The organism is Haladaptatus halobius, from assembly GCF_020618475.1.
In the GTDB taxonomy this organism is placed as follows: domain Archaea; phylum Halobacteriota; class Halobacteria; order Halobacteriales; family Haladaptataceae; genus Haladaptatus; species Haladaptatus halobius.
The window spans coordinates 517,579-575,249 of record NZ_CP085338.1 but is presented as its reverse complement, the minus strand read 5'-3'; the positions used below and the strand labels follow the sequence as shown (position 1 = coordinate 575,249).

39 protein-coding genes and 1 pseudogene (2 of these 40 only partly in view) are annotated in these 57,671 nt (G+C 50.1%); 23 read left to right on the top strand and 17 right to left on the bottom strand.

Translation table 11 applies throughout. The features are described 5' to 3' along the window. On the top strand, nt 1–431 hold the 3' portion of the coding sequence (locus LIW51_RS30220) for a helix-turn-helix transcriptional regulator (protein ID WP_227379237.1). It extends 697 nt beyond the left edge of the window; the window shows 431 of its 1,128 coding nt (coding positions 698–1,128); its start codon lies beyond the left edge, outside the window; the stop codon is at nt 429–431. 363 nt (nt 432–794) lie between these two features. Beyond that, complete coding sequence (gene glmS / locus LIW51_RS30215) at nt 795–2,609, top strand: glutamine--fructose-6-phosphate transaminase (isomerizing) (RefSeq protein ID WP_227379236.1); 1,815 nt, start codon at nt 795–797, stop codon at nt 2,607–2,609. 12 nt (nt 2,610–2,621) lie between these two features. Here the strand turns inward: glmS and LIW51_RS30210 are convergent, their stop codons facing one another. Then, nucleotides 2,622–2,819: a hypothetical protein gene (locus LIW51_RS30210; protein WP_227379235.1), complete on the bottom strand. Its 198-nt coding sequence runs from the start codon at nt 2,817–2,819 to the stop codon at nt 2,622–2,624. 323 nt (nt 2,820–3,142) lie between these two features. Between LIW51_RS30210 and LIW51_RS30205 the strand changes: the two genes are divergently transcribed. After that, nucleotides 3,143–3,325 carry a hypothetical protein gene (locus LIW51_RS30205; RefSeq protein ID WP_227379234.1) on the top strand — a complete coding sequence of 61 codons (183 nt, stop codon included), beginning with the start codon at nt 3,143–3,145 and terminating at the stop codon, nt 3,323–3,325. A gap of 257 nt (nt 3,326–3,582) precedes the next feature. On the opposite strand, the gene glmM is transcribed toward LIW51_RS30205, so the two are convergent. The 3 genes from glmM to LIW51_RS30190 all read right to left on the bottom strand — a co-directional run bounded on the left by glmM (nt 3,583) and on the right by LIW51_RS30190 (nt 8,857). After that, complete coding sequence (gene glmM, locus LIW51_RS30200; RefSeq protein ID WP_227379233.1) at nt 3,583–4,896, bottom strand: phosphoglucosamine mutase; 1,314 nt, start codon at nt 4,894–4,896, stop codon at nt 3,583–3,585. A 1,334-nt stretch (nt 4,897–6,230) separates the two neighbouring features. Then, nucleotides 6,231–7,058 carry a phosphatase PAP2 family protein gene (locus LIW51_RS30195; RefSeq protein WP_227379232.1) on the bottom strand — a complete coding sequence of 276 codons (828 nt, stop codon included), beginning with the start codon at nt 7,056–7,058 and terminating at the stop codon, nt 6,231–6,233. 104 nt (nt 7,059–7,162) lie between these two features. Then, nucleotides 7,163–8,857: an ABC transporter substrate-binding protein gene (locus LIW51_RS30190; RefSeq protein WP_227379231.1), complete on the bottom strand. Its 1,695-nt coding sequence runs from the start codon at nt 8,855–8,857 to the stop codon at nt 7,163–7,165. A 922-nt stretch (nt 8,858–9,779) separates the two neighbouring features. Here LIW51_RS30190 and LIW51_RS30185 point away from each other — a divergent pair. From LIW51_RS30185 to LIW51_RS30170, 4 genes are all read left to right on the top strand, one after another. Beyond that, complete coding sequence (locus LIW51_RS30185) at nt 9,780–11,417, top strand: ArnT family glycosyltransferase (RefSeq protein ID WP_227379230.1); 1,638 nt, start codon at nt 9,780–9,782, stop codon at nt 11,415–11,417. A gap of 76 nt (nt 11,418–11,493) precedes the next feature. Continuing rightward, nucleotides 11,494–12,693: a Cdc6/Cdc18 family protein gene (locus LIW51_RS30180; RefSeq protein ID WP_227379229.1), complete on the top strand. Its 1,200-nt coding sequence runs from the start codon at nt 11,494–11,496 to the stop codon at nt 12,691–12,693. A 319-nt stretch (nt 12,694–13,012) separates the two neighbouring features. Further along, nucleotides 13,013–13,165: a DUF1328 domain-containing protein gene (locus LIW51_RS30175; RefSeq protein WP_438267453.1), complete on the top strand. Its 153-nt coding sequence runs from the start codon at nt 13,013–13,015 to the stop codon at nt 13,163–13,165. Between the two features lie 1,175 nt (nt 13,166–14,340). Further along, nucleotides 14,341–14,595 (top strand): PRC-barrel domain-containing protein, encoded by a 255-nt coding sequence (locus LIW51_RS30170; RefSeq protein WP_227379228.1) that lies wholly within the window; start codon nt 14,341–14,343, stop codon nt 14,593–14,595. Nucleotides 14,596–14,950: 355 nt separating this feature from the next. Here LIW51_RS30170 and LIW51_RS40140 read toward each other — a convergent pair whose 3' ends face one another. Continuing rightward, on the bottom strand, nt 14,951–15,097 hold the full coding sequence (locus tag LIW51_RS40140; RefSeq protein WP_438267452.1) for a DUF7563 family protein: 147 nt from the start codon (nt 15,095–15,097) through the stop codon (nt 14,951–14,953). 739 nt (nt 15,098–15,836) lie between these two features. Further along, nucleotides 15,837–17,054 (bottom strand): MFS transporter, encoded by a 1,218-nt coding sequence (locus tag LIW51_RS30160; protein WP_227379506.1) that lies wholly within the window; start codon nt 17,052–17,054, stop codon nt 15,837–15,839. A 639-nt stretch (nt 17,055–17,693) separates the two neighbouring features. Between LIW51_RS30160 and LIW51_RS30155 the strand changes: the two genes are divergently transcribed. The 4 genes from LIW51_RS30155 to LIW51_RS30140 all read left to right on the top strand — a co-directional run bounded on the left by LIW51_RS30155 (nt 17,694) and on the right by LIW51_RS30140 (nt 22,993). Then, on the top strand, nt 17,694–17,846 hold the full coding sequence (locus LIW51_RS30155; protein WP_227379227.1) for a DUF1328 domain-containing protein: 153 nt from the start codon (nt 17,694–17,696) through the stop codon (nt 17,844–17,846). A gap of 820 nt (nt 17,847–18,666) precedes the next feature. Next, a complete protein-coding gene (locus LIW51_RS30150; protein ID WP_227379225.1) occupies nt 18,667–19,674 on the top strand; it encodes an AAA family ATPase in 1,008 nt (335 codons plus the stop codon). 125 nt (nt 19,675–19,799) lie between these two features. Further along, nucleotides 19,800–20,228 (top strand): hypothetical protein, encoded by a 429-nt coding sequence (locus tag LIW51_RS30145; RefSeq protein ID WP_227379224.1) that lies wholly within the window; start codon nt 19,800–19,802, stop codon nt 20,226–20,228. Between the two features lie 671 nt (nt 20,229–20,899). Then, nucleotides 20,900–22,993 carry an alkaline phosphatase PhoX gene (locus LIW51_RS30140; RefSeq protein WP_227379223.1) on the top strand — a complete coding sequence of 698 codons (2,094 nt, stop codon included), beginning with the start codon at nt 20,900–20,902 and terminating at the stop codon, nt 22,991–22,993. Between the two features lie 20 nt (nt 22,994–23,013). Here LIW51_RS30140 and LIW51_RS30135 read toward each other — a convergent pair whose 3' ends face one another. Both LIW51_RS30135 and LIW51_RS30130 read right to left on the bottom strand, forming a co-directional pair. After that, on the bottom strand, nt 23,014–23,193 hold the full coding sequence (locus LIW51_RS30135) for a hypothetical protein (RefSeq protein ID WP_227379220.1): 180 nt from the start codon (nt 23,191–23,193) through the stop codon (nt 23,014–23,016). Nucleotides 23,194–24,067: 874 nt separating this feature from the next. Next, nucleotides 24,068–27,193 carry a hypothetical protein gene (locus tag LIW51_RS30130; protein ID WP_227379219.1) on the bottom strand — a complete coding sequence of 1,042 codons (3,126 nt, stop codon included), beginning with the start codon at nt 27,191–27,193 and terminating at the stop codon, nt 24,068–24,070. A gap of 580 nt (nt 27,194–27,773) precedes the next feature. On the opposite strand from LIW51_RS30130, the gene LIW51_RS30125 reads away from it, so the two are divergent. Then, nucleotides 27,774–28,919: a PQQ-like beta-propeller repeat protein gene (locus tag LIW51_RS30125; protein ID WP_255767610.1), complete on the top strand. Its 1,146-nt coding sequence runs from the start codon at nt 27,774–27,776 to the stop codon at nt 28,917–28,919. A 785-nt stretch (nt 28,920–29,704) separates the two neighbouring features. Here LIW51_RS30125 and LIW51_RS30120 read toward each other — a convergent pair. After that, a pseudogene (locus LIW51_RS30120) lies at nt 29,705–30,887 on the bottom strand (RNA-guided endonuclease InsQ/TnpB family protein). An 80-nt stretch (nt 30,888–30,967) separates the two neighbouring features. Then, nucleotides 30,968–31,351: an IS200/IS605 family transposase gene (gene tnpA / locus LIW51_RS30115; RefSeq protein ID WP_227379504.1), complete on the bottom strand. Its 384-nt coding sequence runs from the start codon at nt 31,349–31,351 to the stop codon at nt 30,968–30,970. A 176-nt stretch (nt 31,352–31,527) separates the two neighbouring features. On the opposite strand from tnpA, the gene LIW51_RS30110 reads away from it, so the two are divergent. Genes LIW51_RS30110 through LIW51_RS30090 form a run of 5 tightly spaced genes read left to right on the top strand, consistent with a single transcriptional unit; the run spans nt 31,528 to nt 37,617 of the window. Continuing rightward, nucleotides 31,528–33,165, top strand: a complete 1,638-nt coding sequence (locus tag LIW51_RS30110; RefSeq protein ID WP_227379216.1) for an ABC transporter substrate-binding protein — start codon at nt 31,528–31,530, stop codon at nt 33,163–33,165. 32 nt (nt 33,166–33,197) lie between these two features. Beyond that, nucleotides 33,198–34,196 carry an ABC transporter permease gene (locus tag LIW51_RS30105; protein ID WP_227379215.1) on the top strand — a complete coding sequence of 333 codons (999 nt, stop codon included), beginning with the start codon at nt 33,198–33,200 and terminating at the stop codon, nt 34,194–34,196. A gap of 2 nt (nt 34,197–34,198) precedes the next feature. Beyond that, nucleotides 34,199–35,188: an ABC transporter permease gene (locus LIW51_RS30100; RefSeq protein ID WP_227379214.1), complete on the top strand. Its 990-nt coding sequence runs from the start codon at nt 34,199–34,201 to the stop codon at nt 35,186–35,188. 1 nt (nt 35,189) lies between these two features. After that, nucleotides 35,190–36,314, top strand: a complete 1,125-nt coding sequence (locus LIW51_RS30095; RefSeq protein ID WP_227379213.1) for an ABC transporter ATP-binding protein — start codon at nt 35,190–35,192, stop codon at nt 36,312–36,314. 1 nt (nt 36,315) lies between these two features. Continuing rightward, the gene (locus tag LIW51_RS30090; protein ID WP_227379212.1) at nt 36,316–37,617 is read left to right on the top strand and encodes an ABC transporter ATP-binding protein; all 1,302 of its coding nucleotides are present in this window, start codon (nt 36,316–36,318) and stop codon (nt 37,615–37,617) included. Nucleotides 37,618–38,323: 706 nt separating this feature from the next. On the opposite strand, the gene LIW51_RS30085 is transcribed toward LIW51_RS30090, so the two are convergent. The 5 genes from LIW51_RS30085 to LIW51_RS30070 all read right to left on the bottom strand — a co-directional run bounded on the left by LIW51_RS30085 (nt 38,324) and on the right by LIW51_RS30070 (nt 45,329). Next, a complete protein-coding gene (locus tag LIW51_RS30085; protein WP_227379211.1) occupies nt 38,324–38,995 on the bottom strand; it encodes an ABC transporter ATP-binding protein in 672 nt (223 codons plus the stop codon). 111 nt (nt 38,996–39,106) lie between these two features. Beyond that, nucleotides 39,107–42,253 carry an FtsX-like permease family protein gene (locus LIW51_RS30080; RefSeq protein WP_227379210.1) on the bottom strand — a complete coding sequence of 1,049 codons (3,147 nt, stop codon included), beginning with the start codon at nt 42,251–42,253 and terminating at the stop codon, nt 39,107–39,109. A 271-nt stretch (nt 42,254–42,524) separates the two neighbouring features. Further along, on the bottom strand, nt 42,525–43,418 hold the full coding sequence (locus LIW51_RS30075; RefSeq protein WP_227379209.1) for a DUF7982 domain-containing protein: 894 nt from the start codon (nt 43,416–43,418) through the stop codon (nt 42,525–42,527). Continuing rightward, the gene (locus LIW51_RS40525) at nt 43,411–43,872 is read right to left on the bottom strand and encodes a DUF8163 family membrane protein (protein WP_497007408.1); all 462 of its coding nucleotides are present in this window, start codon (nt 43,870–43,872) and stop codon (nt 43,411–43,413) included. The genes LIW51_RS30075 and LIW51_RS40525 overlap by 8 nt, the downstream gene beginning before the upstream one ends. Then, nucleotides 43,869–45,329 (bottom strand): DUF58 domain-containing protein, encoded by a 1,461-nt coding sequence (locus LIW51_RS30070; protein WP_227379208.1) that lies wholly within the window; start codon nt 45,327–45,329, stop codon nt 43,869–43,871. The genes LIW51_RS40525 and LIW51_RS30070 overlap by 4 nt, the downstream gene beginning before the upstream one ends. 219 nt (nt 45,330–45,548) lie before the next feature. Here LIW51_RS30070 and LIW51_RS30065 point away from each other — a divergent pair, with 219 nt between their 5' ends. Beyond that, nucleotides 45,549–47,693 carry an MSCRAMM family protein gene (locus tag LIW51_RS30065; RefSeq protein WP_227379207.1) on the top strand — a complete coding sequence of 715 codons (2,145 nt, stop codon included), beginning with the start codon at nt 45,549–45,551 and terminating at the stop codon, nt 47,691–47,693. Nucleotides 47,694–47,791: 98 nt separating this feature from the next. Here the strand turns inward: LIW51_RS30065 and LIW51_RS38815 are convergent, their stop codons facing one another. Beyond that, nucleotides 47,792–47,914 carry a hypothetical protein gene (locus tag LIW51_RS38815; RefSeq protein ID WP_255767605.1) on the bottom strand — a complete coding sequence of 41 codons (123 nt, stop codon included), beginning with the start codon at nt 47,912–47,914 and terminating at the stop codon, nt 47,792–47,794. Nucleotides 47,915–48,379: 465 nt separating this feature from the next. Between LIW51_RS38815 and LIW51_RS30060 the strand changes: the two genes are divergently transcribed. Next, nucleotides 48,380–49,312: an ROK family protein gene (locus LIW51_RS30060; RefSeq protein WP_227379206.1), complete on the top strand. Its 933-nt coding sequence runs from the start codon at nt 48,380–48,382 to the stop codon at nt 49,310–49,312. 90 nt (nt 49,313–49,402) lie between these two features. On the opposite strand, the gene LIW51_RS30055 is transcribed toward LIW51_RS30060, so the two are convergent. Beyond that, complete coding sequence (locus LIW51_RS30055) at nt 49,403–50,632, bottom strand: RNA-guided endonuclease TnpB family protein (RefSeq protein ID WP_227379205.1); 1,230 nt, start codon at nt 50,630–50,632, stop codon at nt 49,403–49,405. Between the two features lie 480 nt (nt 50,633–51,112). On the opposite strand from LIW51_RS30055, the gene LIW51_RS30050 reads away from it, so the two are divergent. From LIW51_RS30050 to LIW51_RS30035, 4 genes are all read left to right on the top strand, one after another. Further along, nucleotides 51,113–52,174 (top strand): DUF1616 domain-containing protein, encoded by a 1,062-nt coding sequence (locus LIW51_RS30050; RefSeq protein ID WP_227379204.1) that lies wholly within the window; start codon nt 51,113–51,115, stop codon nt 52,172–52,174. A gap of 1,677 nt (nt 52,175–53,851) precedes the next feature. After that, nucleotides 53,852–54,985, top strand: a complete 1,134-nt coding sequence (dgoD, locus tag LIW51_RS30045; RefSeq protein ID WP_227379203.1) for a galactonate dehydratase — start codon at nt 53,852–53,854, stop codon at nt 54,983–54,985. A gap of 92 nt (nt 54,986–55,077) precedes the next feature. Continuing rightward, nucleotides 55,078–55,788, top strand: a complete 711-nt coding sequence (locus tag LIW51_RS30040) for an IclR family transcriptional regulator (RefSeq protein WP_227379201.1) — start codon at nt 55,078–55,080, stop codon at nt 55,786–55,788. Nucleotides 55,789–57,263: 1,475 nt separating this feature from the next. Beyond that, nucleotides 57,264–57,671: the 5' end (the start) of a Gfo/Idh/MocA family protein gene (locus LIW51_RS30035; RefSeq protein WP_227379200.1), read on the top strand. Its footprint extends 699 nt past the window's final position; the window shows 408 of its 1,107 coding nt (coding positions 1–408); it begins with the start codon at nt 57,264–57,266; its stop codon lies off the right edge, out of view.

The window sequence follows — 57,671 nt, the reverse complement described above, 5'->3', positions numbered from 1 at the left end:
TGAACGATGAATTTGAGCATGAAGTTGGGACTAATCCAACTAGCAGTTTTATCATAGGAGGGCTCTACCTTATCTTATTCACGCTGCTCATTGGAGGGGCACTACTGATTCAGCGCAACGGAACAAACTGGTTTCTAACTGTTTTCGCCCGTGACGAACACCCCGACACAAATTCACAACCTACAGTTCAAACAGAGAAGGTTGTTACCGATGAGGATCGTGTACTCAACCTCATACGCGAAAACGGTGGCCGACTTCCGCAAAGTCGCATCATCGATAAAACCGGTTGGTCAAAATCAAAAGTGAGTCGATTACTCTCAAAGATGGAGGACAACCAACAAATAAGCAAGATAAACATCGGTCGAAAGAACATCGTCATTCTTTATGGTCAGGAGTTGGGGAAACCCGACTCACAACAGGATGAAGACTGATAACGCAATTTTCCCATGGGTAAGTTTTGTAACTTCCAGTACAACCATATTTTCCTTATCGATTTCAAACAAGTATCACCTTCTATAGCACATGAATGACCTGTCATCTATTCATTTACAGCCCTACTAAGGTACCACCTTAATCAGTCTATAGTAATGGGGCTAGGGTGGAATATCCATGACAAGGGCCAGCCGTCGTTCCTGGGATTCGACGGTGTGGCTACAGGATATACACCCATGAACCACCCAAAGCCAATAGACGGACACGCAACAGTTCGTTCCAGAACGGGCTGCTCCACGGAGCGACAGCCTGCCTCCGAGATGTATCTCGAGCAGTCTGTACTTCGACAGGAGGAAACGTAGATGTGTGGAATCATCGCCCGTATCGGTGACGGTGATGCTATCACAAAACTTGTCACAGGGCTTGAGAACCTTGAATATCGAGGGTACGACTCGGCTGGTGTCGCAATTCAAAACGGCGCAGGAATTTCCGTCTATAAGCGGTCAGGGCAAATATCGGATCTGAAGGATACGATCGTCGGGAATGTCCCAAACGGAAACGTGGGAATCGGTCACACCCGCTGGAGCACGCACGGCCCACCGACCGACGAGAACGCCCACCCGCATACGAGTGAGACCGACAAAGTCGCCGTCGTCCACAATGGGATCATCGAGAACTACGTAGAACTGAAGGAGTGGCTCAAAAAGCAAGGACACGAGTTCACGAGCGACACCGACACTGAAGTCATCCCACATCTCTTCGAACATTATCTCGAATCGGCATCGAGCATCGAGGACGCATTCCGGATGACTATCCGCGACCTCGAAGGGAGCTACGCGGTCGCAGCGCTCGTGGATGGCGTGGACGCCATCTACGCGGCTCGACAGGGTTCGCCGCTCATCCTCGGGCTAGATAACGACGAGTACTACCTTGCCAGCGACGTGCCTGCCTTCCTCGATCATACCGACAACGTCGTCTACTTCAAAGATGGTGACATTGCGATTCTAGAACCAAATGGCGTCACGATGACCGACCTCGACGGAAAGCGCGTCACTCGCGACGTCGAACGCATCGACTGGAATCCCGAGGACGCCGGGAAGGGTGGGTACGAACACTATATGCTGAAAGAGATAAATACTCAGCCCAACGCGCTGGCGAACACGATCGAGGGTCGGGTAAAAGACGGTAAGATCAATCTTAAAGACTTCCCCGAAGGAACGTTCAGCGGTGTTGATGACGTGCACTTTGTCGCGTGCGGTACGTCCTACCACGCAGCTCTCTACGGCCAACACTTACTCAACGAAGCCGGCATTCGAGCGCAAACATTCCGCGCCAGCGAGTACGTCGGTTCGACACCTGGACCGGTCACGGAGAATACGCTGGTCATCGCGGTCACGCAGAGCGGTGAGACGGCGGACACACTCGGGGCGCTCCGACAGGCCCAGGAACAGGGCGCACGAGCCGTCACAGTGACGAACGTAATGGGTTCGACGGCGGCCCGCAGAGCCGACGATGCGCTATTCATCCGTGCCGGCCCCGAAATCGGCGTCGCCGCCACCAAGACGTTCTCCTCGCAAGCGGTCACGCTCACTCTGCTCGCTATCCAACTCGCTGAAGATATCGAGACGGCGAGTCCACCGGAGGACAGAGCAGAGCTCCTGCGAAGTCTAGATCACTTGCCGGAACACGTCGAACAGGTGCTCGCCTCGACCGAAGCAAAACGCATCGCGAACCAATACTCTGGCAGCCAATCGTTTTTCTTCATCGGGCGAGGGTTGAACAACGCCGTTGCTAAGGAGGGCGCGCTGAAATTCAAGGAGATAACCTACGAGCACGCTGAAGGCTTCGCCTCTGGCGAACTGAAACATGGTCCACTTGCGCTCGTGACACCAGATACGCCGGTGTTCGCGCTGTTCAACGGCAACAACGACGAGAAGACGCTGAAGAACGCAGAAGAAGCGCAGGCGCGTGGCGCACCCATCATCGCTGTAGCAAACGAGAACCATCCGTCGGTGAACATCGCGGATACTTTCCTCAATATTCCCAACACCCACCCTGTCTGGTCAGGGCTACTAGCAAACGTCCAGTTGCAGTTGGTCTCATACTACGCGGCTTACGACCTCGGTCGCCCCATCGACAAACCGCGGAATCTGGCGAAGAGCGTGACCGTCGAATAGTTGAACGGGTGGTTACCGGGTGTTTTTCCAGTTTTGCGGTGAGTCGCGGAGCCGGTGGGCGTGAACCAGCGCCAGCACCGCGAATGCCGCGGCAGTGACGAGCGCGACGTGAATGATGAATGCACCGTCGACGAACCATGTGACGGCCATTCCGGCGGTACCAAAGACGGCGAGACCGAGGTATCGAGCACTCCAGTCGGGGGCAGTCATTGTCCATAGGTCTGACGGAGGGCGTTTTATTATCGGGTCACTAACTCGTCGCCGCGCCGAGACGGTCTCTGCCGATTAGTTGACCGGTAATAAATATTTGTATCGCTTGTTCATGAATCAGCCTATGGGCTTGTCCGTGGGACTCTCCTTCTGGCCGGAATTCAGCGGAGGAACCGCCGTCGCTCATGTTCACTGTCCTGGACTTTAGGGCAAGTTGACCGTTGCCCAACCCCGAGGGACGTTTGCCCTCGGGTACAGTTAGTAGTTTCAATCCGACGTTCTTCGCCGCGTTGTAGTCACCGTCGAGTTCGTACCCACACTCGTTGCACGAAAACCAGCACACCCACTTGTGGAGCGTCACGCTGGAGTACGCGATGGAAACCCTCTACGGAATCGCGATGTCCGAAGATTCGGTGATGTACGAGGGTGAGAAGTACATTAGCAGAGACGGCGTCTCGGTGGCGATGACGGTCAACGGAAACGAGGTGAAACCGAAGGACTACTAGCTCAAAGACAGCGGCCACGTCGAAATCAGGGTGAAAAGCCAGCGATAACGACATATGAAATCATATAAAAAGTGTCTTCTGACGGGCCAAAAATTATTACTTATCTCTGGTTAAGGTAACTAATGTCCCATCGTCGCCGTGGCAGTCGTCGACGGGACAACTGTCATCCACTTCCTTTCGGTCTCAGTACGCCTTCTGAGACCGCTTTTCACTTACTTATCGCAGAGTCAAGCGGCTATGGTGGCTGTTTCGCCCGATTACTCTGCGTGCTCAGCGACGAACTCGTCCGCCATCTCAAACACGGCGTCTGCGGCGTCAGGGTCGCGAGCCTCTGCAGCGATTCGAACCAACGGTTCAGTTCCGCTTGCGCGGATGAGGAACCAACCGTCATCAAGCGAGACACGCACGCCGTCGATGGTGTTGGCGTCGGCGTATCGGTCAGTGACGGCGTCGGCAAGCCGCTCCATCAGACTGACTTTGTCTGCAACCTCGACGTTCTTCCGACGGATTGGGTACTCGCCAATCTCGGTAGTGAGTTCCGACAGTGGCCCATTTCGGGCGACTAGTTCTGCGAGTCGACACGCCGCGAGTGAACCGTCTGGACAGAGGGTCTGGTCAGGCCAGATCCACGCCCCTGACTGCTCACCGCCGAAGACAACATCAGGTTCGGTCGCGCGTTCTGCAACATATACATCGCCAACCTGTGTCCGAACCACGTCAGCGCCCTGCTCGGCCAATACATCCTCAACGATGAGACTGGTATCAACAGGCGTGGCAATGGTCTCGCCTTTGCCTGCTCGCTGACGTGCGAAGAGGGTTAACAATACGTCGCCCGACAGAAAGTCTCCGTGCTCGTCCACCGCCATCATGCGATCAGCGTCGCCATCGTGGGCGATGCCGAGATCTGCGTTGGTGGCCGCAACGTGTTCGCAAAGTGATCGGCAATTCTCCGCAGTTGGTTCGCTCGGGCGTGCAGGAAATCGACCGTCTGGTTGGGCGTTCAGCGTCTCCACGTCACAACCGAGTTTGAAGAGAGCGTCGGCTGTGACTTGTCCTGCCCCATTACCCACATCCACTACGACGGTGAGATTGGCGGATGAGACCGCCTCACTGAGTATTTCGACGTGTTTGGCATGTGCACCAGTCCATTGTGTTTCCTCGCCAGTCTCATCCCACCTAGCGAGATCGAATGTCTTCTCCTCAACTAGCTTGGTGATCTCTGCGCGCTGGTTAGTATCGAATGCCTGCCCAGAGGGATTCCAAAGTTTAATACCATTATCCGTCGGTGGGTTGTGAGATGCGGTGATGGAAACGCCCGCATCGGCGTCTTGCCACGTAATGCTTCGGGCGACCGTAGGCGTTGCGGCGAGGCCGATGTCCACCACATCCGTCCCGCATTCGCGGAGACCGGCCGAAAATGCGTCAGCGAGGAATCGGCCACTCTCGCGAGGGTCGCGGCCGATAACGACGCTCTCCACGTCGGTCGTGCCAAGCGCCCGACCGATAGAAAGCGCCAGCTCGGACGTAACGACTTCACCAACAGGTCCACGGATTCCGCTAGTTCCGAACATTGTACGTACATCAGTCGGAACGGGCAAAAGGTTTCCTTTCAGTAGCTCACGTGGCCTCTTCCACACTGCAACCAGCAAGGCATTCTACCATGAGATAGCGGTTAGCAATATTTGGGGTTCAATCCACACTTTCACAGGAATTAGCCACATACCGAGAAACCTCTCCGTCTGATTTAAGCGGAAACACACACCGGGTTTCCAGTGAAATACAGCGGAAGGAGAGGTCAGAGCAAAGAATCGGAAATAACTGCCGTGAAACTAGCGAAGGTGAGATTGAGACCCCTTCTTGTGTCCGTGTGTTTTATATATGTGCATTCCATTATATTCCATTAAGCTAGTCAAAAGGTATAGGTAACCCGTGACGTAGTCACGGGCGTTCCAATCGAAGTGAAGCTTGATCGTGGCTGGATTTCACTGGAAACGTGGTGTCCATCTTCTCCGTCGAACATTCCTACCAAGCTATTTTGATGAGAAAAGATCCATTTAGCGTTGTGAACTACCCCGCCCTGCTCGCGCTAGCGCGCTCGCTGAGGGCGGGGCTTCCTGCTTCTCCGTCGCGCTTTTTTACGTCAAACGGACGCACAGGGAGCGCAGACTCCACAGGCGTGGATTCGGAGTGAACCACTCCTATTGGCTCGATGGAGGAATTCCACGGGCTGACGCACGCTTCTTGTCGCGTTCGAACGACAGCCGTCCCTCCCACTCCCGCAAGGAGCGAATCGCCTCTAGAGGGGCGGTGAGCGAGTCAGGAGCGGAAGCACGGAACGTCCATCTTACTACCCTCTTCGCCCGCCGGGGTAGTAAGAGTCTTTCGTACAGTGAAAGTAAACGAAGACGGACGCTGTATCCCCTCCCCCCTCGCTCGCTTCGCTCGCTCGTTGAGGGAGGAGGCTTAGCGTCCTGCACCGCACAAGCTAAATGACCCCTAATCTTTTAGGTTACGTCTCTTTAGCTTTGCTACTTCTCTATTTCATCTCGGTTTATTCACTATTGGATAATAGCCTTCAAGCACACCTCGTTTCCAGTGAATTCCTCCTTGTTAGGGTTTCTTAATGGGTTTTATCGACACCATCTTTCACAGCGTCTATTTCTGGGAATCTCAGACGGTTAACCCCCTCCTTGAAGTGAAGTGTAATTAACGTACTCTTTGCACACCACGTTTCCAGTGAAATTGGTGTTTGTAGTTTAGTAGACCAATCTATTTGACTGAACACCCTTCACCCTTGTTTCATCTCCAACCTCCTCCCCCTCTTTTACTTGTTTCACTGGAAACGTGGTGTGTGTTTCTAAGTGTCAAGAGTTAGCATACCATGCCCTCTCGTCGCCACAGATGACTACTGTACTTTTTCCAATTGCTGATTTAGTGTTCTAGACTCTCCAAATACAACGCGTTCTGCCACGAGAATACTTAAAATCCCGAGCAAAATCCCTGCAAACACGTCTGTACCCCAATGAATGCCAAGGTACATCGTGGCAATAACGATACTTGCGGCTATGGGAATCGCCACTAGCGCCCATCCAAAGTACATTTCACGGGTTTTGTATGCGAGCAGGGCAACGCTGACTGATAGCGAAGTATGTAGGGAAGGAAATACATTTGTGTTCGCATTCACTTCGCCTGTTAGTATTTGGGACTGTGGGAACGACGAGTAGAGGAGGGGGTCGACTACGTCCGGGATCATGTTCCGTGGTCCGTATGAGATGAAGAGGATATAGCAGATGAGTCCTATCCCGTAGTTTACCGCATAAACGATGGCTGTTTCTTTTAATGGGTCACTTTTCGGATGCGAAAAATAGGCGATGAAGGGAAATACAAGTAGGAAGATATAGCCATAGATATACATAAACGAGAAATACATTGTCAAGTTCGGCGTCGCGAGGGATTGGACTTGACCAACGAAATCTCCCTCAACGGTATAAATCAGCCCTGTAATATTCCAACCGATGACCCACGAGAGATCAGGGCCATACTCACGGGCAACCTTATTCACTGCAAGGATAACGATCAGTAGTCCAAGATGGGGAAATACTGCCTGAAGATGTTCATGAAACATGCTACGAGCGCGATTGAGACCTGAATATCCGACAAAAACCATGGTTGCTACCCCCAACATTATCGTCACACCAACAAATATATACCCAATAATTTCGGCCAAACTCATGACGTGCCCTCCTTGTGCTTTATCTTCTTTCTCCTTTGAGTATTTACTTTTTCATATACTTCCCTCTTTCCAATCATTTTCTTCCTATTTTTGCTAAAGCTGTTTCACCGCCGAAGCAGCTTTCCATTGTTCGTGTATCGATATCCGGCATTCTTGAATGCTGTCTTTGCCTTTGCTACATTGAGATCTCCATTTTCACCTGGGAATGGAAGCTCAGAGTCAACCCCTGTCCAGCGGAGTTCTGGTGCAAGCGAGTCGTGACGAGCCAACGGGCTGGTCGCCGGTTCGGCGTAGCTTCCAAACACGCTTTTGACGAGAAAGGCCTTATCGAATAATTGAGCCACCGACCGACGAAACCTAACGTTGCTGAACGGTGCCCTCCGGGTGTTGAAACCAAGATGGTACATTGGCAATGACTCGTCAACGTGTAACTCGACGTTCTCTGCGTGTCCGATACTACGCACTTCAGATGCCGTCACGCTAGTTGCCGTTCCGTCTGCGTCACCGTTGAGGATAAGCTTCGTCGCTGCAGCCGGCGATGGAACGATGAGAAACCGTAACTGCTTGAACCCTATCTCGCCTGCGTATCGTTCGATGTACTCCGGTTCCGGTGTCAGATCATAATCTTTCTTGGTACGAGTAAGGAAGTGACGGTCAAACCGCTCAAAGGTCAGTGACTGTCTGCGCTCCACGTTCTGAAACTGCAACGGACCGCTACCGACGGGTTGCATATTATTCCAGACGAGCGCTTTTGTAGTAGGCGAGTCCGACCGTAATCCCGCGATTTTGGCCTGTTTGTATTTTGTTCTCCAGATGTGCTTCGGCAGAACTGGTATCGTAAACGCTTGCAGTGCAACCGCCCGGTTAGTCGTACCAAACGTAACACGAACCGTCTGTTCGTCGATCGCCTTCGCTGACTCAATGACCGATGACGCTCCCCTGAACCGAGGTGCTGGCACCGGACTCTTTTGCGTTCCTAGTGTTGTATCTTTGAGAAATTCGTACGTAAACGCGACGTCTTTCGCTGTGAGAGCCGTATTGTCATGCCACCACAGCCCACCTCGGAGGCTTATCTCTGCAACGAGATTGTCTGTCGATGACTGCCAGTCCCATGACTGGGCGAGCCATGGGCGAACGCGCCCGTTTATCCACCGTCCGACCGAATCGTATAGTAGACCAAGAATCGTTCCGTTGTTTCTAAATTCTACCGACAACGGATTGAGATTCTCCGTCGGACGAGAGTCTTGCAACGTCATTCTGAGCCGTCGGTTGGTACTTCCTTGCGATCGTACCGAAAGATAACCTAGCAGCGAGTGGACGCTTTCCTGATTCGTCCATCCATCATAGCGATTCGTCCTAATAGCACGGATTTCGTCGGGAAAGGCAACGACCGTAAACGGTTGGTCGCGAGCGATCGCATGTTGTAGTTCTTGAAGTGTTTTCGTCCGTTGATGCCCACTTTGGCGCCGTTGCGCCGCTAGCAATTCATCTACTCTGAGATTCGCATACCCAAACGGGTTCTGCCACCCTGCCTCCGTGCCGAAGCGGGAATGGAGGAGCGTTCGCAACATATCCGGGTCGCGAAAGCCGGGGTGGCTGGCGATGTAACAGTCAAACGACTGATTTAGGAGGATATCGCGACGCAACTCGACTCGTTCCATCGGTTCGACTTGTGCCGCGATACCAACTGCCTTAAGTTGCTCAATGAGAAATCGGGCGATACGAATTGCCCATGGATCTGCGTCTGCCGGAAGCGTCTTTATAGAAAACGATATCTGCTCTGGTCGATCGCGGCTCACCAGTGATTGTGCCTCTTCAATACAGCCACTACCTAGCGTCATTCCGAGGGCTGCAAGTAGCTCTCTTCGCCCCGTTTTGGAGCTCTCATCGGCTATGGTAGAGCGATTTGAATCTTCCTTAGATACCATTCTAATCAGGCGTGTTCGTCAATTGTGGCCGGGAATTGGGAATCTTGTATGCAACATGTATGTTTCACGCGAAACAATACGTTAGTTACAACCTTAGAAGAGAGTGGCGGTCCCTTTTATTATACAGCACCTAACTGTTTCCCCCTCGTTCAACCATGTCTCTCCCAATAAACGGCTATTCTCGATGGTGATTCTATGCAGGTGCGATTAACGTACGACGTCTTTTTAGGAATATAATCCAAAATAAAAAGTCTCATATTCATTGCGTGAATTACTATTTTGTTGCATCGTTCTCGTATCGTTCAAACCGTATTTGAACGACTTAGGAACGAAATAACAAAGAAATGACCATGATTACAATAAAGTGAAGATGTCTATGTGGACGTTTTACTGGCCTTCCTTTGCGCCACTTACCGTAATCAACGAGAGTACTGGTGGCGAGGGTGACGCGGTGCTCAAGTTAAAATCGAAGTCCTCTTATAGAATTATTGACGAGAGTAGCAAGATAATCGGCCAGAAAGCACGTATAGTTGGACGTATCTGGTTACGAATAACGAATCTCGCCCCAGGCAGATGTATGAATGCCCTCATAGATTTCCTACCTGCTTGGATAGGGTTGATCGAGGTGCTCGCCTTGCACGCGTTTTGTTTAGGCATGTCTGTACAGGCAGTTATCGGATCACGCGGTTCGTCTCGGTCGCTGTCTCCCCCGTGGACGGTTACAGATAAAACACAGGCGATAACCATGTGTGGACGAACGCTCAACCGATCGTCGAAGATAGGGTGAAGTTAGATGCTACATCGTATCACAAATCAACAGAATTGGAACGTTTCATCAAAACTGGCCGAACTCGCCCGTAACGAACGTGCGTGGCTAGCAACAGCAATAGGAGCAGGATTGCTAGTGTACTTTGCGTATCTCACGACGCACCCATATCCTGCTTACGGCGCTGGTCTATACCTCCAAATTGCACAAGAAATAAGTGCTCACGGTTACGGTTTACCAGAGCGCATTCCGTTGTACACCAAAGACGGCGTCCCCTTCGGCTATCCGCCGCTGATGTATTATGTCTCGGCGGTATTGATGGATACAACCGGCATCGATCCGATTGCACTCAGCCGACTCCTACCAGGATTCGTCACGGTGCTGTATCTCGTGCCGTTCTACTACCTCGCGCGCGAGGTGCTACGATCGACGCCGCAAGCGGGCTTCGCCACGCTCCTCCTCGCCGTGACACCGCCCGTCCTCCAGTGGCACCTTTCGGCAGGTGGTATCGTGCGTGCTCCGGCCTTCCTCTTTGCACTGACCGGCGCGTACACCGGTCTGAAGCTGTTCAAAACCGCTGAGCGAAAGTGGATCGTCCCCTCAATGGTGTTATTTGGGCTCACCATTCTCACTCATCCAACCTACACAGTTTTCTTCGGGATAACTTACCTCGTGATGTTCGCTTGTTTCGACCGGACACCCCAGGGCCTTGTTCGCGGTGCCATTGTTGCTGCTGGTGGTATCCTTCTTGCGTCGCCGTGGTGGTTACAGATCATCGCCACCCACGGCGTCGGCATCTTCGCTGCCGCCTCTGGAACGCATTCGGGAATTGGCGGTGGCGTTAGTCGCCTGCTCAGCCAATTCGTCTACCCGTTGGCCTTAGATATTCCCATTATCTTCTACCTCGGGTCGTTCGCAGGCGGTGTATACTTACTCGCCAAGCGGCGAGTGTTCCTCCCACTCTGGTTGGTGTTGGCTGCATTCATGATCGGCAAAGTTCGCTTCCAGTTCCCTGCCGGGGCGATGATGGCTTCGGTGTTTGTCTTCGAAGTGTTCGTTCCGCGCATCCGTAGCTGGTTGCGGACGACGAGTTACTCTCGCTCTGCACCGCTAATCGGCGTCATTGTCCTTGGGATACTCGTTTCAAGCGTCGGTGCCTCGTTCGCTGCAAGCGGTCTCACCTCCCATCAGCACAGCACTAGCCAACCGGCATTTATGGACTCCGATGATAAGGCTGCGATGGAGTGGGTAAAGGAAAACACCGCCTCAGACTCCGACTTTGTCGTCCTCGGCGACGCCGCCGAGTGGTTCCCACTCATGACGGATCGGGCCATCGTTGTCGGACCGTGGGGTGTTGAGTGGGAGGGGCACAAGCCGTATAACAATCATCTCGGCTTGTATAAACGGATGTCTCGCTGTCCGGGGAAGACCTGTCTGACCGAAAAGATGATCTCGAATGATGTCAATCCCGACTACATCTACATCCCGAAGGGCCATTACACGGTGCGTGGCGTCGACGAGTACCAGAAACCGTGGATGCGTGAACAGCTCGTAAACTCAGAACGCTACAAAATCATCTATGAAAACGAGGGAGCGATGATATTCCGCGTTCGGAAGCCAATGAAACCGACGAAGGTTCCAGACGACGGGCCGCAACCAGAGTAATATGTTAGTACAGTCTTATTCTTACTGCAAACTATCCCCGCAACAGTAAAGAGATTTCACTGGAAACGTGGTGTCCATGAGCGATACTAATTCAGACGAACTCTTTTCCCGAGAAGATAGAATATTCGAAAAAAAAGAACTTCTTGAAATAAATCATCTTCCGGATCACGGACGCATCGTCGGTCGAGACGATGAGATTTCTGCGCTCGCAAATGCTCTCAATCCTGCACTCTTCAATCAATCGCCGAGTAATGTCCTCCTCTACGGGAAAACAGGGACAGGAAAATCGCTCTGTGCCAAACACGTATCGCGCCGACTCGTCGATGAAGCGAACGAGGAGGGTGTCACCGTCGGTGTTGCCTACGTAGACTGCGCACAGGATAGTACCGAGACGCAAGCAGTACAAACTATTGCGTCTGCCACGAACTCAATGGAGACAGATATTTCTATCCCTGATAAGGGAATTTCTACTTCGACATACTATAAACGCCAGTGGCGAATCCTCGACAATCTTTACGATGTAGTCATCATCATTCTTGACGAAATCGATAAGCTGGAGAATGATGACATTCTGATGCAACTCTCACGGGCAGGTGAGGCAGGAAAACTCAAACGATGTAAGCTTGGTGTCATTGGTATCAGTAACAAGATCAAATATAAAGATCGAATGGATGAGCGCGTCAAATCAAGTCTCTGTGAACGTGAATTCGTTTTTCCACCGTACGACGCCAACCAACTTCGATCAATCATGGAGGCACGGAGTGACGCTTTTAAAGAAGGTGTCCTTGAACCAGGGGCGATCCCCCTTGCGGCTGCGCAGGCAGCACAGGAGCATGGAGATGCGCGAAAAGCCATCGATATCCTCCGCTATGCAGGCGAACTCGCACAGGCGGAGCACGCTAAGACTGTTCGCGAGGAATATGTTAAAAAAGCCCGCGAACGGGCCGAAAATGACCGTTTCCGTGAACTCATCCGTGGAGCAACGCCACACTCGAAATATGCATTACATGCGCTCGCCATTCTCTCCCTTGACAATCCAGATGTGAACGCCTTCCGGACTAGCCGAGTCTACGGGGTATACGAGCAGGTCTGTCGGCAAATGGACAGTGATCCGCTTTCGACTCGACGTGTTCGCGATCTGCTCCGAGAACAGGCGTTCCTCGACGTCATCGAGCAGACTCGGCAAAGCGGTGGAAGCGCTGAGGGGAGCTTCACTGAACACCAACTTCTTGAAGATCCAGACGTCGTAAAGAAGGTTCTTGTCTCCGAAGCGTGAACCAGTATCGCGGTTCCTCCTTGCGAATTTTCACTGGAAACGTGGTGTCTCCACAGGACGCGGTATCCCCAGAAGAGAACCGTTTTCAATAACTCGAATTTGATGTTGATAATCATGTCGAGACCGCACGATGTGTGCCTTAAATTTCAAACAAAGAATGAAAAGATCTTCTACGATAATGGTTTTATAAAAATCGCGCCACAAGGAACTTACCTAGTGATTTTCGGACTGTTCCAAAGGACGGCAATAGGTTTTCATCTCTTTCCTCTCCTTTTTAGTAGAAAACTATATAGCACTCCATCAAAGATGTTCCGTCATCATGGCGATTTTTGAACTTACAATCGGATTCTTTGTTCTCGCAGTCCTCGCTGGTGTCTTCGGAGCGAATGGTGTCGCTGGGATCTCAATGGAGATCGCCCGTTTACTAACTATGATTTTCCTTATATTGGCCGTTATCTCACTCTTACTTTGACGGATACCTCTCTTCTGGTGGAAAACTCTCGTTGGAAGATTTGAAACGCAATTTCTAGAATCTTCTGTTGACGTCGCTAGTTCACCTCTTGGCTTCACCAAGTCATTGCCCTCTGTGTTCCTGTCCCGTGACTAGTCCCCACTCGTCAATTTCAACGATAGATCATTCTGTGGTTAAAACGGTCGCTGATACTGTCTCTATCCGTTTTAACACTGAACATCTAAAACGATGCCAACCTTAAAATCTCCGACTTTAATATGAAAGCCCAAATATTAAAACGCTATAATCCTATGAGCACATGTCGGGAGCTAATCGAGACAAAGAACGTGCGTCTCTTCCCGACAAACAAGGGGGCGTAAATTACATTGCTGCTCAATGTTCGCCCTCTCGTTTTAGTATCAGATAATAGAAAACAAGAACAATACTCACCGTACCTTACATGGTATTATCAACTCTCACCCACTAATTGTAACCCTTGTTATCTAATTTCATAGCACTCATTTGTCATCTATCAGCATAAAATAGAGTTTAAATACTCAATTCTCTATAACTAGGTAAAAGTTGACATCCACCTTGCACAAAATCACGAAAACGCCTTCGCGGGGATTGTGCTGTTCCGTCCATCCCCGAAGGTAACTTTTTCCTGCGGTAGGCGTACCAGGATCGCGCGATCTTCGCCGGGCAATAAATCCGGCGTGATTTGTTTAAAATATCAGATTGTAACGCCCACATATCGATCTCACTATGCGACCGTTCGAACATGCCGATTCACGTCTCTCTTTTGAAGGATGTCACACAGGCTCTGCCGTCGACCGGAGTCTGCCACGGTTGCTCTGTTAGAGTACTACTGTGGATAATGCTCACTTCATACATCGTCATTTCTTGATTGCACGATCGTTTGTCGACTTGTTTCCGTGTTGGCTAGGAGTACTATGAGTATCGCGAACGAATCCAGACCAGGTACTCCTCTTAGTTATAGCCCAATGGTGGGCGTGGAACCATCCGTATTGACAAGGAGCGGCGAGTGTAATGCTATTTGCGCTGTCTGAACAATTCTCCAACTTGTAATTCAATAAGGCAAGAATATATGAATTTATTTTATTAATTACTGTAATAACATTTGCCGTAGGGCAAATGCCTGGTATTTATATTATACAAACTCAATGAGTTTGAAAATGACGGATGTATTCGCAGGAAACCTCATCGGAAAGTTAGTAATGAATATTGATGGAACAGCATTGGGAGAACTTTCTGACATTACTATAAATAGAAAATCGGGTGACCTTTTATGCCTCCTTATTGACCCCGATGAGGCACTCGATATCGAAGATTATATTATCGAAACTGATGAACAAGGATATCTCCAACTTTCTGCTGATCGAATACGCGCAGTAAAGGATTATATTGTTGTACAACGGGATCTCCACTAACATTAATTGAATTAATTTGATAAGTTGAAATAAACCATTGAAATCACTGCCATTCTATCATATTGTATTCGGTTACGTGATTGCAGGCGAGAAAGCTCGCCCTTAAGGGTGGGAGGATGTCAACTTCTACGCCTCTATTCAAGATCTCCTTCGAGACAAGCTTCTTGTCACGGCTGATATAATGGTATAAATGTATGTATGATGTAGAATCATTACACTCTGAACAACCTAACAAGTAAATTGCATGTAGAGCCTGAAATCGCTGTAGAATGGTTTTCTGTTTATCCGAATTAAAAAATCTCTATTTTATACAAGTGAGAGACGGGTAGCCTCGAACACAGAAGAGTGGGATTGTTCACGTACGCGAAGGCCGTATTTCTGCTCCATCGCGGACTTTATCTTTACAATACGGACAAACACGGGGGTTTTCAATACCGGTTGGAGCAAATACTCGCACGTATTGTTGTGTGACGAATGACGTACAGTTTTGGCATGTTGGCATATAAAAATCAGAGAATTACATTCTTATATTTCTTTCGGTGGGTGGATGATGTAATCATCTAACCAAACATCAATATGAAATACACTATCTATCATGATTCTATGGGGGAAATATTCAGCAGACGTCATTCTCTGTAGTTAAAATGAAAGGCTAAGCTCTCTTCCTCTACGAGCGACCGAAGGAGGCGAGTTGGTGGGGACATAGCGTCGCACAGTTCAACAACGACGGTCACGTGACGGACGAGTAATCGAGATATAGTCTATAACACTGGTGGATGGCCAATACCGAGCAGTTCACGATATCCGCAAAGATCATAGTAAAATACTTATCGAGGGAAAAATTCGCCACTGCAACCGTGAGACACGAATAAAACCGCAATTACGAACCTAGTCGCATAGCCTGCGACGGTCGCTATTGCAGTGCCCTGAATATCGAGCCCTCGGACGGCTCCCCAACCGACAATAAGGATTGAATCGAGCACTAGATTGACGATCAGTGTCACGATGCTGATGAAGAGCGCAGCATGTGAATCGCCACGGCCATGATTCTCAGAGCAATCGTTCCAAAGTACACGGTTGCCAACTGAGAGACTTGCGTCCCCACGTTATTCGGTTGTGCACTGAGGATGTTCACGAGCTCAACTTCTGCTCATTATATCTGAATATCATCGTCACGCGGAACGTAAGTCAATTCGTGCTATTCACTCGGCCAGAGTTTCGATAGCTGAGCTGTATCGTAGTCAATCGCCCATACGCCGCAAGGTATCCCCGGCGAGGACTACGACGAGCCCAGCAATGGAGAGTAGTACTAAACCGGGAATAAACGACCCCGTGACCTCGTGGAACGTACCGATGAGCACTGGGCCGAGAAATCCACCGATTTCGCCAACCGCAAAGATGAACCCCATAGCCGTCCCAGTGAGCTGAGCCCCGACTCCGTCCAGATCCGGAGGTATCGCTCGAATAAGCGGCGAAACCCCGCCTACTCCAACCCCAGTGACAACAACGCTAGCGATCATCAGGAAACGGATACCACCTAACACCATTCCAATAGACCCAAGAAATATTACACTTCCACAGGTTATCAAGGCCGCTCGCCGGGCGGAATATCGATCGGCGATTATAGGAACAATTAAAACGCCGACAGCAAAGGCTGCGACGAATATACTTGTGGTTTGACCCGCATGGTCTGGTGTGAGTCCACGTGATTCCAACACTGTCGGGAGCCAGCCCTGGACACCGTGATTGACGAGAAGATACATTGTTCCGATGATGACGATGAGTTGAAGCTCTCTATGAGAGAGGATGAGTTTGAGATCTTGGCTGATCGAGTCGACCGAAAACGACGAATCGTGCTCGGAGGCGCGGTCGTCGATTCCTACCTGCCACGAGACGGTGAACCAAACCACAGCATAGATAACTGCGATGACCCCGCTCCAAAAGAAGAGGGGGCGCCATCCACCAAGCATCGGGCCGAATACTGGCCGACCGACACCAAATACGCCAGCCGATCCCACAGAGGCTCCGATGAGATAGATCGAGGAGGGGGGACCAGTTTGCTCTGGCGGAAATAGAAACGAAACGAGCTTCGGAAGTCCAAATGTGATGGCGGTTGCGCCGACGCCAATCAGAAGTGTGAATGAAAGTAGCGACGGGAACCCCGGTGCGATACTTCGGCCGATCTGAGCGACACCGTAAATCAGAACACCAGTTGCAAGGCTTCGACCGGGACCCACACGGTCGATGGTGACCCCCGAAAAAAGTGCAAGCGGAATATAGGTCAACGGGACTGCGCCTACGAGCACTCCAGCTTGCGTACCTGTGAGACCGAACTCCTCAATGATCGGCGAGAGATAGGCCGGCAGTGAGAACCAGATAAACATTAGGCATGTATACCCAAACGACGCGATGACAACGAGTCCGTACGCACGGCGGGTCTCATCTACCAAGCTCCCCATCAAAGAAGCAGTTTAAAAGAATCGAATATAAGCCTGTTTACTCTACGAAGAGTAGTAGGAATCTAGTGTGATGAACACAACCTCTATTCAGCACTGACGGAGTTGGCAGAGAAAAAGGGATTATCTACCGATAATGAATCTGACGTAAAGCATCGGTAATCGCTATCCCTGAGATTCGAAGTATTTGTGAGCCTTGGCGAGATCGCTACAGCCCCTTAATGCTTGGAGGGGGACTGGTGTCACACCTTTGTACGCATGGTAGTATAGCGCTGTTGCTTACAGACAGTATGCAGAGATTCGACCCTTTTCTTCTGCATCGTTGAACTCGGCGATATCGGTTTGCATGGTCTCGGTTGTGTCCTTGAGACTACTCTGCCTGCCTACCTGGAGAACAGAAATAGTGAGGGTCGAGAATTTCATATACAAATGCTGGGGCTCGATCGGAATGATTTCGAATTTGGTCCGTCATCAGAGTCATCGCGAATGAGACCGTAACAAACAGACGTAGTAATTCTTCTATTAGTGTTGCTGAAGGTTGACGCTTGCAAAGGTATCTCGCAAACTCTTCAGAGGAGTGCATATCCCTAATTCGGATCAACTGCCAATGCACCTTAATAGATGGAGAGCCTATAGCAAACCATGGCACTCCTCGAATTAGCGATCGGGTTCGTCGTGCTCGCGATCATCGCCGGTGTCCTCGGTCAACAAGGTGTCGCGGGGATGTCGATGCGCGCTGCGAAATGGTTAATCGTCGTGTTCCTCGTGTTGGCAATCCTCTCAATGGTGCTGTGAGAAAATAGTGTGAGGAACACTACATTTCTACCAGGCGCTCGAGTGACGTATGAGTAATGAGCTCGTCGACTCCGAGAGCAAGGTCTCGGATTTAGAATCGACAAAGATTCTTTGCTAGTGTGTACTCTAAAAGTCTGCAAGAGAGCTTCAGTGGTGACGGACAACCCTGTCGTCCGGAACGGCGTATATGTACTGTTCTTCATATAGTTTCTTGTTTTGCACGTATTCGTGCGGCTAGTCAGTGTGAGCGCTGGCACTCGTCAGCGAAGGACGATAGTCACTTGACTTCTTTACTGCAGTCATACCTGACGCAGCGACGTTCGGGAATCACGCCTATGATAGTAGTTTGTTGTGCATACCCGCGTCTTGAGGCGCGGGTCGAACGGGAGGCCCGGCCGACTCCCCGCCGTCGGTTGCGGGGCCGGATATCCCACGGCGGTACGTTTAAGCGCCTGTCCTACGTGTTTGGACGTGCTACTCCGATGGAGAGAGTCATACTAGAGAACACACGTATGCCGATGACTCGGTCGGAGATGGGGCCTGTGTGACCGGGCCATAGCCCTAGCACGGGAGTCAAACCGAGAGGTTCCCCCGGTGTCTCACGAGAGCAGAGCTCTCGCGGACTCGTCGGAAGACTGTGTCTTCCGAGATGTCGCCGGTTCCTGTGAGAGTACGGGTTAGAACCTCAAAGGCCGCTAGCCGATATCCCATGGTGGGTTGCCACGCCGTTCACGGCGTGGAGGAGGTCACTTTTAATTGCTGTCTCTATCGTGGCTGTGAAACCAGTTGATTTAAGAATTTTGCGTAAGAAATACCAATGATGCCTACCCCCGCAGATTTTCATGATCAGATTCTCGATGAAGTTGGGACGATACTCCTTGGCAACGAAGAGATCGTCGAAGGACTCACTATTTCTCTTCTCACGAAGGGTCACGTTTTGTTAGAGGGCGTCCCCGGCGTCGCAAAAACCACAATTGCAAATGCCTTTGCGCAAGCAACAGGGGTCAATGCAACACGCGTTCAGATGACACCCGATCTTCTTCCAGCCGACATTACCGGTACTCACATTTATCGAGAGCCAATCGGGGAATTCGAACTCCAGAAAGGGCCAATTTTCTCGAATCTGGTGATTGCTGACGAAATCAACCGAGCGACGCCAAAGACTCAAAGTGCACTGTTAGAGGCGATGGAAGAGCGAACAGTAACAATTGAGGGAGACAGCCTCCCTCTACCGTCGCCGTTTATGGTTGTCGCAACGCAGAACCCCATCGAGATGGAGGGGACATACCAACTTCCAGAAGCGCAACGAGATCGATTCCAGCTCAAGCTAACCGTTGAAATTCCGGATGAAGAGATAGAACTTGCATTAATCGATCAGTTTAATGACCAACCAGATATTGATGTATCTCATATTTCACCAGCGATCACTGCGGAAGAGTTGGCATCTGCACAAACAGCAGTTGCCAACATTTACGTTGCGGAGGCATCGAAACGCTATCTTCGAGAATTAGTCGCAGCTACACGAACACACACCGCTATCGAACACGGAGGATCTCCCCGAGCTACCTTAGCATTGTTGAAGTCAGCGAAAGCACGAGCCGCTCTCCAGGGACGGACATACGTCATTCCAGACGATATCAAACATCTTGCGTTACCCGTTTTGCGACATCGGCTCATACTCAATTCCGAAGCAGAGTTGAGTGATCAGACAATCGATTCCGTTCTTGATGATGTATTTAGTCAGGTCACAGCACCAAGCGGTACAACAGAGTCACAAATCAAACCTCCTCAAGCGGCGAGTGATGGTGGTGCTGAAAATCCGCTGTAAAACAACTGTCGAACAACCGAAGATGGAGTGTGCCGTATTCAATAGCTCTTTGGGTGCGTTCTGGATGTAAAGAGAGGCAATACTCAAGAACTACTCGCTCTGAAACAAAAATCGCTACTCATAATATGCCGAAAGCAAATCAAAATAGTAATCTCGAAGAGAACGAATCGGTATTTAGAGAATATCTACTGGGTGTTCGCATTGTCGAGTCACTTGATCCAGCTGAAGAGATACTGAAGTATCGGTTTGAAGCACCAGGTCACCAAGAAATGGTTTTTGAGAATGCTGATCTTGCAGAATTATATGCTGACGTCTACTTTGACGTTAACGGCTTTGAGGAAGCTGGGACTGGTGAACGTGGTGTCCCACCTGAAATAATTCAGGCTGGACGAGATACTCTGGCCGCCTACTTCCTCACACAACCCTATACAGACATTAATTGGGTTGCGTCGTTTTATGGCAAGAAACCTTCGAAGATTAAACGGTACATCGCTGCGGTTCAAAACCGTGCCCAAGAAATTCGTGATGGCGCGGAGGAACTCGGCATGAAGTGACTGCTCCTCGCCCTAACGGGCGGGGCTTCCTGTTTCGATGACGGCGCTGTATCCCCGCCGTAAACGGCGAGGTTTTAGCGCCTGCAATTCAGATAATACTTTTTCGCTGCTTCTGGAAGAATTCTCTTGCTGGTCAACAATAGAGATCTGAGTTGATACCCTCATCCGAGAAAGGTCACTTACCTTTGTACAGGCGAGCAGTATGTCACGCTAGTTTTCACAGTGGGCCAGCTGAGATTAGTAATTTAATCAACTGAAGATTCTTACTCAACTGATTGCCGACCAGCAGAACATGGAGCTGATTACGATCAGTGATGGAGTCTTGTAAGTCTTTTACGGACGGTCTCACCAACGAGAAACATATTGTCTGAAAAAGGATCCAAGGTTTGTAACTGCGTAGGATTCGGCTCCTCAGTAGACGAGTTGACATTCATGTTGACTTCAGATGCCTTGGAAGAGGGTAGACCTTCGCTCTACGAAGCATTCTCAATGTTAGTAATGAAGTATCTTCGCCAAATGCCTTTGTTGATTGAGCTTTCCGACGGAGCATCTTCACTCTCTTTGAATTAGTATCACCAACAGTATGTGCCAATCGTATGGATTATTTCAATATCGATTATATGTACAGATACACGTAAGTTTATAATTATACTATCACAATGTTCACTTGCATGGTTGAATTTACTCGACGGAAACTAATGGCAACATCGGTAGCTGCTGCCCTCGGAGCGAGTGTCTCTGGGGTCGCAAGTAGCTCACCTCCTGAAGACAAAAATACACCGCGAGCGCCCTATGTAAGGGGAGAACTCAAACGGTTTTCCTCAACCGCATTTGGGGCAGAGGTCACGGGTCCATTCGTCTTTAATGATGGAACACCGCTGTATAGCCTCCAGCATCCAAGCCGAGATAATCCAGCACCATTCAATAATTCCGGAATTGGATATTTTAAAGATTTTCAGTTCTCAATGGATGGGAAGAGTGACGACTTTTCCGAGCTATCGACGCCCCAAACGAATGAAGAAAAAGGAAAAGTACGAGGTGCAAATGGCGACTATGAGTTTATTGCCCACGGAGGCGATTCAATCAATGGAGGAGCTGAGCTTCTCGGCGTAACACAGACACCTGACGGAACAAACATTACACAGGATACCTTCACAGGCACTCAATACGGAGACACCGCATACAATCCTGACTGCAATCAATTCGTCGCTACAAATGAGGAGGGAACTGAGGGCTATCTGTTTACAAATTGGGAGAACAGTCCGGGCAATATCTCTCGTATTCCACTGAGTCAGGAGAAAGGAGGTAAGTGGAGTGCCGATTTAGAGAACGCGATCAACCTTGCCAACACGGAACCATTCCGAGATCTCGGCGGGACGCGTATCAACTGCTACGGCGACCTCACCCCGTGGACTACGATGATCTCTGGCGAGGAAAATTACGCCCATACACGCGTCGCCCTGACTGCGAAGGTGAGCGACATCGTAGAGCAGGGAACTGGAAAAGGACTGATTGGCGCAAGCCAGTTCTGGAATCGACCCAATCCAAACGGGATTCAGGAAGCAGTCAATGCGTACTATGGCGATGATTCCTGGGATGTTCAGGGATGGTGGGCGCTGACAGGTGTCGAATTCCTTGCCTACTATCTTGGTGCGACCCCACCTGATCAACCTAGTGACGAAGACAATACCAGGAAGCCAATTGGCGACAGCAGCTATCCGAACCCATACCGCTACGGCTACTTTGTTGATGTCCGAGAGCCGACGGCAGAAATACCCCAGCCAGTCAAGTACTATATCATGGGTCGAGCAGCATGGGAAGCTCCCGATATTCAGAACGACTTGCGAACTGTCTATGGCTGCTCGGACGGTGACAGCAAGGGTATTTATAAGTTCGTTGCCGACGAAGAAATCCCGACCTATGAAGATCCGATGGATGTTACAGGGACTCTCTATGCCCCGAAAGTGACCAACGAGGAGGCTGCAAAAAAGAATCCACCTGCCGACGTCAATCTCGAGTTTGAATGGATAGAACTAGGTCACGCCACTAACGCGGAGATTGAATCTTGGATCGCCGAGTACGACGGTATCACTCAAGTAGATTACCTCGAAACCCACGCCGACACTGACTGGGAAGAAGACCTCACCGCGGCACTCGAAGAAGCCGACAAGGAGGTCGTCGAGAACGGCAATCAGGATTACATTACAAGCCAGGAGATCGTAGAGTGGGCCGAACAGTACGAGAGTACGGGACCAGATGGCGTCGACGAAGAACTTCGAAAGATACCGTTCCTCGAAACACGGGCGGCCGCAAAAGAAATCGGTGCGACTATCGAGTTTAACAAGGCTGAGGGTGTCGACAGCATCGACAACGCTGGTCCTGGCGACTATATCTACTTCGCAATCTCAGAGCTTAACGATGATATGGCTACCGACCGAGGTGATGTCCAGATGGAACGGGTCGACGGTGGGGTTGTCTACCGTGCCAAATTAGAAGACGATTACAATGTCTCGACGCTCGAACCCGTGATCGTCGGTCCAGATGCAAGTGACCCAGCCGCTATTGCGGATGACGCACTCATCAATGTCGACAATATCTATGTGATGGATGATGGGCGAGTTCTCTGCTGTGAGGATGCAGATCAATTTGGTCGGTCGTACGCCAACGATTGTATGTACGTTTACGATCCCAGTGAAGACGCCGACCACGGCCATGGGAACACCGAGGACGGTGACGACTCAGACAATCTCGGTTACAAGAAGTAATCAAGAACGGAAAAGTTTGATCACTGGTGAACGGTAACGCCACCAGTTTTGATCGTAACCTTTGAGAGATCGCCGTCCGTCGGAAGCACGATCGTCGTCGGTTGAATCGTTACGATTAAGCCGTCTGTACCGGGCGTGGGAATACGCACCGCGCCCGCCCCGGCAATCGTCACCGTCGTATCGCCCTCAATGATCGTCACATCTCCATCAATTCCTGCACTTGACGGGGTGACTGGCACAACCGGCGCCTCGGTAGGCTGATCGGTGACTAGTGACCCTAGCCAAATCCCACCTAGAAGGATAGCAAATACGAGAGCGGCCGCTATGAGCATGATAAAGACTGCACCAATGATTAGGCCGATGAGCCCAAGTACTGACCGACCCGGGTGCCGGCGTCTACGCGATTTAGTTTCTCGCCCACCCTCAAAGCTCGTAGCAGATCCGCGATTATATTCAGCCTGTTCATCTGCCGATGCCTGGTTTGCGTAGTTTTTATCAACCATTTTATCTCCGTTTGATGGACGCTTCGTTCGTGGAGACGACTCTCGATGAGCTGTATTGTGTCAGTCGAACTCCGACCTCACTGCATGATTCTCGAATACTACCGGTCGATGGCTATTCAGAATACAATACGACTGCTGAGAGGAAATACCTGTCTGTCTATGAATCCGTACGTCACTCTATGAGTGATGTACGTCCAGCAGGGGGACTCACTTTGATCATGTGATTATCTTTTCACTATTACCGGTGTATCGTTCAGAAGCGTTTCGTGTTTTCTCTCACCCTACGGCCATGATGACGAGCACGATTACTAACATCCAATATTTTACCATGATATACAACACAATTATGGCTAGATATATAAACTAGTTTAGCGGCGAGTTGGGAGGCTGCGATCCGCCGCCACTGCAACATTCGTACAAAATCAGCGCCATCAGATAGTTCTACTGTGTTATACTTGGCATGTTGGCGTGGTCGTGTATTTGATGAGTACATCATGAAGCTTGAACTACAGGTAGTAATGGCAACAAACCTCTGGAATCTAAAAGATTGGTTCTGTTAGCGAAATGATACCTATATGGAACCTTCAAAAACAGCGTAACCAATTGCTTCGGCGTTCTGATGTTGTGTTTCATTATCTACGCTTTGTTCTTCTTCGATTTTGACCTCAACGCCGGTGCTCGATAGATTTCGATAACGTAGATTTGATGTATCAACACCATTGAAAGTTTGTATATCGGCAATAAATCGAGGAGATTCGTACTCTTGTTGGAATTTTACGTAAGACCATTGATTTGTGATATTTTCTTCGGTACGTTGCACCTCGAACGGAACACGATTAAACTGCCCCATGGCTTGCTGAAGCGCGACGTAGCCCAGTGTCTCTCTTGTATGCCATGGATCAGAACCCTCTTCTTGAAGCCCTACCGCAAAGGAATCATTAGAGATATCTCTTATCCGCGTGATAATTGGATGAGGTCCATTGAATGTTTGGGTTTGCGCTAGGATAACTGGTCTCTCATTACCGAAGAAGTTACCTAGTGAGATAGAAGTGAAACTATCAGAAACAGACTCAGTTCCTGCTTTTACTCGATAGGGAGAACCATCATCTAACTGTAATTCTTGCTCAGTTGGTTCCACAGCAAGTATGTGGAATGTTTCACTCAGGTGCCAGCCGTCAAGATAATCCCATTCTTCGATTTTGTACTCGAAATTACCGTCAGCAACATTCCGGAGGCGGACGTGACATGGTTCATCACCATTATGTGAGAGAGGCTTTCCAATTACGACGCGTGTTGATTGTGCACCTGAATTAACTTGATTCCATGAATCTCTATTCTGTTGGGGGCTGGAAATCGTATTAGTCAAGAGAGTGGGTTCCCCGAAAACTGCATATCCAACTACTTCTTGAGTATGGTCTGTTTCGCTGTCGTAACTTTGTGCCTCTTCAACTTTTACCTCAACACTAGTACTTGTTAGATTTCGATATCGAAGGCTTGCCGGATCAAGGCCATTAGTTGTTTGCAAACCAGCGATAAACTGTGGTTTTCTATGTTCTTGTTCAAACTCAATGTGAGTCCACTGATCAGTCACCGTCTCTGCAGTCCGCTGTACTTCAAATGGTCTATCATCAATATATCCTGTTTCCGGTTGGAGTGCGATATAACCGACCGTCTCTATCCGATGATCACCCTCGTCTTCCTCTTCTTGGATTTTTCCATCAAATGAATCACTCGAGACATTGGAAACTCGTGAGACAACTGGGTCTAACCCGTTGAATGATTGCGTTTGAGTTAGAACAATCGGCTTTACTGTACCGAAGAAATCTTCGAAGGATCTAGTTGTGAAGGTTTCATCAGTAGAGATAGTTCCAGCTTTCATTCGGTATGGGAAACCAGAGTCCAACTCTAATTTGTATTCAGCTGGGGGTACAGCGAGTGTACTGAATGTTTCGTGTCTATGAGAACCATCAAGATATCCCCATTCTTCAAGTTTATACTCGAAATCACCGTCTATAGTATTTTGTAGACGAACATGGGTCGGGTCGCTACCATTATACGAGAGTGGTTTCGCAACGACGACTCCTGTCGGTTGTTTATCCGATTCAATTTGGTGCCATTCATCACGAGTCGATTGGTTAGTGGACAGTGTGTTTGTTGAGAGTAGCTTGCCTGGTGAAAATGCAGTCCCGTCTACACTCCATGTTGCAGGGCCGCTTCCTTTAGCCGAAACGATTCCACCGGTTACATAGAAAGCATACACCTCTCCAGCTGGAACTGACCCAGTAGCCTGCTGTGAATTAGGCGGGCGGACTGGAGAGTCATTCGCTCCCCAGTCCATAGCTACGGTCGCACCATCATCGCCTGCTGGGAGAACGGACGTACCGGCGGTAATCTGGTAAGAAGAAGCGGATTCATTACCGGTGTTATCAATACGGATAAGTTGTGCCGATTGTAGTGGAATCTCTCCAAGAGACGGTGGATTTGACAATGGTGGTTGTGTATCCGGTGGAATCGGATCGCCGTTAGTGGTCACTCGATCTCTCACATATGATGAGTCTGTCTGTGGCCCATCTCCACCCAGAATACCAGATACCTCCCCCCATTCCTCAGGTGTTTGCTCTATTGAGACAGCGTATTGATAATCATGATCATTTCGGACATGGATATTCTGGAGCTGAAGATATCGGAGGTTTGCCCTCGTACCGTCATTCATATATCCATTTAGAGTATAAATCGCATCATGATATTTTTCTGAATTATAGCTGATTCGAACGTTCTGAACATTGAGTCGTTCACATGGTGTTGCAGCTGTAATCGGCCCACCACAGCTCGAATCTAAATAGCGATGATAGAAGTCACTATCAGCGATCGTGAGCGTTCCATCATAGCTGTTGATACCGTTAGCTGGATCCGCTGGATCCACTGCCTCTACACTCACACCACGCTGGAGTGATCCACCCGACCATGCTTGGATCGGGTGCTGATCGTCTTTGATTGAAACACAGTTTCGCACCTCGGAATTACCGCCGAGACGGATACCAACCTGTGTGTTACGGAAGAAGCTATTATAGATCCGGAGCGGACCCTCTGGTTTTTTGGCGTAAATCGTATTTTCTGCCCAGAGCTCAAACCAACAGCGATTAAACACAAGTTCACCCTTTCCAGATTCCACTAAAATAGCACGGCGGTTGCTTGCTTCGGTGGGTTCACACGCACCTTCGTGGAAATAACAGTCCTGAAGTAGTCCACGAGTACCCTCGGCTGCCGATAGCCGGAAATAGGTTCGTGCATCGCTTGAGTTATTAGATCCAACGTTCGAGTCCGTAGCTGCTCGAACTTTTCCACGAGTAATTAACCTCTTGAGTTCCCAATCTCCGGAACTGTAGTTCATTCGTACGAAAGGCGGGATCTCCGTATTCCGCATATCAAGTTCAAATCCGTCCAGCACGAACCCATTCGAGTAGACGTCGAACCATCGAACATTGTCCCCTGATTGACCGGGAATAAGACGTGCACCGTCTGGTGCGGTAAGTTGGAGATTATTGAGACCAGACGGAACAACGAGTTCATTGAGTTTGTATGTCCCTGGCGGGAACACTATTGTAGTATTATCGCCAATGATTCGATCAAGAACAGAGTCGATAGCTTTATTCCCTGTATTATCCGCACCTTCGTCTACTATGTTATACGTAGGCATCTAAATACACCCTTGCAGGAACTTTGTTTGATCAACCGAGGATGACGGATTTCCTTGGTTAAGAATTAGCTTATGGAGAATTTTGAGAGATGGATGATTAAGCCTATTGTAAATGTATCGTTCGACGTTAGATGAAACATAATTTTTCATATTACTCGGGGTAATCATAGTCTCCTTTGCGCTTTGTTCTTCTTTACAATCATATTCTTTACTATCTATAATCATTAGTACCGTCTTCATTCTTACTAGTATAGTAAAAATGTTTCCACCACATATGTTTTACCATACGTATCAAAAATCAAATCGATAGATTAATGTAATAGCATTATTTCTTATATTATGATATATGAGCGATCACTCTTCGGGGAAAAATCGGGGAAATAGCCGGCGAACGTTTCTAAAGGCTGTTGGGGTTTCAATAGGTACGATGAGTGTGGAGGTTACGAATACTGCTGCTCAAGAAAGAACTGCAAAAGATACTACTGACACCAGCAGTTGGACAACAGCCAGATCGAATTCGAAGCGAACAGGCGCGATCAATGAGAATGGACCGAATCCATTCGCAACGACGAGCTGGAAAATGGATTTGGACGGCAGTATGTTCTCCAAGGAACCAGTAGTAGCCAATGGATTCGTTTATCTTCCAGTGACGACAGATGACACTTCAAGTGAAAGTGAAGGGTACATTGGTGCTTACGATATAGAGACTGGCGATCAAGTATGGAAAGAATCCGATCTCCCTTCACCGAAAACTCCGGCGATCAGCGACGAAATGCTATATTTTGCTACAAGTATATCAGAGGCTGATGAAGAGAACAGGGGAGGGCTCTACGCACTAGATATCGAAAACGGTGAAACCAGATGGAGTCGAACGGATTTTCTAAAGTGGACTTCTCCAATCGTCATTGTAGACCGAATATACACGTCGAATAGAGAGGGCGCATACGCACTCAATAGTATGACTGGTGAGACGATTTGGAAAACCGACGGCGTCGGTATGTTATCAGACGGTAGCGATGGAGCATTGAGCTATCACGATGGAACACTATTTTTCAGTGACGGAACAGCTTTGAACGCGGATGATGGATCAGTAAAATGGAAGATAACTGACCAGGAAACTGCCTTCAACAATCACGTTATCGATAATGGGCGAGTGTATTATCTTAGAACAGAATATATTGAAGGTGATGATGATATTGTAACTGTTGAAGCGCGAGCAGCAGATAGTGGAAGGGTAGAATGGTCGTATTCCCCAGAAACTGGACGGGTGTTAGACAGACGATTTGCAGTCGCGAATGGTCATGTCCTCCTCTACGATTCGAACGAAGGTAACGTACTAACAGCACTTGACGCTGAGACAGGTGCAAGGATTTGGAGAAAAGAACTCGACGGAGAGTTCTTTAGCAATCTCACAGTAGCTAACGATACTATCTATGTCGGTGGTCGATATATGCTACCATCGAAACCCGGAATAGGACGAGCAGCTGTCTATGCACTCGATCTCACGACCGGTAATCGTGAATGGACATATTTGTTGGATCCATCTAATCTCATTATGAACCCTGAAGGCCCACCCGCAGCTGGAACGCCCGTCGTAGCAGCCGGGAAGATTTATACTTCCACCTATCCGGCTGGTTCATTACTTGATCATCAATACATTCAGTATGCCAACTTCTTTGTTCTTGAGTCCTCCACGACACGACCGAGCTCAGATATGAGGATCTAAGAACCATCTACCCCACTGCTTTGCTTGTTCACTGAAGAAGAGGCCTTAGCTCTTGCAATTAAGTAAGATCATGATCGACTAATTTATTGTCAATAACTAGTATTAATTCGAATCCAGGCGTAAGAAAGAATATGTTATGAAATTTCAAAATGGGCGATCGAATCAGTACCACAAAGCGGGCAGGACTCTGCGGTTTTATCGAGAGTTGTCCCACACCGCCGACATTCAACGACTACGTCTTGTTGATCGCTAGACGGGAAGAATCGATGGATGTCTGGCAGTAGGTTCATAATATTTCCACTAAATCCCGGCTAATAGGCTTTGTGAATTCCGACTACTAACAAGAGAATCAATGATCGAAATAGAACATTTTCTCCCAGTATCCCACTCGGTGTTGGCTTCTAATTTCAAATTTTATATCAACATTTACAACAAGCAGGGAAGGAAGTCCATTTCATATTATTTATTAGAGAGGTCTATCCGTTCGAGTTTTCCCCCGCATTCAGGGCAGACAATATGTTTTGTCAGAGCCTTGGCTGTTGCATTACATGATTTGCATTGATAGAGTGGGTCTTCCTTTTTCGTAGATCGGTACCGCATGATAATTGTTTCTAGAATCGACATTTTCACTAGTCTACAACTAGTACTTCGAGACCAAAAACATATGTGTTCTTATGTCTGTCTTTTGTTTCTTTACCTCGTGAAAGGTCAGATATTAACATAGGCTAGGCGTGACATCCTCCTCGCCGTTTACGGCGAGGCTTCCCCAACATGAGGAATACCAGTTAGTCGTCGCTGGCAGAGGGTTTCGACTTTCGAAATGCCGTGAGCGTCATCTGCGCTGGTACGCACTTCTCACGGTGGGTCGTGGCGGTGTCACAACCGCTCCTATCCCATGGCGAGTCATCGCGTTCCGCCTTGTCAAGCGGAACGCTCTCTCCCCACGGGTCAACCCGTCGTGCGATATTCGCGGAAGCGTTGATATCAGCCTGAAACGTCGAAACGTGGCAGTCGTCGTTCGGACACCAGAAATCAGCCTGCGAGTCCCGCTGACCGATTACGGTGGCACGCGTGGCACGTCTGCGAGGTGTACGCCGGATTCACGTACTCGACCAGGATGCCCGCTTCCGTCGTCTTGTCCTCGATACGCCCTTGCAGTCGGGCGAACGCCCACGAGTGAAGGCGACGGTTCATGTACTTCCCGTAGTCGAGACGTTCCCGAATGTACGTCAAGTCCTCTATCACCAACACCGGATTCTCGAACTGTGTGGCGTACTCGACGGCCTGCCGAGACGCCTTCTCCACGATGTCGGTGAGCGCGTTCTGGTAGTGCGAGAAACGGTCTTCAATCCGCCACTCGGACGCTTCGCGCTCTTGGAGGCGTTTCAGGGTCGTGTGCATCTCTTTGCAGAGGTGCTTTGCTCTGCTTCCGTCATACACGAACGGGTCAGCCAGAGAACCGTCCTTGAGGGCACAGCCCGTTATCAGGGCGGTTTCTCCGATGTCTAAGCCGATATGCGTGGCGTCAGCGTCCGGCGCTGGTTCTTCGACCGGGTACTCGACGGTGACGTGTAGTACCCAGTTCTTCCGGTGCTTCTGAAGTCGTATCTCGCCCGCCTTCGCGTCCTCTGCTACGAGGTCGTGCCAGAGATCTTCCTGCTCGGGGTTGATACGAAGTGGAATCCAGAAATTCGTTCCCCGACCGGGGCGCGGAACCCACCACGTGAACTCGTAGTCGCGTTCATCGGAGTGGTCGAACTTCGCGGCTTGGTTCGTGAGCCGTATCGGGTGGTCATCGTCCAACTCCTTCGCGTTGTATGTCTTCCGCAGTTTCGGGACGTAGTTGCACAGAGCAGCCTTCGCCTAATACGGCAGGTCGTAGAGCGTCACGATGTCGCTCACCGCCGACATCGTACTCGCCCTGGCATTGAACGCCTCTTGTAGACCGTCACGGTACGTTTCGAGCAGGTCGTTGAGTTTCGACTGCTTGTGCGCGGTGGGTGGCGCAAACGTCGCCTACAACGTCTTCGTGACGGTCGTGGACATCGCTACTGCTCCTCGACGTACTCATGAAGTACGTCGATGCTCACTTGACCGGTGGTGGCGAGAAAGTACCCCGGTTGCCACAACGCTTTGTCGAGCGCCTGCCGAACCTCGGGATTCTTGTCGCGGATTTTGCGGGACGTAACGCCCTTGAGCGAGTTGATGAACTTGGTAAGGTCGGTCGTGGGCTTCGCCGTGAAGAGAATGTGAACGTGGTCGCTTCCGCCGTTGACGTTCTGGATGTTCACGTCGATGTCCTCGGAGATGTCGCTGGCAATCTCACCGATGCGTTCTGCGATTTCATCGGTGAGTAGGTCTACGCGGTACTTCGTGACGGTCACAAAGTGATATTGGAGCACGTAAACGCCGTTGTCGGTTAGTCTTTTTATTTTCCAAGAATTAATTCCTTCACTTTTTATTCAATTCCGTATAGTATATTGACCGAAACGGTATTTTACACATTATATTTTAGAGAATAGTATCTCATCCGACTAAATCAGAATTCTTTTATATGGGTTTTACCTGGTTAGGTATATGCCAGCGGTTACCTATGAGGTGAAATAGAATGGCAAACAACGAAAGAACTCCAGATAAGATCAAACGACGGCGTCTTCTCCAGGGATTCGGCGCAATAGGAATTGCTTCACTTGCCGGCTGCAGCGGTAGTGAGAATAAGAATAAGAACAAGAAGAATAACAAGAACAATTCGAATCAAGGAGGCCAACAATCACAGAGCAGCAAACTAACGCTTGCACAAGTGAAAAGCCCACTTGAATTTGACCCTATCGTCCTCAACGATGTCCCATCCTCACAGGTGGCGGATCGCGTGTTCGAGGGCCTCTACACCTATGATGACGGAATCAACGTGGTTCCGCAGATGGCGACCGACAAGCCACAGGTCAAAAACAACGGCAAGACGTACATCGTAAAGCTGAAACAGGGACCAAAGTTCCAGAACGGCGACCCTGTCACCCCCGAGGACGTGAAGTACTCCTTCGAAGCGCCGGTCAAAGAGGAGACGGAGAACGCGGCGGAGCTGAACATGATCGATTCGATCACTGCAGTCGACGATCGGACGGTCAAGTTCGACCTCAAGTATCCGTACGGTCCGTTCATGAACTCGCTGACCTGGTCGATCGTGCCGAAAAAGGTTCGGGAGCAGAACAAAAAGAAGTTCAACAAGCAGAACCCCGTCGGCTCCGGCCCGTTCAAGTTCGATAGCTGGCAGGAAGGGAAATTCGCGAAGATTAAACGATGGGATGGTTATTGGGGCGATCCGAAGCCGAACCTCGCAGAAGTCGAGTACAAACCCATTGAAGAGCCGACGACACGGTTGACGAGCTTACAGACCGGCGAGAGCGACGTCATCGAGGAGATTCCGCCCAAGCTCTGGCAACAGGTAAAGAGCATGGGCGACGCCAACATCGAGTCGGTCATCGGAATGGGGTACTTCTACCTCGCATTCAACTGCAAGGCCGGGCCAACAGCCGACCCGAAGGTTCGAGAGGCCATCGACTACTGCTTCGACATGGATCAGGCGGTCTCCAACTTCGTCGAACCGAGCGGCGTGCGCCAGTACAGCCCGCTGCCGAAACAAATCGCTGAGAAGTGGGGGATGCCCCTGAAGAAGTGGAAGGGGATTCCGCACAACAAGAATATCGACAAGGCGAAGACGATCCTCGACGATTCAGACTCGGTTCCAGACAACTGGAACGCGAACATTATCGTCCCGCCAGACGACAAGCGTGAACAGCTCGGCGTCACCGTCGCCAACGGGCTGAAGGAGGCGGGCTACAACGGGAACGTTCAGCGACTCGATTGGGGTGCGTTCCTCAATAAGTACGTTTCGGGGAAGCCGAGCGACTACAACATGTATACGTTGGGATGGTCGGGCACGCCCGACCCGGACGCGTTCACCTACTACTTCTTCACGAAGGAGGCGCAAGGAACGACGGACGGTACCTTCTACACTGATGTGAGCAAGCAGATCGTGAACGCACGACAGTCGGCTGATCGAGCCGAGCGAAAGAAGCTGTACACGAACGCCATCACGCAGTTGTTGGAAGACCGGGCACATATCCCGGCGTACAACCTCAAGAACAGCTACGGTATGAAGAAGAAGGTGAAGGGGTTCAAGGCGCATCCCGTCTCGAGCTTCGTCCTCTCGACGGACTACACGAACGCGTCGATCGGATCGAAGTAAGCCCTCCCCCATCTCTCTTCGATAAAATACATATGGCACTCTTCCGCTATACAATTCGACGATTACTACAGGCCATTCCCGTCCTCCTCGGAATCGTCACGATAACGTTCCTGTTGACGAACGCGATTCCAGGCGATCCCGTCCAGATAATGCTCGGGCCGTCGCCGAGTGCGGAGATGGTCGAGAAGATTCGTGCTCAGTATGGGTTAGACAAGCCACTCCCGGTGCGATACGTGAACTACCTCGTTTCGGTCGCACAAGGGAACTTCGGCCAGAGTATCTACTACGGAACGCCCGTGCTGACGAAGATCATGGAGCGACTGCCAGTGACGCTCCTCCTCATGCTCTCCAGTTTCGCGTTCGCACTCGTGGGCGCCATCCCACTCGGCATCGTCTCAGCGAAACGGCGCAACCAGCCGACTGATCACGTCTCGCGCGTCGTCGCGCTCGTCGGCGTCAGCACGCCGTCGTTCTGGATCGGACTGATGTTGATCATCATCTTCGCGTACCATCTAAAATGGTTCCCGGCAACGGGGCTCGTCCTTCCGTGGACGGCTCCAAGCTCGGTTCCGGGGGCGTCATCGCGGCTCGACGTATTACAGTCGACGGTGATGCACCTCCTCCTGCCGACGCTCTCGCTCGGCACGCTCCAGATGGCCGCCATCATGCGCATCGAGCGGTCGTCGATGCTCGAAGTGCTCCAACAGGAATACGTGAAATTGGCGCGGGCGTACGGCGTTTCGGAACAAAAGATTGTCCGAAAGCACGCGTTTCAAAATGCACAGCTTCCTGTCATCACGGTCGTCGGGCTGCAACTCACGTCGGCGCTCGGCGGTGCGGTATTGACCGAGACAGTGTTCAACATCAACGGGATGGGGCGGCTCATTATCACGGCGATCAACAATCAGGACTATCCGCTGGTCATGGGGACGACCATCTTCTTCGGCGTGACGTTCGTCATCGGGGTCATCCTCACCGACCTGTCGTACGCGTACATCGACCCCCGCGTGACCTACGATGAGGTGGATTGACGATGGGAACGACTGAAACTCAAACAGACGAACTTCGTGAACCGCAGACGAACGACCAATACGAGGGCGGCGACCGAGTCGAGGCCAACGTCGGCTGGCGATACACCGTCGAACAGATCCGCCGGGATACGACGGCCCGAATTGGGCTCTACATTATTGGTTTTATCACGGCGATGGCGGTATTCGCCTACATCGACGCCAAGATATTCGACTACGCCATCGCGTCCCGATTCTGGTACAACCCGGTAAACGACCCGGCGAACGCCAGAATCCTGTTACCGCCGGTCGGGATGGAGAATACATTCGGCAGCGGAATATGGAAGTATCCTCTGGGAACCGACCACCGCGGGCGGGACATCCTCGTCCGCCTCGTGTACGGGTCGCGGATAGCGATGCAAGTCGGTATCGTCTCGACTGGGTTCGGACTGGTGTGCGGAACGCTCGCTGGAGCAGTCGCGGGCTACTACGGTGGATGGATCGACGATACGCTGATGCGCGTGGTTGAGACGCTGTACGCGATTCCGTTCCTCGTGTTGGTCATCGCGTTCATGGCCGCATTCGGGCGCGATCTCACCTTCGCAATGATCGGCGTCGGCATCACGACGATTCCGGTGTTCGCCCGGCTGATCCGATCGCGCGTGGTCAGCGTCCGTGAAGAAGAGTACATCGAGGCGGCCCGCGCCGCCGGCGTCAGGGATCGGAACATCATCCTCCGACACGTCATCCCGAACAGTTTCGCACCCGTCCTCGTCCAGGCGACGTTGCAGGTCGGCATCAGCATCCTCATCGTGGCCGGCCTCTCGTTCCTGGGATTCGGTGCGCAACCACCGACGCCGTCGTGGGGACAGATGCTAAGTCAGTCACGAGGCTACATGCTGCCAGACCCGTGGTTCAGCTTGTGGCCGGGAATCGCCATCCTCGTCACGGTGATGGGGTTCAACCTGCTCGGTGACGGTCTGCGAGACGCGCTCGATCCACGAATCAAGAATTAATATGACAGACACACTACTCCAAATAGAAGATCTGAAGACGCAGTTTTTCACCGAAGAGGGTGTCGTCCGAGCAGTTGACGGCATCTCTTTTGACGTAAACAAAGGGGAAATCGTTGGGCTTGTCGGCGAATCGGGCGCTGGAAAGAGCGTCGCGGCCCAAAGCATCCTTCGACTGATTGATTCGCCTGGTGAAATCGTCGACGGGGAGGTGCGATTTAAAGATGAGATACTATTCGGTCTTGAAGAAAATCCAAACGGTGACCTCCACCCCCGAGACGAGATGCTCTCGAACGAGGAGATGCGCCGACGGATTCGCGGAAAAGAAATTGCTATCATCTTCCAAGACCCGATGGAGAGTCTGAACCCGGTGTTCACGGTCGGAGGTCAACTTCGGGAGTTCATCGAACTCAATCGCGGACTCTCGAAACAGGAGGCAAAAGAGGAGGCGATTCACATGCTCCGCGAGGTCGGCATTCCGGAACCAGAAAAACGGTACGACAACTACCCCCACCAGTTCTCGGGCGGGATGCGCCAGCGCGTGCTCATCGCCATGGCACTCGCGTGCGAACCGAGCCTCATCATCGCGGACGAACCGACGACCGCGCTCGACGTAACCGTCGAAGGGCAAATCCTTTCACTCGTCGACGAGCTACAGGAGAAGTACGATACGAGTTTCATCTGGGTTACTCACGATATGGGTGTCGTCGCCGAGCTCTGCGACCGCGTCAACGTGATGTATCTCGGTGAGATCGTCGAGCAAGCAACAGTCGACGATCTCTTCTACGACACGAAACATCCCTACACGGAGGCGCTGTTGGACTCGATGCCTCGCCCTGACCAGACTATTGATGAACTGAACCCTGTTCATGGCGTAATGCCGGAGGCTATCGACCCGCCGCGGGGCTGTCGATTCCACACGCGTTGTCCGGACGCCCGGGAGGTTTGCACGGAGGTTCATCCCGATTGTCGCGAGGTAGCAGATCCGGACGAACAGTCACATCGAGCGGCATGCGTGAAGCACGATGAGTTCGATGTCGGCTACTGGGTCAGCGATCCTATCGACATTCGCGCGAATACTGGGATCTCCGGTGATATTGTGAGTAACACTTCCGAGAGAGGTGACTGATATGAGTGACTCGCTTACTGCCGATCGAATCGCGGAGGACGAGACGAGGGCTGGAGAACCGCTTCTCGAAGTCAAGGGGCTCACGAAACATTTCTCCAGTGGTGGCGGATTTCTATCAGGGCTATTCGGTGAAGAGCAACGGGTTCGGGCTGTTGAAGACGTCTCTTTTCAGATTCAGAAAGGAGAGACGCTTGGACTCGTTGGCGAGTCCGGGTGTGGAAAGAGCACGCTGGCCCGGACACTTCTGCAACTCATTGAGCCGACCGAGGGCACTGTCTACTTCAAGGGGCAAAACCTGACTGAGTTAGACAGCGAGGGACTACGGGCGCAGCGCAGAGATATGCAGATGATCTTCCAGGATCCGCAATCGTCGCTCGATCCACGGATGAAAATTGGCCCAATCGTTGAGGAGCCGATGAAAGCCCATGGACTGTATGACGCGGACGAACGAGAGGCTCAAGCCCGTGAGTTGCTTGAAAAAGTCGGTCTCGATCCGCAGCACTACAACCGCTACCCGCACGCCTTCTCGGGCGGGCAACGGCAGCGCGTGAATCTCGCGCGTGCACTGAGCGTAAATCCGGACTTCATCGTCTGTGACGAACCTGTTACGGCACTCGACGTCTCGATTCAAGCCCAGGTTCTGAATACGATGAACAATCTCCAAGAAGAGTTCGGGCTGACGTACCTGTTTATTGCCCATGACTTGAGCGTCATTCGCCATATCAGCGACCGCGTAGCAGTAATGTATCTCGGACAGTTGGTTGAACTCGCGGACAAGGAAGAGTTATTCGAGAACCCACAGCACCCCTACACGGAGGCACTCCTCGAATCAATTCCAGTTCCTGATCCGCGGGTGACCGGGACTCGTGGTGTGCTTGAGGGCGATGTTCCGAGTCCTATTAATCCACCGAGTGGCTGTCGGTTCCGCACGCGATGTCCGAAGCTCATTGCACCCTCCGAGTATGATTTCTCACCTGATGAATGGAAGAATACACGTCGATTCCTTCGTGAAGTCCAGCGGCGGTCGTTCGAACGAACCGATAAAGCTACCATTGAGTCTCGGTTCTTCGACGACGCAAAACCAGACGGCGAGGCAGGCCGTATCGTCGATGATGCAATCGATCAACTCACGAATGAAGAGTGGGAGCGCGCGTCGGAACTCCTGACGGCGTCGTTCGCAGAACAGAGTATCTGTGCCCGGCAGCTACCCGAATACGAGGTGCCGACGGAGTATGGAACGTCGCCCCATATTGCGGCATGTCACCGCCACCGCGACGACGTCATCGAGGGCCGTCAACAGTAAGCTACCACGCCCTCAAGGGTGTGGCATTCCCCACGATGAGGTTTCAGACACACCTTTGGCGACGACGTGGCGGGCTACACGCCCAGCGTTCGGACGGACGGGATTGTTCTGTGCCGTCAGTCATACTCTCTGCCGGGGGTTTGTGTCCGGCAAGGCACTGGCCCATGGAGAGGCACTGTCGCGTCCCACCGAGGGACGCGACAGGCTGGCTCACACCGCTTTAATTCTCGGTGGACTCCCCCCGCTTCATCGTCGCTTCTGCAACGAGAGCGGCGCGGCGTCATCCGTCCCCGAGTTTGGGGCCTGCCTACGGAGGCCCGTACAAAGAGTCCATTTTGGACTCAATGCTCTACCATGGTAAATTGTACCAACGCTACTAAGGCTTGCGATTTACCGGCGAAACCGTCGCACGCAATCGACGGTAGTTGTATAGTCAGCGAACGCATTCCTCCCGCGCCTGAAGTCGCGGGTTTCCTGCTGTCTCCATTATGATTGAGTCGTTAATTTGAATTGTCCATCTCATGTCATACGGTTCGTTTTCATTCTTGGCTGAACAAAGAACACGTTCAAACGGTTACAGACAGAGTATATTTCGCTATTCACTTTTTCGTGAGGGTGTCACAGTGGTCGTTTCCACTTTGCTTATTGTAAATTGGCGTAAAACCTTATTCACAGGAGTGATCCAAGGTCAACTCGGCTACTACAATCACGGCTCGACTTTTCGCTCAACGATATCACCGTCTGCTAAGAACATAGTATCCTGATAGAGTGGGCTCAACTGCACGTCATGGCTAATTGTAACAAGTGCTGTGTCGGTACTCTCTTGGACTTCAAACAGAAGTTCAAGCACTTTATCGGTCGTGTCTGGATCAAGTTGCCCTGTTGGCTCATCAGCAAGGATAATTGCCGGCCGATTCGCAAGCGCACGAGCGATTGCAACGCGTTGTTTTTCACCACCACTGAGCGTTGCAGGATACTGATCGGTCAAATCTGCGATGTCCAGTTGTGTGAAGAGAGTTTTGAGCCAAGATTCATCACGTTCACCGGTATGATCCTGGGGTACCGCCGCGTTCTCCCACGCAGTGAGATCAGAGATCAACTGAAAATCCTGGAAAATAAATCCAATCGTATCACGACGCAAGCGGGCTCGTTCTCGTTCCGGTAGCGTACTTGCATCAGAACCCATGACCATCAGTTTGCCACTAGAAGGCGTGTCTAACAACCCGAGAATATTGAAGAGGGTCGTTTTACCTGCCCCACTTGGCCCCTGAATAAGCAACCGTGCGTCAGCAGGAATTCTTAAGGAAACATTCGACAAGATTTCAGAGGAACCACGGGTAACGCTAATATCGGTCGCTTTGAGGACGGTCTCTTGCATTTAACAAGTTGTATGACTGCACCAAACAAAAAGTGTGGTGCTGAATCTATGTCGAATTCAATTTAATTTGTCCTTCGTTACGCTATTGAAAACCGATTTGACGGTAAATCTTCAGTCAGAAGTAGAGGACGTATTCTGCTGCAAGTCCGTGCTTTCTTCGACTTTCTCGTCATTGCCTTGTTCCACCTTTGAATACTGCCCTTCAATGCCATTTTCTGAAGTGCTGTGCGTCGGCGCTTTCACATCGCTTTCTGCTTGTAACTTGGTGGGCTCTGTCGTGAGGAATGGGAGGGCAGCCAGCATTGCACTCAGACAAGAAAGGAAGAGTGCACCAAGTCCAGTGCTTAAAATAACGAACAACGACGTGGTGACTGATAGTTGGATTCCGAAAATTGTGAGCATTCCTGTCATCGCCATCCCAGACACAATGGCAAATGCACAGAGCAAGGCAGCAATCGTCGCAGGAATTGATAATCGACACACATCGCTAAGGAGTAATCGGAGTATCTGCCAACGAGAAGCGCCTGTTGCACGATGTATGCCAACCGCTCGTCGACGGGCATGCACCACTTGTGCAAACGTTGCAGTCGTACTTCCGATGGTTGTGACACTAGCAAGGATGATCATGCCTGCTAAGAGCAATTTGAAGTTCCCAAATATCCGCATAACTGCTTGGCCAATCCCACTACCGGCAGAATACTGCGTATCTTGGGCAAGCGTCGAGCCAATACGATCGTCACCCAATATGACATAAGAATCTGTGGCCAGCGTTTGACCCTCGGATACAACCCGAACAGAATAGTCCCCTGGAGCAAGACGATCCGTTGAATCCGTCTTTCCTAATGTGACGGGCATTGTACTCATATTATACGGTGGGAGTGTCACAGTTCGAGTCGTCGTTCGAGCAGGTGTTACGAGTGACAAGTTCCGTGTGAGCTTCGTCCCCCACGGGTTGATAACGGTGACCGTCGCTTTTGGCTGAGTATAGACGCTTGCCTTCTGTGGTGTCACCTTCACATCAGCAAAGAGTTGTCGTGAAGTATTCGGTGTAATCTGAATCTGTGTTGTATTACTTCGGCTACCTTTACGCGTTGTCAGATTATAGGTACCTGGTGTCTCTGGAAGCGTTACAAGTGCAATCCCCCGATCGTTTGTCTGCGTCACTGTGTCCCCTACCTGGAGTGTTGCACCAGAAACATTTGCTCCAGTCACCGTTTGAACGGGAATAGCCACTGTTGACCCTGGTGGTGCGTGCTGTGGTACAAGCGGAAGTACGAGTGGTGATTGTTGATACACGTGGATTGGCTGTGAATATGACCCAGCATGCAACGTGTACTTGCCAGCAGTGTTGACACTGAGATTCATCCGAATTGTAGTTTCCTCACCTGGTTGGAGTGTCACAGAGCGCTGCTGTGTTGCACTGCCAAGCGTGGCCGTCACTTGGCGAGTCTGCGTTTGAGAGCCGATATTCTGCAGTGTGATTGAGATCGGAGTCGGTTCACCAACGACTGTTTCGTTTGGTGCAGAGACACCACTTGTAATCACTTGTTGCGTCCCTGCTCCGGTTGCCTGTCCCTTTTGAAGATCAGGGTCTCCACCCGACGTACGAATGAAATGGACAACGCCAGGCCTTGTCGAGAGATCATGGGCGGTTGCAAGGGGGAAAATCAGCTGATCATCCAAAACCCCTGGCGCACGATAGACACCCACAACTGTAACTCGGGTGACTGCGGGTGAGGTACTTCCCCCAAGGGTGATAGATTCACCAACCTCAATACCAAGTGTTTGAGCAAGATCACGCCCAATAACTGCCTCAGTCTTTGAGCGCGGTGGATGCCCTTTGATCAAGTTTGCGTCCGAAACGGCAGCAAATGCCGTATAATTCGCCCCACGAGCGAGGTACGGTTTTCCATTAGCGACTTGTGCAACGATAACTTCTGGACTCGCATTGAGTCCTTGGTCTCTGAGTTCCGTTGCATATTGGCTTTCAATTCGACTCGCCATTGGATATGATGCTCCGGGTTCCGTCACTGTCCCTGTGGAAGCTGTTGTGAGTGGAGCAAGTACACCGATAAGTGATCCAGAGAGAAGCACAATCACTGCAAAGACAGTCAACGTAGTCGTAGCAGGGATTATGGCTCGCCAGTCAAGTAACTGTGGCCGAAGTCGGGATTCAAGTGATCCTAACCATGAATCGCGGATTTGTTTTGCTCCCGTTGACTGTGCTAATTGAGACGGTGGAGTCGTTATCGTCGGCCACGCTGCTAAAATCCCTGCAAGAACACCAACAGCGACTAGACTGAGCAGCATCGGCAACAATATCCGTGCAACTGACGGTGTAACCGCTGGCTCCAGTGAAATCGATAAGCCGAGAAAAATCGCGATATTCACTGTCGCTCGTGTGACGATCACACCAAGTGCGTAACCAAGCAGCGAACCGACAAGGGCTAAGGTACCAGCTCGAACAGCAAAAATACCAATAATTCGTCGTGAAGTGCCGCCAGTTGATCGGATCACTTCAATTGTCTTGAGACGACTTCGGACACTCATCTTCGTCACATTATATAATACGACGAGAATGAGCACAGCAGCACCAGCAGTTGCTGCGAAAAGCACGCGCAGGACTTCTTGCATCCCCCCGAGAAAGTAGGCGAAAAGCGAGGGACTCACTGTTCCTTGTTGTGGGAGTAGCTTCCATCCATTGCTGTTCGACACATTCGTTCGAATTATCAGCGCATCTGTGTCACCAAGCGATTGGACCGTAGTAGGGTTTGCGACGTACCATGAATGGGGAAAAATTGAATCAGTCGAGTTGTAAGGCACGACCTGCACCGAGAGTGTTCGACCATCATTCGTTTGGAGTTGTTGTTGCGTCGGTGTAGAAACTGTTCCCCGTAATCCATTCGCTGGTGGTCGGGGGATCGATGCTTTTCGCCATGAAACAGAAAGCTGTGTGAGTTCGGTCGGGGCGTCAGCTGGAACACCGACGATATATTGTTTCTCACCATTTCGTATCACCGTCGTTGTTGGGAATACAAGATCGCTATTGGCCGCAGTCCGCTGGGCTTTGGTATATGAATCAGAGTGTTCAACGACCATCGAGTTATTATAATTCCCTGCCAGTGCTGCTGACTGTGCACCCGCAGCGGACAGCAACAATGTCGTGCCAACGAGAAACGCTGCTGTGACGGAAATAATAAGTACTGTTAACCAATCGCGGCGTGACCACTGTGTCAAGAGTACCCTTTTGTAACCCATTTCTCTCTCCTTCTTCTAACTTCTGAGTACTACCGAGAAAGTTACTAACTGCCTGAAACATAGTAATCACAACCTGAGAATGGTCAATTTCAATATCCCCCTACAATTTATTTCTACAACTGGCGAGGACCGGTAGGTGAGATACTTTTATTTTCGCCTGGTTATTTCCATTTTCAGAGAGGGGAAAATTAGCGAGTGATTTTAGCAACTTTCTTTCAGACAGAGAGAGGGAGTCCCCGTTTAAGCCGGGTGAGGATATCACCCTATCCAGCTAGACGTTTGACCATGTACATGTGATCAGGTAGTCGAATCGATCATCTTCTACTTCGATTGTTTCGACGCTAACTGGCGTTTGCATGCTAGCTGCAAAGCCAGTCGCAAGAAAGGAAGGGATTGGGTGATCAAACCGAGTCACTGACCCATAGGAGCTCTCTGCAATACTAATGGTAACTTGATCTTCTCCTTCCGAATATTCTGCATTTGCTGCACCAACTAGCTCAAATCCTTGGGCGAGTGACTCTGTGAGCTGGTCTGCAAGATTACCTGGCTCTGACGGCATTTCATCAGTCATGTGATGGAACTCTTGTAGTAGCGCAGCTCCCGTTGGGTAAAGTAAAAGACCATGTTTCAATTCATTCTCTGTCACCACAAGAGTAGACGTAAGCTCGTCGTCCGTTGGAAGTTGGTACTCAGTATGCTGTGGTCGGAACAAACGCACGTCGGCAAATGATGCCGCTGACGATGTCGAAGATGGAATATAGATGGCTTCGTCTTGAAGTCCTAATTCGGTACTCAGTGAGGAGTTGCTCAGTGCAAAGGCTGAATAAATTCGCTCGCTAACAGACGCTGGGATCACACGTTCAGGCGTCAAAAAATACGTGAGGACTGCACCAAAGAGTCCACACCCTGCTAGTGCAAACAGTACTCGCTGAGAATCTGGAAAGATAATTGCTCCCACAGTACAAAGTAGGCCAATCCCTACAAGGCCAAAGGCGGTATATCGATATTCTTTTTGTTTTGAATGAGAATATGCTCTGCGAAGTCGATCATTCTCTTCGGTGAGAACATCTACTTGTGCGCGAAGCTCTTCACGATTTAGATCAGCAGAATCCGTGTCTGGGTGATCTTCCCGATGATCGTCTGCTGCAAGTTGTTGCTTACTCATGAGACTCCTCAATTGCTCCCACAGCGACCCGTTCGTACCGATGCATACCGTATGTAACTATTCCAAGAACACTAATTAAAATAATACCGGTTTGACTATGATTGACGTCCAACGATATGCCAGCGAGTACACCACCAACGAGCAAAACAACGCTGCCTAACGTAGTTAGCGTCCGTGCAAGTGGTTGATCTAGACGAAGACCTGGCGTTAAAAGTACTATTAGTAGCCCAATTTCGGCAATTACAATTTGAACCGTCGTCCCGGCGGGAATCAGTAGAGCGCCGAGTGCGATTTGTCCGTACCCGACTGTATACAGGGATGGGCAGGTATACCAAAAGAGAACAAGCAATCCTCCGGCAACGATGCCAGGAAACCCCTGTGCAATTGCTAGAATAAGTACTGTAATACCAACGCCACTTGCTTCGATCCACGCTGAAATCCGGTTTACATTCATTGTTCTGGGGAAGTTGGTGATCGCTGCTGGTGAGACGTAGCGGACGTAGTACGGAGGTGGTTTGCGGTATCTGTCGATCCAACTTCGAATGCAATTACCCCATCTAATTGAGTAAGTGATTGCCGAAACTGGTCAAAGTCGAGATAGCGTTGGTATGCATCCTCGGCTTCTACAATACCTTTCTGCTCGAACAGGATATTCGGAATGAGGAAAACGGAAACAGAATCACTAAGCTGCCGTGCTAATTTGACTGCCTCATAAACTTCGATTCGATCGACATCATCAGTGATCAGTACCGCTCTCGTAATGCCGGAGGTGGATTTTAATTGGGATTGAACGGTTCGATAAAGTGGATCATCATTAACTTGATGGATACGCGCACCCTGAGTAGATAACAGAGGATGTAATTTCTGTGCGAATTGTGACGGCTGTGATTGAAGGCGAGTCGCTTTTTGATCCGTCGTTGTAAACTGCTCTATTGGTTGTTCGAACGGTTCAGAATGAAGCACTGTAGTTTTCGGCAGCGTCCGGTCGTAGAGGTGTGTTCGTAGTCGAGAGTAGTGATCCTGCGTTGCGGCGGGAGGGAAATCGATTATTTGCTCCTCTTGTATTAAACTGAGGCCAAGCGGTTCACTCGTTGAGTGGGAATCTGTAAGATACGCTAGGGCGATTTGCCGCGCGTAATCGAATTTTGTTGCGGTCTCTGATCCAGTATACATGGATTTGCGCTGGTCTAAGAAAATATACGTTTGTAAATCAGTTTCTGCTTCGAACTCGCGGACGTGAGGTTCTCGTAGCCGTGCTGTTACTTTCCAATCGATTTTTTGAATTGTGTCCCCTGGAATATACTGTCGAACCTCCGCTGGGTCGAGCCCTGTTCCATGTTCTCCATGTTGGTATTCACCAAGACTAGTTATTTGATTCTTCTCACCAGCATCTACGTATATCTCACCGAGTGGATCAGGTGTGACGGTGACAGTCGCTGGTTCTCCATGCGTGAACGACGAACGGAAAAACCCGGCTCGATCAGTGAAGGTCACTGTCGGTGGACGAAACTGGAGACGCTCCGCAACTGGGCAATGTGCAGTAACAGTCGTTGTTGCTTCCCGTTCGCCGACTAAGAGTTCAATTGTGTTGTCAGCAGTAACTCCTGTTGCTGTTCGTGGTGGTTGCATTGCAATCTGAATATCCACCGGTGTCGGTGCTGAAAGGGTACCCTGTATCGTGATTTGGATATCAGAATTTACAGCGACTTGTGTCTGAGTCGGTGTTTGAGAAACGTCTAATTCGTCGGTCATTCGAATGATTGTCCAAAGAAAAAGCAATTGAGACGAGAGAAGTGCGCTACCAATTCCGGCAGCACCAATAAGAAGCAAGCTATTGTTGAGTAGCCATGCGCCTCCAGCGAGCAAACAAACAAGTCCACACCCAGCCCAATAGCGGCGCGTCACATCCATATTTGAATCAAATGTAGTGACTACCTATAACGTTAATCCGTTGTCTTCGGCAAACAACATCTCCTATTTTGGTTGCATTTAATATCATTAATTTGGTGAAGTAATGGCAAGAGAGAATGGATAGGTCAGTAGGGAGATTTTAATGTAAATGGTAGAAATTGAATATTATGGGATAAAGGAGAGAAAGATTTTTTCGTAGGACAGACATAGTCTGGAAGTATGGTTCAAATTTCCGCGAATTCAAAGATAGCCCTCCTGGTTCTCCTTCTGACTGTAAGTGGATTCTCAGCGCCAGTTATTGCTACTGCCTCTTCAACAAATGCTCAGTCTCCAAATCACGGCCATCTCAATCTTGGGCTTGAGGGAAATCTCCAGGAGAAGACAACATCCAACAATTCGACTCAGATTCGCCATAAGGATCCATCAAAAGTGCAGTCACAGGAAGAACTAGCTAATCTTGAACAATGGTTGGCTGGTCAACTCGGATCGCGTCTAAAAAGTAGTACGGTGAAATTAAACCAAGGCGAGTACCAAGCCGCCAATTCAGTAGTGGGAGATCGATACAATAAGTTACTGGGAAAGTACGTCGATGTGGCTGGTCGTACCAAGGGAACAAAAGATGACCAACGCATAAAAAAATTCAAGTCAGCCAAAAATAACCAATCAAAATATTCTTCGAAAGTGGGAAAATATCGTCGAACCTACAAAAAATACCAACGAGCAAAGAAAAACGGGAATGATCAAAAAGCTCGTAGTTTGGCTCGAAGGCTCAATAATCTCTCAACATCGATAAACCGCACCAGCGGAAACCTGACAAATAATTACCAAACCATCTCCAATTCGACGGGTGCGGATCTCTCGCCACAACAAGAAACAGTACAGAAGATAACGTCTAATGTCACCCACCAAACAGCAGAGGTTCGTTCCGCTGAATTCGTAAAAACGGAGATTTCAGCCGAAATCGAATCGAGTGAGGTTTCATTTCAAGAACCAATTACGGTGACTGGGGAACTCGTCGATGAAAACGGAACTGAGCTCTCTAATGAAACAATTCGATTACAGCTTGGTGGAAATCGAGCTACGACGGCGACAACGGATGAAGATGGTGATTTCACGATTACCGGCCGGCCAGCAGTACTCCCACTTGGTCAACAAACGCTAACGGTCGAACATGTACCAAATGCATCATCAATATATCTCGGCTCAAATACAACGGTCGAGGCAGATATTCAACAGGCACAGCCGACGATTACTCTTTCACAGAGTCCCAAACACGGTCGGTTTAACAAAACAATCACCGTCTCTGGGCGAGTTCATGTCGATGGTGTTGGTGACAAAGGAATACCAGTTATCGTAAAGAGTGGGAAGACTGTAATTGGAAATACAACAACACAAGAAGATGGTAGCTTCACACTTTCCGAAAATCTCTCTACGGCAGTTCCGACTGGGAAACGTCAAATCCAGGTCAGTGTTCCCCTACAGAATCGAGCACTTGCGTTCACCAGTACGAGGGCACCGATTACAATTCATCCCACAAACACTTCGCTAAACATTACGAGTCAATCCCTAAATCAGGATAATCTCTCGGTCAGTGGAAATTTGACTACCGCCAATGGAGTGCCACTTTCAAATCAGACAGTGATACTTCGTGCGAATGGATCACAAGTCGGTACTGTAACTACTGATAGTAACGGTACTTATACTTCACAAGTCCAGCTTCCCCCTTCACTTGCAGCAACGAACAAGACACATGTCCGTCTGTCTGCGGTGTATTCAGGGAACGGGACAAATCTCGATGCCACCCAAGCGAGTTCGCTCATTCGCCTGCAACCAGCTACGTCTAGCAATTCGTTCCTATTGTGGGCTGGAGTTGCTGGTGTCGGTGTATTACTCACAATAGGTGGCTTTGCAATCCAGCGTTCTGGTTGGTTTACCGATTCAGAAGAGCCGGCAGAGCCAGCAATACAAGAGAATCAATTAGCCCCAGACACCGACATAGAAGAGGCAAAAGAGACGAAAGAAGTAACGATTCGGGAATGGGCTGACCAAGCAGCAACTGCATTAGCAGAAAACGACCTGCAGACTGCTATCGAGACATCCTATGCGACCGGTCGCCAATATTATTTGACTGTAGATGAGACAATTTCGGAAGCGGGACGCACTCACTGGGAGTTTTATCGACTTTGCCAAGATCGTGATTTCACTGACCGGGAGATAGAGCGACTGAAGCAGCTTACAACGCTCTACGAACAAGCAACTTTCACGACAGCTACTCCAACGCGAGAAGATGCAGAAACAGCCGTCAATCTCGCAAATCAATACGCTTCTGAAATGGTTGAAACTGCTTCGGATACAAGTAACTGACCTAGCCTATCGCACATTTCTTTGAGGTCTTCAAAGATGATGTACGGCTTCACGAACTGTTGGCTCCACTCCACGTTGAGGGTTGTATTCGTGGATTTTCACTGACGAACCTCAACGGTTGTGTCTGCCATCAACCACTGATGATCGCTGTCCTCTGGATTCCGTATCTCAACCCAGCCCGTTTTACTAAATAGCATCTCAAACGTTCCCTCGTCAGGCATTATGTACCTCCCCTAGTGAGAATCGTGTGGCGAGTAAGTCCAGTAACTTTGGCAGCGATTTTTGTGCTGGTCATCGGGATTCCTCGAGACAGACTATCGACTGAATCCCTCTTTGTTATGGACTGACTAGTGAACGACCCTACTTCTCATGGCTGACGCTATTTGCTCCTTGAAATAGGGCATCCTGTTTTGACGACGTGCTGTGTAGACACGATCGTGTCCGTAGGGAGCGCAATTTCCACAAGCGATTCTTTGGGGTATCCTACTCCTATATTTTTGAGAATGCAAGACAGAATGTCCCACGCTGTAGTCGTGTTCCTGTCCGCCTCTAACCCACACGACGAACAGTGAGCGTACGCAGATCCTGAGTGGTTTCTCCGTCTCCAGAAGTCCAAAATGCAGCCCTGTTTTCCTATTCAGCTCGATAAAGAAAACATTTAGGTGGAGGTCTTCAGCAGTACAGTCATGGATTACATTGCTGTTTTTGGTATTGGAAGTACTCACTTTCGGTATACCGTGGGAACGTCTGAAGGGCAGTTTCTGACGAGTATCAAAATTGAACCGACGCAAGCAATAGCCCTAGAGAAACAGATTGTCGATGCGATTCGTAGAATAAATCGAACTATTTCAACGACCATTTCTGCAGTCTCCATCTCTTGTACAGGCCTCGTTGATCATCATACCGGGATTATTGAAGAACTGGACACGAAATCAGGGACGGCAGTTCACGATATCGATCTCAGGAGCACAATTCGTTCTGAGTTTGACCTACCCCTCTATTTAGAAAACGATTGCACCGCATCTGCTCTCGGAGAGTGGCATTTCGGCGCTGGCGATCCATATGAGTGTATTGCTCACGTTACCTTTGGAACAGGTATCGGCGCTGGTGTCGTCGAACAGGGGCGACTCGTGCGTGGAGAATCCGGACAGGCCGCAGAAGTTGGGCTTTTTCCAGTGGCACCAACGTGCGATCTCGATAGTTTTGGAGTCCCTGGGGCGTGGGAGGCCATCTGTTCCGGTCGTGGAATACCGAACTATGTTGCCCATCAACTAGAAACGGAGAACCGAGAAACGATACTCCATGATTTCACCAACATTGAGGCACGAGATCTGTTCAAATCTGCTGAGGCTGGCGATACCGTCGCACAAGAATATCTTGATCGGATTGCCCGCTATAACGCAGCTGGAATTGGTACGCTTTGCAATGCATTTAACCCCGGTCTTATTACCCTTGGTGGAGGTGTCGCACTCAATAATCAGCAAACCATTTTGGAAGGCATTCAAACATACATAGACGACTATCTCTACGTCGACAAACCAGCTATCCAAATCACTGAACAAGGTGATGAAATTGGCCTCTATGGAGCACTCGCCCGCTGCCTCATCGACAGGACGTGACATCTCCCCGTGGTAATTGACATCCTCTACCTGCCTAAAGGCAGGAGAATCCCCACACAGAGGGAATCCGGCACTGCTACCGGAGAGGTTTCAGCCCCACTCCGCGAGCGTCGTCTGTGCGGGTTTCGCACTCGGCGCGCGGTGGGCTGTGGCACTGCCAAAGGTGCTCCCATCCTGTAGCGTGTCATCGTCCGTCGGTTTCAGCGACAGACTCTCACCCCACGGGTCGAGGCGACCAGCGATATTGGCCGCCGCGTTGATATCGCCTTGATACTCCGTCACCCAACACTCGTCGTTCGTACACCGAAACACCGCTTGGACGTTTCGGCTTCCAAGGTGTCCGCACGCGTGGCATGTTTGTGACGTGTACGCCGGATTCACGAACCGTACCGGAATCCCAGTATCACGTGCTTTATCTTCGATACGCCCGGCAAGTCGGGCGAACGCCCATGCGTGCAACCGGCGGTTCATCCACGTTCCGTAATCCAGATGCTCACGGATATACGAGAGGTCTTCGAGGACGATAACCGGATTCTCGAACTGTCGGGCGTACTCGACGGCCTGCCGAGACGCTTTCTCGACAATATCCGTCAGCGCGTTCTGGTAGTGGTCGAATCGCTCGTCAATCCGCCAATCGGCGTCGCGTTCTTGGAGACGGCGAAGCGTGGTGAACATCTCTTTGCGAAGGTGTCGTGCTCGCCCGCCGTCGTACAGCATCGGTTGGGTCGGAGTATCGTCCTGACAGGCACAGCCTGCCAAGAGCTTGGATTCACCGATGTCGAATCCAATCGGCGTTGGGTCGTCCGGTTCGTCTGGCTCCGCGACTGCGTACTCGACGGTGACGTGCAACACCCAGTTCTTCCGGTGTTCTTGCAACCGGAACTCGCCGACCGTCACATCGTCGGTGAACAATTCCGCCCACAACTCGCGTTGGGCGGGGTTGATGCAGAGTGGAATCCAGAAGGCATTGCCACGTCCGGCCTGCGGAACGCGCCAACAGAACTCGTGCGTTCGTTCCTCGGAGTGGTCGAGTTTCCATCCACGGTTCGTGAACCGAACGGGGTGGTCGTCGTCGAGTTCCGAAGCGTTGTACGTCCGGCGGAGTTGCGGGACGTAGTTCTTGAGCGCGTCTTTGGCGTAGGACGTTAGGTCGTAGCCGATGACGACATCGTTGACCGCCGTTTGCGTATCCGCGCCACTTTCGAAGGAATCTTTGAGCGCACGCCGGTACGTCGCTACGGTACGCTGAAGCCGGTGCTCTTTGTGCGCTGTGGGTGGCGCGAGCGTGGCCTGAAGTGTTTTCGTGGCGGTAGCGGTCACAACAACAGATACGATATGGTAAAGCATAAATGCAACGAAAGAGTTACGGATATGTGTGAGGTACGTAAAAATAGAATTCGAAGACGAAGAACAGTACGAACAATTGAGCGAACTTAAAGAGAAGCACGGTATGACATGGAAAGGTCTTGTGCTTCGCGGAGCGAAGGGGTTGGATTCCGGCGGGCCATTGCCTAACGAGTGACTAGCCGAGTGACGCGCTTCCTCCCGCGTCTCAAGTCGCGAGTATCCGTGCTGTGGTATCTATGAGTTCCACGCCTACTACTCCTCTTCGTAGAGGGAGTCAGTGTTACCCTACAAACTATTCGGCCTGCACTAACTGCGTAGATAACGAAACAGATCAACGGTTGTGTCCTCTCACCCAGATACCAGCACAACTAGTAGAGTTGTTATTAGAGTCTTCCAGTCAGTTGTTTTCTACTCCGGGAAGTTTTTATCCGAGAACCTCCCAGAAAGAAGCGAATGGCTCGTGATGTTAATCCCTGGCTTCTCCTTCCCCGCCCAATTCGCCAGCTCCCAGCCGATCTGACCGCAATCGGCGTACTTGTTATTCTTACAATAGCAGTGGTCTTGATCCCTGGTCTTAACTCGACACCTCTTCGAGCACTTGTTGGATTAGTATTCGTTCTCTTTCCACCTGGCTATGCGTTTATCGCAGCGTTGTTCCCGGAAGGAGCATCAACAGGGAACTCTGCAGATGAGGCAGATCCATCGACTAGAGGTAGTATCCCTCGCCCTGGATCGGGAATCGATGACCTTGAGCGTGTCGCACTCTCCTTTGGGACGAGCATTGCAATTGTACCTCTGATTGGTCTCATCCTCAATTTCACTCCATGGGGGATTCGATTGGTACCTGTGTTGTTGAGTCTAAGTGGATTCACCCTCTGTATGACGGCACTTGCTGCAATTCGTCGGTGGAACCTTCCCGAGGATGAGCGCTTTCGTGTACCATACAAACACTGGGTGGCGGCGACCAAAGCGGAACTTCTAGAACCAGAAACGCAGACTGATGCAGCACTCAATGTAGTGCTCGTGATTGCGTTACTCCTTGCAGTCGGAAGTGTTGGGTATGTAGTCAGTGTCCCAAATCAAGGGGAATCATTCTCCGAATTTTACTTGTTGACAAAGAATGACAGTGGTCAGTTTGTAGCCGACGATTATCCAACCAATTTCACGCAAGGAGAAAGCAAACCGCTCTATGTTGGTATTAGTAACCATGAACACCAGCGTGAGTCATACACCGTCGTTGTTCTGTTACAGCGAATTGAAGTTGCCAATAATACAACGCGAATTCAGAACACCCAGGAGCTAAAGCGATTTCATACGACTCTTGATAAGAATTCAACGTGGCGGAAACAGCATACTATCTCTCCCACTATGACGGGCGACCGTCTGCGACTCCAATACTTGCTGTATAAAGATCGCGTACCTCCAAATCCATCACAAAAATCTGCCTATCGAGAGCTTCATTTGTGGATCAACGTTTCCGGAGGTTCTAATTCCACCTCAATACGCACACCATAGCGGAAATAAGAGATGAAGGTGGAGTGGGAGTACAGGAGAATACCGAATCGGCTACGTATCATATTATATAATTTCTGATAGAAGGGAGATACAGTGAGGGAAAATTAATGAAGTCAAAACAGAAAGTATTTATCAAGAACTGCTCTTGGTTATTCCAATTGGATGTAAAAAGCATCCAGGTTACAAAAATGAACACCCTGTTTATGTCCCCTGATCAGATCGCCGTCAAACTTGTCACATTCACGTTAACCCCCGTTGCCATCTTCGTCATAGGAATAGCGCTTCTCTTAGAAGGGCGTGTATCTGAGTCTGTTTCATGGGTTTTCGGGGATTGGAAAGAACCACTTTAAGAGAAACGCAATGACATTTCTATTCATATTGTAATTACTAATCATATCTATGTCTTCTACCGAAGGTGGTCACGCACCTTGAACGAGCGTTACTCCTCGTCAGCCGGTTCGCATGGACCCCGCGATACCTCGATATCTTCGCAATTTCTGTCGAGCGCCCTGCGCCCCTTGGGGGCCGAAAAAATTCCTGATGGAATTCTCAATCACGAATTCCAGTGGCTCTCAGAAGGTACTTCTTCTGACTCTGTCGCACCAATTTTTGACTGTAAGAACTGATTATTGGCTATTCTGCACGTCTCATCGACCGAACAATTGCTGGACATGGTTCTCGGTGCTGCCCGATGAATGCATCAATCCTATACTAAATTGAAAAGAGGCCAAATTTTTTATTGCGTTTGGTCAGAGAGATCAGATAGTATGGCGCTTCCTGCCATCGTGCGGCGGTGGTTCTCGGCAAATGAGAGTGTTATTTATGAATGCAGGCATTGTGGAACGACACTCGAAACGACCGAACAGCGGTGTTTTTCCTGTGGATCGACCGAAATCGTAGTATTCGACATTTCGTGATTTTTTTTGATGTAATTGGGGTTAGCTTGACCTTCACCACTGGTTACTCTTAGATACGTAGTAGTCATGATCGTGAGGGAGCGTTGAAACGGCGTCAGTGCGACATCTTCAACACCAGCGATGGGACGTGAGAGTAGTGGTTATTCGTAATCACCCCATCGACTGTTCAGGCTAATCCTTCTGGATTGGTATCTGGGTGACTTTGATCGAAGAAGAGGAGAAGGCCACCATGATCTTCTTGATGATGCAGTGGCTCAAAGTATTTCGCGGTATTTGTCATGAGGAGAGATTCATTCTCGCCACACCACTGCAATAACTCGGCATCAAAAGTGCGTTCACCGAATCTATCCTTTGCTTGGCACACCTGATAGCCCTATTCTTTGAGCGAGTACTCAAGATACGGCTTACATGCTCATCCGATAGGATCTTCGCTGCGGCAGCCACTGAACTGGTTCCTTTAGGTTGAGCGATTGGAGGTGGACGCACTCAAATGCAGCATCGTTTTCCCGTCTCAGGTCACGTGTTTCGTCAATATACGAGTAGTAGTGTGAAAGTACTTCATACACCTCCGCAAGGTCGAGATCAAACTGATCAGCGACATATGCAGTTTATTCTGAAACAGTATCTCCTTCCTTGTGAGAATTAAAGTCCGTTACCGACCAAGTGAAGTGCTCCCTTTTGTCGGCTACGTTAATCAATATCAGTCTCGGCCTACAACCAGGTGCTAAGCGTTAACATGGACGAACACTCTAGATCAGTCATGACTCAGATCGTCGACTATGAACTGTTCAAAGTCCCCCCGCGATGGCTCTTCTTGAAAATCGAGACCAGCGATGGAATCACTGGCTGGGGAGAACCGATTCTCGAAGGCCGTACTGATACCGTCAAAACGGCAGTCGTGGAGTTAATGGACGGGTACCTATTAGGCGAAGAGTCGAATCATATCGAAAATCACTGGCAACGAATGTATCGCGGAGGGTTCTACCGTGGCGGACCAGTTCTGATGAGTGCAATCGCGGGCATCGATCAGGCCCTTTGGGATATTAAGGGAAAGTACTGCGAGAAACCGGTTTATGACCTGCTAGGCGGACGCACCCGAGAATACGTTTCGCTCTACGAGAAAATCGTTACTGATGACGTCGACAAAGCCGCGGATCTGGCGGCGGATGCGGTTGCTGAAGGGTACACGACGCTCAAACTCCTAACTACCTACCAAACGTCACCAATTGAGTCTGCTGCCGATATAGACGCAATCTGTAAGTATCTTGAAGCAGTCCGTGACGCGGTCGGTCGAGAAATCAATATCGGGATTGACCTTCACGGACACATCTCCGTGAGCATGACCCCACGCTTGTTGTCGCGCCTCAAAGAATACGATCCAATGTTCGTCGAAGAACCGGTTCGTCCCGAACACCTCCAGATGATAGAACGTTCGTCGTACTACAACATTCCAATCGCGTTCGGTGAACGGCTATACTCGCGATGGGAGTTCCAGCCACATCTAGAACAACGTCGGCTCGATATCGTACAACCAGATATATCCCATGCCGGTGGGATTACCGAGATTAAGAATATCGCCTCCCTAGCTGAGACATATGGAGCCAAGCTAATGATGAGTTGCTCCGTAGGTCCCATCGCCTACGCCGCCAGTACACAGCTTAGTTACCACGTTCCGAACGCGGTTCAGCAACCTGCGCTGGGGGAACGATACATCAACGCATACATTGACAACGTAGACGACCTCCAAAGCGAGAATGGCCGCATTTCTCTCTCAGACAAGCCTGGACTGGGAATCGACGTGAACGAGGCGGGAATCCGAGAACATGCTGGGAAGGGAAGCGATTGGCGAACGCCGATTCGTCGGCACAACGACGGAAGTTTCGTCGAGTGGTGACTCGAAACCCGGGCGTTGCTGCACGCCAGGCAGCCGGCAGCCCTTCCGTACACTAACAGTATACTTATCAGAGTAAGACATATATTACCAGTATGCCACAGAATCAGATCACAGCGACGAAAACGGCTTTTGAAATTTTAGACGTGATCCACGAATCCCAAGGTGCCTCCGCGGCAGAGCTGATGGAAGCGACTAATCTCTCCCGAGGAGGGGTCTACAAGCACCTGCGAACGCTCATAGAGGTTAGTGCCCTCGTGAATCGTGATGGAATCTACGTGTTGGGCCCGAAGTTCACCGAGTACGGGCTGGAGACGATGGACTCTTATTTCATGCTCGAACAGACGGACAAGATCGACAAACTGGCGCAGTCGCTCAACGCGCCAACGAACCTGTGGACCCACAACGACTATAGTTGTCACTGCGTTTACACCGCGCTTGCGACGGATCAAGACGGCTACCCAAGGAGTCGCGGTGACAGTGAACTGCTCGTCGAGAGTCCACCTGGAAAAGTGATCTTGGCACACCTTCCGACGGAGCGACAGCCAGACCTGACTGAGAGACAGAACCAGGAACTCTCAGTACAACTTGAAGAACTAAGGGAACGTCAACTGCTGGAGGAAACACTATCATTCGCGCCTAAGTGGGTTTCTATCTCGACGCCAGTCCTTGATCCCTCGGATCAACCAGTAGCGGCGATCGAGATCATCATACCGTCTGAGCGAGCAACCGGGATCGACGTGGAACACAACATCAGTGGATTGCTTACGGAAACGGCAAACAGAATTCGTGTCGAAATGCTATGACGGGTGGTCACTTTTGCTTCCAACCTGACTATAAATTTAGTATATAGAAAAAATCTCATTCTTACGATTAAGTACTTTATCAGTCAGTTTGAAGCCGTCAGATTTCCGGTCGATAATCACTAGAACGGATAGCAGAAATCGTGAAGAACAATTCTGCGCCACGGCGAGCCGATAGAACGGACAATAAGTCGATTCTAGTGGTTAATTTCATAAGTATATTTGAGATTTCTAGTACCGGGGGCGGATGCTATTTGATGCAATCCCAGGATTCACCTCACGCTATTAGACAGCCCTGGCTGATGAGATCTATATCGATCGATAATATAAATTATGAGTGATAGTTAGACAGTAAGGAATGAGTACCTGTAAAATTATTATTATACCAATTATATTAATAATAACTAGAAATTATAATTAATTCGACTAATCTGTAGTCGGTGGGGGTGGCGTATGTCGAGGTGACCACTAGGCGAGTCGATGAGAGAGAATCGGGCGGAAACAGCACACTGGGGTCAACAGAAGTTGTTGGGTATCAAATAAGAAGGTTGACCAGAGATATTGTGGTCACAGGGAGCACCAGTAGCGTAAGTTGGGAAGCAATATGAACGTTTGACGATATTGACGCGCAGTTCGACCTGCTGGTGTCGACATGTCGCTCAAGTATTTCAGTCGCGCTCCCGAAGAGACCTATCCAGATCAGAAGACTAAGTACAATTGGCTGATGCCCTAGTATCATCGACAAATAGGTTATCAATTATCTGTTTCGGTCGGACGACAGGAACAATATTGATGTCCGCTAGATGAGCGTGGTCGGCTACGACGATAGTTTCATTATCGCCGGGGCTCGGCTACTAAATGTCCTGCCCAGATCAGACGAGAACTGTTACTAAAGTATTCAGTCTATCGAATCTTGGCGTAGTAAACAGAACGACACTATTCACTGACGTTACCCTGGTTGATGCCGGTGGTATACCGATCAAACTGCTTACCGAACACCGAATCCGCCCCGAGCCAGCCTTGTTCAACAATGTTCTTCGGTCGTACGACGTCACTACCGCTGATCTCGCCGTCCACAACCGTTGGTCGCTATCCTGTAATCACAACCAGAACGCTAACGGATGAGATAACAGTCCACTCGGTTTCTCGCCAAAATATACCAATAGTATACAAAACGCAGAGAGGCTTTACAGCACTAAGTTTGTAATCAGTGTTTTTTAGTACACCATTAGTATACAGGCGAACAAAATGATAATACGGATTATCGTAAGTGTTTGAGTATCAACATTCGCGAACACAATCTTTCAGATTATACGTAGAGAGCTGCCCGGTTGTGATTATTCTTATGGGGGGTACCGATCTACAGCATGGAAAAGATAAATCTATAGGCTGAAATGAGCGTCCTTGCGACGACTCGTGAACAACCATCGTTGCCGCTTCACGAACTCTTATTTGATGACAGGGAAACCGACCGGGGTATGACCTATACGGTCGCAATTATCGGTACAGGAGCAGAGCCTGAAAACCCAAGCCGCGACGGCTACGCGATGGCCTATCACCACGCGGCGGGCTATGAAAAACTTAATGACTGTACGCTTGTCGGCTGTGCGGACATTGTCCGGAAGAACGCCGAGGCATTCGCCGACGAGTTTGGACTCGACGATGATGCTGTCTTCGAGAAGCATGATGCTCTGTTAGAAGCACTCGAACCGGATATAGTCTCAATCTGTGTGCCGCCTGCGGTCCACACCGAGATCGCGGTGGACTGCATCCACAGCGGCGTCGTCAAGGCAATCCACTGCGAGAAACCGATGGCAGATACATACGGCGGCGCGAAGTTAATGACACAGGAAGCAAATCGTCACGGTGTTCAGCTCACATTCAAC

Coding starts and splice junctions, on each gene's coding strand:
- glmS (WP_227379236.1), top strand. CDS start 795: ATGTGTGGAATCATCGCCCGTATCGGTGACGGTGATGCTATCACAAAA.
- LIW51_RS30210 (WP_227379235.1), bottom strand. CDS start 2,819: ATGACTGCCCCCGACTGGAGTGCTCGATACCTCGGTCTCGCCGTCTTT.
- glmM (WP_227379233.1), bottom strand. CDS start 4,896: ATGTTCGGAACTAGCGGAATCCGTGGACCTGTTGGTGAAGTCGTTACG.
- LIW51_RS30195 (WP_227379232.1), bottom strand. CDS start 7,058: ATGAGTTTGGCCGAAATTATTGGGTATATATTTGTTGGTGTGACGATA.
- LIW51_RS30185 (WP_227379230.1), top strand. CDS start 9,780: ATGCTACATCGTATCACAAATCAACAGAATTGGAACGTTTCATCAAAA.
- LIW51_RS30180 (WP_227379229.1), top strand. CDS start 11,494: ATGAGCGATACTAATTCAGACGAACTCTTTTCCCGAGAAGATAGAATA.
- LIW51_RS30175 (WP_438267453.1), top strand. CDS start 13,013: ATGGCGATTTTTGAACTTACAATCGGATTCTTTGTTCTCGCAGTCCTC.
- LIW51_RS30170 (WP_227379228.1), top strand. CDS start 14,341: ATGACGGATGTATTCGCAGGAAACCTCATCGGAAAGTTAGTAATGAAT.
- LIW51_RS40140 (WP_438267452.1), bottom strand. CDS start 15,097: ATGCCAACATGCCAAAACTGTACGTCATTCGTCACACAACAATACGTG.
- LIW51_RS30160 (WP_227379506.1), bottom strand. CDS start 17,054: ATGGGGAGCTTGGTAGATGAGACCCGCCGTGCGTACGGACTCGTTGTC.
- LIW51_RS30155 (WP_227379227.1), top strand. CDS start 17,694: ATGGCACTCCTCGAATTAGCGATCGGGTTCGTCGTGCTCGCGATCATC.
- LIW51_RS30150 (WP_227379225.1), top strand. CDS start 18,667: ATGCCTACCCCCGCAGATTTTCATGATCAGATTCTCGATGAAGTTGGG.
- LIW51_RS30145 (WP_227379224.1), top strand. CDS start 19,800: ATGCCGAAAGCAAATCAAAATAGTAATCTCGAAGAGAACGAATCGGTA.
- LIW51_RS30140 (WP_227379223.1), top strand. CDS start 20,900: ATGGTTGAATTTACTCGACGGAAACTAATGGCAACATCGGTAGCTGCT.
- LIW51_RS30130 (WP_227379219.1), bottom strand. CDS start 27,193: ATGCCTACGTATAACATAGTAGACGAAGGTGCGGATAATACAGGGAAT.
- LIW51_RS30125 (WP_255767610.1), top strand. CDS start 27,774: ATGGATTTGGACGGCAGTATGTTCTCCAAGGAACCAGTAGTAGCCAAT.
- LIW51_RS30110 (WP_227379216.1), top strand. CDS start 31,528: ATGGCAAACAACGAAAGAACTCCAGATAAGATCAAACGACGGCGTCTT.
- LIW51_RS30105 (WP_227379215.1), top strand. CDS start 33,198: ATGGCACTCTTCCGCTATACAATTCGACGATTACTACAGGCCATTCCC.
- LIW51_RS30100 (WP_227379214.1), top strand. CDS start 34,199: ATGGGAACGACTGAAACTCAAACAGACGAACTTCGTGAACCGCAGACG.
- LIW51_RS30095 (WP_227379213.1), top strand. CDS start 35,190: ATGACAGACACACTACTCCAAATAGAAGATCTGAAGACGCAGTTTTTC.
- LIW51_RS30090 (WP_227379212.1), top strand. CDS start 36,316: ATGAGTGACTCGCTTACTGCCGATCGAATCGCGGAGGACGAGACGAGG.
- LIW51_RS30085 (WP_227379211.1), bottom strand. CDS start 38,995: ATGCAAGAGACCGTCCTCAAAGCGACCGATATTAGCGTTACCCGTGGT.
- LIW51_RS30080 (WP_227379210.1), bottom strand. CDS start 42,253: ATGGGTTACAAAAGGGTACTCTTGACACAGTGGTCACGCCGCGATTGG.
- LIW51_RS30075 (WP_227379209.1), bottom strand. CDS start 43,418: ATGAGTAAGCAACAACTTGCAGCAGACGATCATCGGGAAGATCACCCA.
- LIW51_RS40525 (WP_497007408.1), bottom strand. CDS start 43,872: ATGAATGTAAACCGGATTTCAGCGTGGATCGAAGCAAGTGGCGTTGGT.
- LIW51_RS30070 (WP_227379208.1), bottom strand. CDS start 45,329: ATGGATGTGACGCGCCGCTATTGGGCTGGGTGTGGACTTGTTTGTTTG.
- LIW51_RS30065 (WP_227379207.1), top strand. CDS start 45,549: ATGGTTCAAATTTCCGCGAATTCAAAGATAGCCCTCCTGGTTCTCCTT.
- LIW51_RS38815 (WP_255767605.1), bottom strand. CDS start 47,914: ATGCCTGACGAGGGAACGTTTGAGATGCTATTTAGTAAAACGGGCTGG.
- LIW51_RS30060 (WP_227379206.1), top strand. CDS start 48,380: ATGGATTACATTGCTGTTTTTGGTATTGGAAGTACTCACTTTCGGTAT.
- LIW51_RS30050 (WP_227379204.1), top strand. CDS start 51,113: ATGGCTCGTGATGTTAATCCCTGGCTTCTCCTTCCCCGCCCAATTCGC.
- dgoD (WP_227379203.1), top strand. CDS start 53,852: ATGACTCAGATCGTCGACTATGAACTGTTCAAAGTCCCCCCGCGATGG.
- LIW51_RS30040 (WP_227379201.1), top strand. CDS start 55,078: ATGCCACAGAATCAGATCACAGCGACGAAAACGGCTTTTGAAATTTTA.